Annotated in this window: 51 protein-coding genes (1 of these 51 running past the window's edge); 21 read left to right on the forward strand and 30 right to left on the reverse strand. The window is 34.5% G+C overall.

Annotated elements, in window-relative coordinates:
- The first annotated feature begins 306 nt into the window (after positions 1-306).
- A complete protein-coding gene (locus JJQ60_RS13185) occupies positions 307-798 on the forward strand; it encodes a nuclear transport factor 2 family protein (protein WP_201920751.1) in 492 nt (163 codons plus the stop codon).
- A 189-nt stretch (positions 799-987) separates the two neighbouring features.
- Here the strand turns inward: JJQ60_RS13185 and JJQ60_RS13190 are convergent, their stop codons facing one another.
- From JJQ60_RS13190 to JJQ60_RS13215, 6 genes are all read right to left on the reverse strand, one after another.
- The gene (locus JJQ60_RS13190) at positions 988-1,653 is read right to left on the reverse strand and encodes an HAD family hydrolase (RefSeq protein WP_317194016.1); all 666 of its coding nucleotides are present in this window, start codon (positions 1,651-1,653) and stop codon (positions 988-990) included.
- Positions 1,654-1,707: 54 nt separating this feature from the next.
- On the reverse strand, positions 1,708-4,116 hold the full coding sequence (locus JJQ60_RS13195) for a TonB-dependent receptor (RefSeq protein WP_201920757.1): 2,409 nt from the start codon (positions 4,114-4,116) through the stop codon (positions 1,708-1,710).
- A gap of 4 nt (positions 4,117-4,120) precedes the next feature.
- A complete protein-coding gene (recO, locus tag JJQ60_RS13200) occupies positions 4,121-4,840 on the reverse strand; it encodes a DNA repair protein RecO (protein ID WP_201920774.1) in 720 nt (239 codons plus the stop codon).
- 27 nt (positions 4,841-4,867) lie between these two features.
- On the reverse strand, positions 4,868-5,395 hold the full coding sequence (locus JJQ60_RS13205) for a DUF4136 domain-containing protein (protein WP_201920776.1): 528 nt from the start codon (positions 5,393-5,395) through the stop codon (positions 4,868-4,870).
- A gap of 93 nt (positions 5,396-5,488) precedes the next feature.
- Positions 5,489-6,832: an NADP-specific glutamate dehydrogenase gene (gene gdhA / locus JJQ60_RS13210; RefSeq protein WP_201920779.1), complete on the reverse strand. Its 1,344-nt coding sequence runs from the start codon at positions 6,830-6,832 to the stop codon at positions 5,489-5,491.
- Between the two features lie 101 nt (positions 6,833-6,933).
- Positions 6,934-8,073 (reverse strand): cystathionine gamma-synthase, encoded by a 1,140-nt coding sequence (locus JJQ60_RS13215; protein WP_201920782.1) that lies wholly within the window; start codon positions 8,071-8,073, stop codon positions 6,934-6,936.
- 138 nt (positions 8,074-8,211) lie between these two features.
- Here JJQ60_RS13215 and JJQ60_RS13220 point away from each other — a divergent pair, with 138 nt between their 5' ends.
- Positions 8,212-8,991, forward strand: coding sequence for a DUF3298 and DUF4163 domain-containing protein (locus tag JJQ60_RS13220; protein WP_201920785.1), 780 nt, complete (start codon positions 8,212-8,214; stop codon positions 8,989-8,991).
- Here JJQ60_RS13220 and JJQ60_RS13225 read toward each other — a convergent pair.
- A complete protein-coding gene (locus JJQ60_RS13225; RefSeq protein ID WP_201920788.1) occupies positions 8,986-9,441 on the reverse strand; it encodes a DinB family protein in 456 nt (151 codons plus the stop codon). The genes JJQ60_RS13220 and JJQ60_RS13225 overlap by 6 nt on opposite strands.
- Before the next feature lie 88 nt (positions 9,442-9,529).
- On the opposite strand from JJQ60_RS13225, the gene JJQ60_RS13230 reads away from it, so the two are divergent.
- A complete protein-coding gene (locus JJQ60_RS13230) occupies positions 9,530-9,883 on the forward strand; it encodes an arsenate reductase family protein (protein WP_201920790.1) in 354 nt (117 codons plus the stop codon).
- The gene (locus JJQ60_RS13235) at positions 9,876-10,769 is read left to right on the forward strand and encodes a DMT family transporter (RefSeq protein WP_201920792.1); all 894 of its coding nucleotides are present in this window, start codon (positions 9,876-9,878) and stop codon (positions 10,767-10,769) included. The genes JJQ60_RS13230 and JJQ60_RS13235 overlap by 8 nt, the downstream gene beginning before the upstream one ends.
- Here the strand turns inward: JJQ60_RS13235 and JJQ60_RS13240 are convergent.
- Complete coding sequence (locus JJQ60_RS13240) at positions 10,761-11,237, reverse strand: acyl-CoA thioesterase (RefSeq protein WP_201920795.1); 477 nt, start codon at positions 11,235-11,237, stop codon at positions 10,761-10,763. The genes JJQ60_RS13235 and JJQ60_RS13240 overlap by 9 nt on opposite strands.
- A gap of 93 nt (positions 11,238-11,330) precedes the next feature.
- Here JJQ60_RS13240 and JJQ60_RS13245 point away from each other — a divergent pair, with 93 nt between their 5' ends.
- Together JJQ60_RS13245 and JJQ60_RS13250 are read left to right on the forward strand one after the other, a co-directional pair.
- Positions 11,331-12,239: an AraC family transcriptional regulator gene (locus tag JJQ60_RS13245; protein ID WP_201920797.1), complete on the forward strand. Its 909-nt coding sequence runs from the start codon at positions 11,331-11,333 to the stop codon at positions 12,237-12,239.
- A 168-nt stretch (positions 12,240-12,407) separates the two neighbouring features.
- Positions 12,408-13,175: an SDR family oxidoreductase gene (locus JJQ60_RS13250; protein ID WP_201920800.1), complete on the forward strand. Its 768-nt coding sequence runs from the start codon at positions 12,408-12,410 to the stop codon at positions 13,173-13,175.
- Positions 13,176-13,282: 107 nt separating this feature from the next.
- Here JJQ60_RS13250 and JJQ60_RS13255 read toward each other — a convergent pair whose 3' ends face one another.
- The 4 genes from JJQ60_RS13255 to JJQ60_RS13270 are packed head-to-tail and all read right to left on the reverse strand — an operon-like array spanning position 13,283 to position 15,296.
- Positions 13,283-13,627, reverse strand: a complete 345-nt coding sequence (locus tag JJQ60_RS13255; protein ID WP_201920803.1) for an HPF/RaiA family ribosome-associated protein — start codon at positions 13,625-13,627, stop codon at positions 13,283-13,285.
- Between the two features lie 44 nt (positions 13,628-13,671).
- Positions 13,672-13,893 carry a hypothetical protein gene (locus JJQ60_RS13260; RefSeq protein WP_201920807.1) on the reverse strand — a complete coding sequence of 74 codons (222 nt, stop codon included), beginning with the start codon at positions 13,891-13,893 and terminating at the stop codon, positions 13,672-13,674.
- A 21-nt stretch (positions 13,894-13,914) separates the two neighbouring features.
- Positions 13,915-14,694 carry a prohibitin family protein gene (locus tag JJQ60_RS13265; RefSeq protein ID WP_201920810.1) on the reverse strand — a complete coding sequence of 260 codons (780 nt, stop codon included), beginning with the start codon at positions 14,692-14,694 and terminating at the stop codon, positions 13,915-13,917.
- Between the two features lie 47 nt (positions 14,695-14,741).
- Entirely contained in the window at positions 14,742-15,296 is a 555-nt protein-coding gene (locus JJQ60_RS13270; RefSeq protein ID WP_201920813.1) for a hypothetical protein, read from the reverse strand.
- Between the two features lie 122 nt (positions 15,297-15,418).
- Between JJQ60_RS13270 and JJQ60_RS13275 the strand changes: the two genes are divergently transcribed.
- Together JJQ60_RS13275 and JJQ60_RS13280 are read left to right on the forward strand one after the other, a co-directional pair.
- Positions 15,419-16,339 (forward strand): LysR family transcriptional regulator, encoded by a 921-nt coding sequence (locus JJQ60_RS13275; RefSeq protein WP_201920816.1) that lies wholly within the window; start codon positions 15,419-15,421, stop codon positions 16,337-16,339.
- Between the two features lie 154 nt (positions 16,340-16,493).
- Positions 16,494-17,375 carry a DUF3298 domain-containing protein gene (locus JJQ60_RS13280; RefSeq protein WP_201920819.1) on the forward strand — a complete coding sequence of 294 codons (882 nt, stop codon included), beginning with the start codon at positions 16,494-16,496 and terminating at the stop codon, positions 17,373-17,375.
- 107 nt (positions 17,376-17,482) lie between these two features.
- On the opposite strand, the gene JJQ60_RS13285 is transcribed toward JJQ60_RS13280, so the two are convergent.
- Positions 17,483-18,445, reverse strand: a complete 963-nt coding sequence (locus JJQ60_RS13285; RefSeq protein WP_201920823.1) for a sodium-dependent bicarbonate transport family permease — start codon at positions 18,443-18,445, stop codon at positions 17,483-17,485.
- Positions 18,446-18,491: 46 nt separating this feature from the next.
- Positions 18,492-18,779 carry a hypothetical protein gene (locus JJQ60_RS13290; protein WP_201920825.1) on the reverse strand — a complete coding sequence of 96 codons (288 nt, stop codon included), beginning with the start codon at positions 18,777-18,779 and terminating at the stop codon, positions 18,492-18,494.
- 566 nt (positions 18,780-19,345) lie between these two features.
- On the opposite strand from JJQ60_RS13290, the gene JJQ60_RS13295 reads away from it, so the two are divergent.
- From JJQ60_RS13295 to JJQ60_RS13340, 10 genes are all read left to right on the forward strand, one after another.
- Positions 19,346-20,347, forward strand: a complete 1,002-nt coding sequence (locus tag JJQ60_RS13295; RefSeq protein ID WP_201920828.1) for a bestrophin family protein — start codon at positions 19,346-19,348, stop codon at positions 20,345-20,347.
- Between the two features lie 92 nt (positions 20,348-20,439).
- Positions 20,440-23,694, forward strand: a complete 3,255-nt coding sequence (locus tag JJQ60_RS13300) for a CHAT domain-containing protein (protein WP_201920831.1) — start codon at positions 20,440-20,442, stop codon at positions 23,692-23,694.
- A 12-nt stretch (positions 23,695-23,706) separates the two neighbouring features.
- Positions 23,707-24,711: a YheT family hydrolase gene (locus JJQ60_RS13305; RefSeq protein ID WP_201920834.1), complete on the forward strand. Its 1,005-nt coding sequence runs from the start codon at positions 23,707-23,709 to the stop codon at positions 24,709-24,711.
- 159 nt (positions 24,712-24,870) lie between these two features.
- A complete protein-coding gene (locus JJQ60_RS13310) occupies positions 24,871-28,521 on the forward strand; it encodes a S8 family serine peptidase (protein WP_201920838.1) in 3,651 nt (1,216 codons plus the stop codon).
- A 435-nt stretch (positions 28,522-28,956) separates the two neighbouring features.
- Complete coding sequence (locus tag JJQ60_RS13315) at positions 28,957-32,313, forward strand: M4 family metallopeptidase (RefSeq protein ID WP_201920841.1); 3,357 nt, start codon at positions 28,957-28,959, stop codon at positions 32,311-32,313.
- Positions 32,314-32,736: 423 nt separating this feature from the next.
- The gene (locus JJQ60_RS13320; RefSeq protein WP_201920844.1) at positions 32,737-35,274 is read left to right on the forward strand and encodes an eCIS core domain-containing protein; all 2,538 of its coding nucleotides are present in this window, start codon (positions 32,737-32,739) and stop codon (positions 35,272-35,274) included.
- A 155-nt stretch (positions 35,275-35,429) separates the two neighbouring features.
- The gene (locus JJQ60_RS13325; RefSeq protein WP_201920847.1) at positions 35,430-36,128 is read left to right on the forward strand and encodes a hypothetical protein; all 699 of its coding nucleotides are present in this window, start codon (positions 35,430-35,432) and stop codon (positions 36,126-36,128) included.
- A gap of 41 nt (positions 36,129-36,169) precedes the next feature.
- Positions 36,170-37,279, forward strand: a complete 1,110-nt coding sequence (locus JJQ60_RS13330; protein ID WP_201920850.1) for an AraC family transcriptional regulator — start codon at positions 36,170-36,172, stop codon at positions 37,277-37,279.
- Between the two features lie 32 nt (positions 37,280-37,311).
- Complete coding sequence (locus JJQ60_RS13335) at positions 37,312-38,130, forward strand: DUF2911 domain-containing protein (protein WP_201920854.1); 819 nt, start codon at positions 37,312-37,314, stop codon at positions 38,128-38,130.
- A 56-nt stretch (positions 38,131-38,186) separates the two neighbouring features.
- On the forward strand, positions 38,187-38,519 hold the full coding sequence (locus JJQ60_RS13340) for a DUF2834 domain-containing protein (RefSeq protein WP_201920857.1): 333 nt from the start codon (positions 38,187-38,189) through the stop codon (positions 38,517-38,519).
- Between the two features lie 489 nt (positions 38,520-39,008).
- Here JJQ60_RS13340 and JJQ60_RS13345 read toward each other — a convergent pair whose 3' ends face one another.
- The 7 genes from JJQ60_RS13345 to hemB all read right to left on the reverse strand — a co-directional run bounded on the left by JJQ60_RS13345 (position 39,009) and on the right by hemB (position 44,435).
- Positions 39,009-39,722 (reverse strand): 3'-5' exonuclease, encoded by a 714-nt coding sequence (locus JJQ60_RS13345; RefSeq protein WP_201920861.1) that lies wholly within the window; start codon positions 39,720-39,722, stop codon positions 39,009-39,011.
- Positions 39,712-40,872, reverse strand: a complete 1,161-nt coding sequence (locus tag JJQ60_RS13350; protein ID WP_201920863.1) for a serine hydrolase domain-containing protein — start codon at positions 40,870-40,872, stop codon at positions 39,712-39,714. Before JJQ60_RS13350 ends, JJQ60_RS13345 begins: the two co-directional genes overlap by 11 nt.
- Before the next feature lie 154 nt (positions 40,873-41,026).
- Positions 41,027-41,506, reverse strand: a complete 480-nt coding sequence (locus JJQ60_RS13355; protein ID WP_201920866.1) for a methylated-DNA--[protein]-cysteine S-methyltransferase — start codon at positions 41,504-41,506, stop codon at positions 41,027-41,029.
- Complete coding sequence (locus tag JJQ60_RS13360; protein WP_201920869.1) at positions 41,503-42,591, reverse strand: CNNM domain-containing protein; 1,089 nt, start codon at positions 42,589-42,591, stop codon at positions 41,503-41,505. Before JJQ60_RS13360 ends, JJQ60_RS13355 begins: the two co-directional genes overlap by 4 nt.
- Positions 42,592-42,652: 61 nt before the next feature.
- Complete coding sequence (locus JJQ60_RS13365) at positions 42,653-43,042, reverse strand: c-type cytochrome (RefSeq protein WP_201920873.1); 390 nt, start codon at positions 43,040-43,042, stop codon at positions 42,653-42,655.
- An 8-nt stretch (positions 43,043-43,050) separates the two neighbouring features.
- Positions 43,051-43,437, reverse strand: a complete 387-nt coding sequence (locus JJQ60_RS13370) for a tellurite resistance TerB family protein (protein WP_201920878.1) — start codon at positions 43,435-43,437, stop codon at positions 43,051-43,053.
- A gap of 23 nt (positions 43,438-43,460) precedes the next feature.
- Complete coding sequence (gene hemB, locus JJQ60_RS13375; protein ID WP_201921548.1) at positions 43,461-44,435, reverse strand: porphobilinogen synthase; 975 nt, start codon at positions 44,433-44,435, stop codon at positions 43,461-43,463.
- A 169-nt stretch (positions 44,436-44,604) separates the two neighbouring features.
- On the opposite strand from hemB, the gene JJQ60_RS13380 reads away from it, so the two are divergent.
- The 3 genes from JJQ60_RS13380 (at position 44,605) to JJQ60_RS13390 (ending at position 50,780) form a co-directional block, all read left to right on the forward strand.
- On the forward strand, positions 44,605-45,492 hold the full coding sequence (locus tag JJQ60_RS13380) for an ABC transporter ATP-binding protein (RefSeq protein ID WP_201920881.1): 888 nt from the start codon (positions 44,605-44,607) through the stop codon (positions 45,490-45,492).
- Positions 45,489-49,091 carry an ABC transporter permease/M1 family aminopeptidase gene (locus tag JJQ60_RS13385; protein ID WP_201920884.1) on the forward strand — a complete coding sequence of 1,201 codons (3,603 nt, stop codon included), beginning with the start codon at positions 45,489-45,491 and terminating at the stop codon, positions 49,089-49,091. Before JJQ60_RS13380 ends, JJQ60_RS13385 begins: the two co-directional genes overlap by 4 nt.
- 189 nt (positions 49,092-49,280) lie before the next feature.
- A complete protein-coding gene (locus tag JJQ60_RS13390) occupies positions 49,281-50,780 on the forward strand; it encodes a carboxypeptidase-like regulatory domain-containing protein (RefSeq protein ID WP_201920887.1) in 1,500 nt (499 codons plus the stop codon).
- 26 nt (positions 50,781-50,806) lie between these two features.
- On the opposite strand, the gene JJQ60_RS13395 is transcribed toward JJQ60_RS13390, so the two are convergent.
- The 9 genes from JJQ60_RS13395 to hemA form a co-directional block, all read right to left on the reverse strand.
- Positions 50,807-51,229, reverse strand: a complete 423-nt coding sequence (locus tag JJQ60_RS13395; RefSeq protein WP_201920891.1) for a hypothetical protein — start codon at positions 51,227-51,229, stop codon at positions 50,807-50,809.
- A gap of 78 nt (positions 51,230-51,307) precedes the next feature.
- Positions 51,308-51,913, reverse strand: coding sequence for a hypothetical protein (locus JJQ60_RS13400; RefSeq protein ID WP_201920894.1), 606 nt, complete (start codon positions 51,911-51,913; stop codon positions 51,308-51,310).
- A gap of 80 nt (positions 51,914-51,993) precedes the next feature.
- Positions 51,994-52,896 carry an oxygen-dependent coproporphyrinogen oxidase gene (gene hemF, locus JJQ60_RS13405; protein ID WP_201920896.1) on the reverse strand — a complete coding sequence of 301 codons (903 nt, stop codon included), beginning with the start codon at positions 52,894-52,896 and terminating at the stop codon, positions 51,994-51,996.
- Between the two features lie 29 nt (positions 52,897-52,925).
- The gene (locus JJQ60_RS13410; protein WP_201920899.1) at positions 52,926-53,714 is read right to left on the reverse strand and encodes an EI24 domain-containing protein; all 789 of its coding nucleotides are present in this window, start codon (positions 53,712-53,714) and stop codon (positions 52,926-52,928) included.
- Between the two features lie 100 nt (positions 53,715-53,814).
- On the reverse strand, positions 53,815-54,306 hold the full coding sequence (locus JJQ60_RS13415; RefSeq protein WP_201920903.1) for a DUF6973 domain-containing protein: 492 nt from the start codon (positions 54,304-54,306) through the stop codon (positions 53,815-53,817).
- Between the two features lie 8 nt (positions 54,307-54,314).
- Positions 54,315-55,337 (reverse strand): uroporphyrinogen decarboxylase, encoded by a 1,023-nt coding sequence (gene hemE, locus JJQ60_RS13420; RefSeq protein ID WP_201920906.1) that lies wholly within the window; start codon positions 55,335-55,337, stop codon positions 54,315-54,317.
- Between the two features lie 70 nt (positions 55,338-55,407).
- A complete protein-coding gene (locus JJQ60_RS22305; protein ID WP_201920909.1) occupies positions 55,408-56,481 on the reverse strand; it encodes a DUF559 domain-containing protein in 1,074 nt (357 codons plus the stop codon).
- Between the two features lie 115 nt (positions 56,482-56,596).
- The gene (hemC, locus tag JJQ60_RS13430; RefSeq protein ID WP_201920912.1) at positions 56,597-57,508 is read right to left on the reverse strand and encodes a hydroxymethylbilane synthase; all 912 of its coding nucleotides are present in this window, start codon (positions 57,506-57,508) and stop codon (positions 56,597-56,599) included.
- 2 nt (positions 57,509-57,510) lie between these two features.
- Positions 57,511-57,671, reverse strand: the 3' portion of a protein-coding gene (gene hemA / locus JJQ60_RS13435) for a glutamyl-tRNA reductase (protein WP_201920915.1). It continues 1,090 nt past the right edge of the window; only the last 161 of its 1,251 coding nucleotides appear in the window; the start codon falls outside the window, past its right edge; its stop codon occupies positions 57,511-57,513.

Consider the following 57,671-nt stretch of genomic DNA (forward strand, 5'->3'; position numbering starts at 1 on the left):
AATTTCTATTTGAGTTTATAACTGAACGGAAAAGGTCTGAATCGAATGTATAAGTTTAAAAACTTAGAGTGTATAGATAGTGTACCTTTTCCGTTCTTTAAAATATAAAAAATTTAAATGCAAATCTAAAGGAGTGCTTCTACATTAGGAGATGTGTATCGAGAATAAGATTTTGTTTAAAAAAAGCTATTCTCGATATATTTTGTCTTCATTTTATTACGACAAAACACTCGAATTGACGCTTTTTTTTCAGTAATTTTTCTAAATCCATAATGCGTTATATAAACTTAATTCTAATATGATATTATGCAACGACATCTCTTTTTTCTACTTCTTTTAAGTAACCTTGCTTGTTTTGCACAACCCAAAAGTGACATCAACACTGTTCTTGAAAAATGGCATGCTGCCGCCGCTGAAGCAAATTTTGAAACCTATTTTGGTTTAATGACACAGGATGCCATATTTATTGGTACAGACCCTACAGAAAATTGGAACTATGCAGACTTTAAGGCATTTGCAAAACCCTATTTTGACAAAGGCAAAGCCTGGAGTTTTTCTAATCTGGAACGAAATATTTTTGTAGGAGATGATACTTCAACACTAGCATGGTTTGATGAACTTCTAGACACTCAAATGGGTATTTGTCGTGGTAGTGGAGTGTTAGAAAAAACAGAAGATGGCTGGAAAATTAAGCACTATGTATTATCTATAGCCATCCCTAACGAAAATGTAAAAGAGATTACAGCCTTAAAAAAGAAGTTTGATACTGACTTGATGCAAAAATTAAAAAAACACTAAAATAACTCGTTGTGTATTTGGATTTTTTAAAGCAAAATCCATCGATTCAAGTGCTGCGACGAGCTCAGTAGGACTATCGAATAGGATTTTAAATTCAAAAAGCTATTCTCGATACAATTTTTCTACATTTCATTCCGAATAATCAATCGAATTGACGCTTTTTCTAGTATTTTTTAAATGACCAACGGGTTAAAATAGACTTTCTTTAAAGGCTAATAAGTCATCAAAGCAATGCTTTTTCTTTGCCCCATGTTCTATAAGCTTTTTTTGATTTCTTTTTCCAATCCCTACAAAATCCAGGGATAAGTTCTGGGCTGTTTTTAAATCCCAAACTCCATCTCCTACCGATATAATTTGATCAAATTGATCTTTTTGATAAAAAGCTTTGGCCCTCTCTATTGCATCTTGCACAAATCCTTCTCTAGACTCGTGTGTTTTTGAAGTTGCCAATATACTTGGGTCATACCATAAATCGCATTGTTCTAATTTTAGCATTGCGGGTTTAGGCAATGCGCCTGTTGCAAAGCAAAACGAAATTTGACGTGCTCTAAATGTCTCTAACAACGATTTTGCACCTCTTATTTCTTTTACTGGATCAAATTCTGCCATTTGCCGAACAAGATTAGTTTCAAAATCATCTAATAAGTGCTCAGGAAAATCGTTCTGAAAATTGCGTTCATAATTATAACGCAAAGCATAACTATCGGTATGGTGCTTATAATTGTTGTAATCGGTATCAATATCATGCACTCCAAGAGCTTGTAACGACTTTGTAACCGAAATTAAATACATAGGCACACTATCTGTAAGAGTGCCATCGATATCAAATATGAATAGTTTATTTTTCAGAATAATAGATTTAAATGTTCAGAGCTAAGATATCACACATGGGCAATATCTAAAAAACCATTAAAACGAATACGTTAACGAGGCTATAAAATTTCTTCCTGCCGCAGCAATACCTGATGAGTATGGTCGATAGCGTTGATCGGTAATGTTTTCTATCGAAAATATCCCCTTTAATTGATCTGTTATTTGGTATTGCGTTCGTACATTAAAGGTATACCATGAGGGAGAATATGGATTTCCATTTTCATCTTGGGCATACAAAAATGCATTATTTTGTTGCGAAGGCGCCAAATCTTCAAAATCAAACTGCCCATTATACACTAAAAAGGTATCTATCATTAACTTATCTGAGGTAAATGTAAAATGCGTATTTCCAAATTGTGGAGAAACATGTCTTGATGGTGCAGTTTCTCCATCATCAAGCTCTTCTTCTCCTCCAACAAAAGTGTATTGAGACGTTATTTTAAAATTCTGAGTAAACTCATATTTGATTCCTGCTTCAAAACCATAGATTCTAGCTCTTGCCGCATTTTGAATCGCTTGCACAGTACTAAGCTCTCCACCAAATTCGATTTGAGTTTCTCCATTAAGATCAAAATCTCTACGCACTAATGCATTATCCAGATAGGTATAATAAGTCGCTAAATCCACCGAAATATGATCTCCGATCGTTGCACTAACACCTAATTCTCCATTATACGCATATTCTGGTTTTAAATCCGGGTTGGGTACTACTACAGATCCAGGTTCTGAATCAAAAATTTTGCCTACATCATCAATATTTGGTGCTCTAAAAGCAGTAGAAAAGTTTAGTTTCCATTGTAAAATGTCATTAGGTAACCAACTTAATCCCGCTGTTCCGGTTAGGGCATCGGTATCCAAATTGGCCTCATCAAAAGGAAAATCAAAAAACTCACTATCAAATTCTGAATACAATATAATTCTATTATACCGCAACCCACCTTGAAATCTAAGCGCTTCACTAAACTTATTTTTAATACTCGCATATGCGGCTATAGATTGCCAGGTAGATCCATCTGGATATCTCGAGGGAGCATTTACCATCTCGCCTGTTTGAACGTTGAGTTCTGAGCCATCAGAAAATACATTATTCAAAATATATTCTAGTCCATAATACAATGATGTTTTCTTAGTAAACTTCTTTTCAAAATCTACATTAAGCGAATATGCGTCTACTTGCTCTTGTGTACTTTCTAAGCTACTGCTTTCAAAATTGCGATCATTTCTGCTTTCTTCAAAAAATTGATATGCCGCAGTAATTTTCATTTCGTCATACATCGTATTGTGAGCTTTTTGAGAAACCTGAAGATTACCCATAAACCATTGTTGCGGTCCATAATACCATTCGGCAGATCTTAAATTTCCATCACTGCGCCTGATCAAGCGATCGTATCTGGGATAATCTGAGGTGGTAGTATAAATAAGACCAAGATTAAAATCCCATGTTTCGTTGGGCATAAAATGCACCTTTTGCAATACATTTATTTGATCATACCCTGTAAATACTTGTGTCTCTGGATCATCATTTTGAATTACAACATCTACCCCATCTATAGTTTGCACATATTCATTACGCAAATAATCATCTGGACCATGACTCCCCATTTTTAGATCATCAAAATCGGTATAACTTAGACTGGTCAAAAACGCCCATTTTTCTAATCCAATATTAAAATCTACGTGCCCGGTCATTTCATTACTAGCGCTTGCATATCTGGCTAAAGCATTCCCACTAAATTTATTCTTGCCAGCAATGGCCACCTTTGGTTGAGTAGTATAAAAATTCATTACTCCACCCACCGCATCACTACCATACACTACAGATCCTGGTCCTAAAATCACCTCTGTTCGTTCTATAGTAAACGGGTCAACCGATAATACATTTTGTACATTTCCTCCTCTGAAGATAGCCGTATTCATGCGTACTCCATCTACGGCAAGCAACAATCTATTGGTAGAAAACCCCCTGATAATTGGACTACCTCCTCCTAATTGACTTTTTTGAATAAATACTTGTCCACTACTTTGCAGTAAATCTGCAGAAGTTTGCGGTGTGGCAAGTGCAATATCTTCTTGAGAGATACTTACAATTTTTTGAGAGATATCTTTTTTGTTCTGTTGCCATTTAGAAACAGAAATAACAACTTCAGAAAGTAAATTTTCATCATCTTCCAACAGGACATTGCCTCCTGCCTTAATAATATCAGATTTTGAAATGGTTAATGAAGTATGCAACGAATGCGAAAAATGTAATAGTTCTGTATCTGAAAATTCTGAAATATTGGCGTTACCATCAAAATCGGTGGTTACTTTTTTTGATTTTTCCTGGTTTTCAATAATTACCTCAGGTATCGGAGTATGAGACGACTTGCTTAAAACGGTAATATCTTGCGCATATGAAAACTCAACAGAACATAAAATCAATACAATTGTAACAAATAAACGCATTATCTTAATTAAAAATTTCGTTTAAAACCGAAAGCGATTTTGGTTTCTTAAAACCGTGCAAATGTAGTTCAAAATATACTAATAGCATAGAGAGAATATCACTTCGTAAGTTCTTTGATAATCTAATATTCATACTATCCTCAAATGTTGTGCCTAAAAACTCTTTAAATCGTAAAATATGCTCACCTTGAACACAATATATATTAGTGGATATTGCCTGAAAAACACCATCTTGCATGTTAAAGTAATCTGATTCTATTTGCGATGTATCTGGAAAAAAACCAAGGTACTGTGTGAGTTTTATTAAAAATGTGATATGAAAATTACTAATCGTATTATGAGAATCTAACCACAAAATAGCTGTTTCTAAATATTCGAATAAATCAGTATTGGTTTCTTCTTCATGGATTGCATTTTTAAGAATATCTGAAATAAAAAATACCAAAGCACTTTTTACGACATCGGTATGTAATGAAGTAAAATGCGTAAGGACTCTAGCTTCTTTTAATCGTTCTAAGGTGCCTTTATTTTTATGATAGGCTTCTATCTCTAGAAGCATTAACGGCTGAAAAAGTGAAGCACGAATTTTCCCTTTCTTCGATTTTAATACTCCTTTTTGCAAATATGATCGTAATCCGCTGGTTTTAGTAAATAATGTAACGATGAGATCGGCTTCGCCATATCGCAAAGAGTGTATTACTATTGCAGGACATTTAATAATCATAATACATGAAAGTAATCAAAAACAACCTTAGTTTGCCTTTGCAGGAGGGTATTTAGCCAAGGATTTTTGCATGATTTTTTGAAAAAAACTAATTCGACTATCGGGAGAAGCTTTAAGAAAAAATCGTCTCTCGGCAATTGCCTGCCATACGAGTTGTCCCTTTTTTGCATCAACAAAGTCTGTAGTAACTTCTAAAAAGGTTTGCGGTCCTCCTATCGGAATAGCTCCACCAATACCAATATTAACACCGCCTCCACCACTACCAACGCCAACACCTATACTATTACGAGAAGGGCCTTCTTTTATTATGGTTTTAAAATCTATATAAATGTCGGGGTTTTCAGATTTAGTAAGGCCTATATCTTGCATAGCAGCTTCGGTGACTGCCAGTAATCGTTTGTGATCTAATTCGGTAAGTCCAGAGTCCATTTCAGAGAAAAAGTCATAGGTTTTGTAGACTATAAAGTCTTGTTGTTCGTCATAATCATGAACTACGTATGTGCTTCCGCAGGAGGTTAAGATCAGCAGAAAAAATAAAAGAGATATTTGCTTCATAAGAAATGCATTTCACCATAAAAATACATAAGAATAATTAAAGCCGCTTAAGAATACTCTTAAACGGCTTTACTTTTTATCAAATAATAGCGTTTATATAACGCCTTGTGCTAGCATTGCGTCTGCAACTTTTACAAAGCCTGCAATATTTGCTCCTTTAACATAGTCTATGTATCCATCACTTTCGGTACCATACTCAAGACATGCAGAGTGAATATCGTTCATAATTTGTCTAAGTTTTTCATCAACTTCTTCTCGAGTCCAGTTAAAACGCAAAGAGTTTTGTGTCATTTCTAGTCCAGAAGTAGCCACACCACCTGCATTAGATGCTTTACCTGGTGCAAAGAATATTTTTGCTTTATGGAAAGCAGTAATCGCCTCTGGAGTACTTGGCATATTGGCGCCTTCACTAACACAAACACAGCCATTGGCAATAAGCGTTTTGGCATCATCTCCATTCAATTCATTTTGTGTCGCACATGGTAGCGCAATATCACATTTCTCTCCCCATGGTGTTTTTCCTTTATGAAATACTGCAGAAGGATATCTATCTACATATTCATGTATACGTCCTCTTCTTTCGTTCTTAAGTTCCATTACAAAAGCCAATTTATCATCATCGATACCGTCTTTATCATAAATATATCCTGAAGAATCAGAAAGTGTTACCACTTTGGCTCCTAATTGTGTTGCTTTTTCTGTGGCGTATTGCGCTACGTTTCCTGATCCAGAAACAGCTACTGTTTTTCCTTTAAAAGAATCGCCTTTAGTTTCCAGCATATTTTGAGCAAAATATACTGTACCATACCCAGTAGCTTCTGGTCGGATTAGAGATCCTCCCCAGGTAATTCCTTTTCCTGTAAGAACACCGGTAAACTCATTTTTCATCTTACGATACTTACCGAATAAGAATCCTATCTCACGTGCACCTACTCCAATATCACCTGCAGGAACATCTGTATTTGGTCCAATATGCCTATAAAGCTCACCCATAAAAGCGTGACAAAAACGCATGATTTCATCATCAGATTTCCCTTTTGGATCAAAATCTGAACCTCCTTTACCACCTCCCATCGGAAGTGTTGTTAAGCTATTTTTAAATACTTGCTCAAAAGCCAAAAATTTAAGAATACTTAAGTTTACTGAGGGATGAAAACGAAGTCCTCCTTTGTATGGACCAATCGCAGAATTCATTTGAATTCGGTAACCTCTATTGACATGTATTTCTCCTTTATCATCTACCCAAGGTACACGAAACATTATGGCTCTTTCTGGTTCTACCATCCTTAACAGAATGTTCTTACCATTATATATTTCTTTTGTAGCGATGTACGGGATCACAGTCTCTGCAACTTCTTGTACAGCTTGTAAAAACTCGGGCTCATGTGAATTACGAGCTCTTACTTCTTCCATAAATGCATCTATCTTTGCTTGCATATGTTAATTGGATTAATAGATTCTTATTAAAAGGTTGATTTATTGTGTCAAATATATGATATTCTTAAAAAAACAGTGCTGTTTTTTTTAATTTAATAACCTTACCCCATGGCTTGCTCTAAATCTTCAATTAGATCATCAACATCTTCTATACCCACGCTTAGTCTGATTAATGAGTCTACAACACCCGTTTTTTCTCGTTCTTCTTTTGGAATAGAAGCATGCGTCATACTTGCTGGGTGTCCTGCAAGGCTCTCAACTCCTCCTAAAGACTCTGCTAATGTAAAAATCTTAAGGTTTTCAACGATTTTGATCGCACTATTATAGTCACTTCCTTTAGGTACAAAAGAAATCATACCTCCAAAACCATTCATTTGTGCTTTGGCAATATCGTGATTAGGGTGATCTTCAAAACCTGGCCAATATACTTTTTCTATTTTAGGGTGATTTTTTAAATATTTGGCTATTGCTTCTCCATTTTCGCAATGGCGCTGCATACGTATATGCAATGTTTTAATCCCTCGCAATGCCAGAAAACTATCTTGCGGACCGCAAACTGCACCACTAGCGTTTTGAATAAAATATAGTTTCTCTGCAATGTGTTTATCCTTTACAATTAAAGCTCCCATTACCAGATCACTATGTCCTCCTATATATTTTGTTGCACTGTGCATTACAATATCGGCTCCAAGATCTAATGGCCTTTGTAAATACGGAGTGGCAAATGTATTATCTACTGCTAGTAGTAGTTTATGCTTTTTTGACACCTCAGCGATGGCTTTGATATCAATAATGTTCATCATAGGATTGGTTGGAGTCTCAATCCAGATTAATTTTGTATTATCGTTTACATAACCAGCCACTTTATCTGCGTTTTTCATACCTACAAAGTGAAACTTGACCCCAAAGTCTTCAAAAATTTTGGTAAATAATCTATAGGTCCCTCCATATAAATCATTGGTAGAAATTACCTCATCACCGGGTTTTAGTAATTTAATCACAGCATCAATTGCCGCCAAACCCGATGCAAACGCTAATCCAAATGTCCCATTTTCAATACTTGCCAATGCATTTTCTAATGCCGTTCTTGTTGGATTATGGGTTCTACTATATTCAAATCCCTTATGCCCCCCTGGTGTGGTTTGGGCATAGGTAGATGTTTGATAAATTGGAGGCATTACAGCACCATATGCTGGATCGTGTTCTTGCCCCCCGTGTATTGTTTTGGTATTAAATTTCATTCGTTTTCTTTATTATTTTAATGACCAAATGGAACCTCTTTGATAAGAAAGAATTAACTTGCTCGTTTTATGTTAGAAAACTGAACAAATGTATGATTTAATTCGTTTTAATCATATTTCAATGAATATCTTTAGTAGATGATTAACACAAAAACTAACAGCTCCCTAAAAATTGTTTTTTTACTAGCAATTTTGATGGGTTTTTATAGTTGCACAAAGAGAAAATCTTTCATTTTTGAGAAGCAAAATTTTGCAACAGATCAATTGTTGGATTGCAAAACCAATGATTGTGCTTCTTTAGAAATCAATTTATTAAAAGTTGTTGATGATTCTCAAATTTCTTCAACCATTAATCACGAAATTGAAAAAGTAGCCTGCGCAGTTTTGAATACTGGTGATAATCAACCTCAAGGTACTATGAAACAGGCAATGCAGGAATTTAATAGCTCATATCAAAAAATTAGTACCGAATTCCCCGATGAAATCGTTCCGTATGAAGCTAATATTGATTGTACATTAGGTTTTCAATGTAAAGACTTAATATCGGTTGTTATGGATTCTTATGTTTTTACAGGAGGAGCTCATGGATATGGTGGTGTCTCCTATATTAATTTTGATCCAAAAACAGGCAAACGTATTTCTAACAAAGCATTATTTAAAAGCTATACTGAATTTAAAAAGTATGCAGAAAAGGTGTTTAGATCAAAACATGAAATTCTTGAAAGCGAATCTATTAATAGTACGGGCTTCTTTTTTGAAAATGATGCATATGCCTTGCCAGAAAATATTGGTTTTACCGACAAAGAAGTTATCTTATTTTATAACCCCTACGAGATAAGTTCTTATGCAGACGGAGCTATTGAGATAAAATTAAACAAAGAAGACGTCGCTTCGTTTTTTGCTTTTGATATTTTATAAAGCCTTCTTTAGTGCCAAAATATACCCTAAATGAATCCCTTCATGGAAATTATTAAAGTTCATGGCATCCTCAAGAGATTTTAATACAAATCCGGTACTAGTTGGATACTCCTGAAAATCTTTAAACAACCCAGCTTCAATATCTTTTTGAGTTTGATCCAAAGATGAAAACAATAACGTTCTTATCGTATCTACTTCTGTCTGGGTAACTACACCTTCTGTTTTTGTTCCCTTCTTAAATCTAGCGACCATTTCATCATCAATCATCATTGGTAATCCACTTAATTTATATATCAAAAGCTGCTGGGTTACTGCAACATGGGCAATGTTCCAGATTAAGTTGTTTTTAAAACCTTCTGGCACTTTGTTTAGTTGTTCTAGTAAATAATTATCTAAAATTTTCTCTAATAAACGACGATTAGTGCGGGTGATTTCTAATAGATGTTGCATCAGGTTCTTAATTTTTAGCCAAAAATATGAGTTTTAATTTTGAAATGAATTTCCTTTGTGATGATTTTTACACTTAAATAATTCCATTTTGAAAAAAATATACCACTTATCAACCTGTGATACTTGTAAACGAATTATCAATCAATTGAACCCTTCTTCAGCATTTGTTTTGCAAGACATTAAAACCGAATCTATTACAACAGAGCAAATTGAACACATGCATAAACTTGCCGGAAGCTATGAGGCGCTCTTCAGCAAAAGAGCTAGATTATATAAAGAACGAGATTTAAAAAATCAACAATTATCTGAAGAGGATTTAAAAAATCTAATCCTTGAACATTATACTTTTCTAAAGCGCCCTGTTATTATTGTTGATGATCAAATCTTTGTAGGGAATAGTAAAAAAGTGGTCGAAGCAGCAAATAGCATTATCAATGGATAAAAGAACTGCTGCACTACTTGCTGCTTTTGGGGCCAGTTTGATCTATGCGATCAATCATACGGTTGCCAAAGGAGTTATGCCAACATATATCAAACCTTTTGGGTTTATTTTGTTGCGAGTTATGGGTGCAGCAATTTTATTTTGGGTAGCCTCTATTTGGGCTCCTAAACAAAAAATTGAAAAGAGTGATTGGCCAAGAATAATTGCATGTGCCATTTTTGGAATGGTAATCAATATGCTCATGTTTTTTAAGGGTTTGCAATTATCAACACCCATTAATAGCTCGGTGATGATTACAATCTCTCCGATTTTAGTGTTCATACTATCAGCTATTCTTATCAAAGAAAAAATCACTTTTTTAAGAACATTAGGTATTTTATTAGGTTTTTCTGGAGCTTTGGGCCTTATTCTTTTTGGAGCCGAATTGCGACAAGATGCTCCTAATATCCCTTTAGGAAATACTTTATTCATTATTAATGCAGCTTCGTATGCATTATACCTGGTTTTAGTAAAACCTCTGACTGCAAAATATCATTCTTTTACATTAATGAAATGGTTTTTTCTAATTGGTGTGATTATTAACTTTCCAATTACCATTTCAGAATTTAGCGAAGTGCAATGGTCTTCTTTACCATTTGATGTGATATTAGTTATGGTTTTTGTAGTGATTGGTACCACATTCTTTACCTATTTATTAAATGTATTTGCATTGAGAACATTAAAAGCATCAACTATTGGAGCATTTATTTATCTGCAACCTTTACTTGCTATTAGTTTTGCCATGGCTATGGGAGCCGATTCATTAAGTATAGTAAAAGTTGTGTCAGCCCTATTGGTATTTCTAGGAGTATATTTAGTGACAAAGACGCCTAAAAAACTAAGCTAAGTCTACCGGAGTCTTGGCAAACTTTCTAGTATCTTCTTTGGTTAACACCTTAAAATCTTCTGGACGACTTACCTTGTCCAAATCCTTCATAATTTCGCTTGGAAGCGGAATTAACTTTCGGGTTTTTAAATCTATCCACGCGCCCATCATTTCGCAATGCGCAAAATTACAGCCTTTATAATCATAAAAATTATGTCTGAACTGAAAAAACATGCCGTCTTCACTTAAACCAGAAAGCTCCAGAGAAACTTTGATCGGCCTTCCTAAAAAAACTTCTTTAAAATAATAGATATGTTCATAAAACACTACGGGTCCAATATTGAATTTCCCAAGTATACTATTATCAAAACCATGTTCGGTTAAAAAAGACATTCGCGTATGCGCAGCCAACTCTATATAGGCTTTATTGGCCAAATGGCGGTTCGCATCAATATCGTTCCATCTAATTTCAAAATCTTTTATATACATATCCCATAGTTTTAGATTTACAAAAATACAAAACATTTTACTATGCATGCATAGTAAAACAGTTTTAAAAATAGAGTATCTTTAGCTATAGTTATGAAAAGAGAAACAAACATAAAGGCGTATAATAAACTTTCTGACCTCTACAAGGATGAAAACGTAGGAAAAAATATCATTCAAGATGCAGATTTTACGATCCATCAAATGGAAAACGTGCATAACAAACCTGTACAATCCCCCGTATTTAGAGCCAATTATTTCTCGTTCATATTGGTAAAAAAAGGAAAAAGTTTTTATACCATCGATGATCATAAATTTCATACTAAACCGCACACCTTGTATTTTACGAATCCCGGACATTTAAAATCCTTTGGGATTGAAGAAGTAGTGCATGGTTTTATCATTACCTCATCAGAAGAATATTTGAAAGAGCATATCCACAATGCGGTCTTTGATGAATTTTCATTTTTGCTCACCGAAATGGTGCCTCCTTGTTATCTTGATCAAATACGTTTTGAAGAACTTGAACATTTAGCCAAACAGATTCTGGAGGAGCAAAACAAGAAATCGACATTACGTCACAAAATTGTGAGCTCGCTTTTTATGGTATTTCTATTAAAAGTAAAGGAGTATCTACTCGAAGACGATTCATTTAAAATAGCTTATGATAGAGATAGCGAAATTGTAAATCAATTTAAAAAAGAACTGGAAGGTATTTTTCGTTCTGGAAAACTTAAAAATGGGGATTTACAAGTAGCTTCTTTCGCGGAAGCACAACAGTTACATCCCGCTTATTTTTCTACAGTGATCAAAACCAAGACTGGTAAGTCTGCCAATCAATGGATACAGGATAAGATCATTACTGAAGCACAGGCTTTGCTTTCAAAATCTTCTACTCCCGTTAAAGAGATTGCCTACAAATTGGGGTTTAATGAGCCTACCCATTTTTCTAAATTTTTTAAAAAACTAACCAGGCTAACTCCTAATCAGTATCGAAATCAATAGCTTTTATGGACTATAGACTGAATCGTTATTGACTAATCTTAAAAATATACCTTTCTTCCTAAAAAATGTGCCTTTATCTGTATGGTTTTCTAAAAGATATTTGCAGTGTAATTATTGTTCAACCTGTTACTTCGAGTGATTTCGAACTGACGATTAAAAAATAACATCATGAAAACTTTAGAAAACAAAATCGCATTGGTTACAGGAAGTAGCCGTGGACTAGGAAAAGAAATGGCTATCAGATTAGCACAACAGGGTGCAGATATCCTTGTAACCTATAATTCTAACAAAACACAAGCAGACGAAACCGTAACCGAAATTGAAGCTTTAGGACAAAAAGCAGTAGCTTTTCAATTAAATGTTGGTGACTCTTCTGGTTTTGACACCTTCTTTTCTGAAATCAAACATGTACTAGAAAAAGATTGGAATACTTCAAAATTTGACATTTTGGTAAACAATGCCGGTATCATAGCTCATGAGATGGTTGCCGAAACCTCTGAAGCTACTTTTGATAGCTTAATGAACATTCAACTTAAAGGTCCATTTTTTATTACTCAAAAGGCTCTTGAGTTGCTTAATGATGGAGGAAGAATCATTAATGTATCCACAGGATTGGCAAGATTTTCTATCCCCGGATATGGTGCATATGCTGCAATGAAAGCAGGTATCGAGGCCTTTACTCGTTATTTGGCTAAAGAACTAGGACCTCGTCAGATTACAGTAAATGCTGTAGCTCCTGGTGCTATTAATACCGATATGAATAAATCAGCTTTGGAAAATAATCCGGAACTTGAAAAAATGTTATCCTCGGTAACTGCTCTTGGAAGGGTTGGTGTGGCAGAAGATATAGGTGGTGTAGTTGCTTTTTTAGCCAGCGAAGATGCCCGATGGATCAATGGACAGCGCATCGAAGCTTCTGGTGGAATGTTTCTATAAAAATTGATATGATACCTTGAAAACGTGTAACATCGTATCAAAATATTCAAAAAAAAGAGGTTGTCTAGATTAGGCAACCTCTTTTCAAACAATCAATCATGAAAGCATCACTTTAAGAAGATTGCATGTGGGAGCTTTGCAATCCTCTTGGTAACATTCTTATATAATTTCGCTTTTCTTTTGTTCAATTGATCTTTCAAATCACATATTGTATTATTAATAGCATTTTCAAAACTAATCTCATCTGATGAAGCATAGATTCTTGGTCCGGGAAGACTAAGTCTAATTCCACAAATATTTCCTTTCTCTACATCTTTTTCTTGTTTTTTAAAGAACACATCAGCTCTAATAACAAATGAATACTTATTCGCTAATTTTTCTAATCTTTTGGTTACAAAAGTTTCTAAATGATTGCTAGAACTTACATTTCGATATTCAAAAACCGTTTTCATTTGTTTTCATTTTATAGGGTGTGATCTGTATACAAAGTACTTTTTTATGTTTGAATCATACCATTCAATCTTCGATCTATTTTGCGTTTTTTTTGTGTAATCTGCTTCATAATATCCATTAAATAAGGGTCTCTTGTCTTTTTATAAATTTCATTAATCTTTAATACTAAAGACTTTGCTTCTCTTGACGCTGAAACCTTATCACTGGTGGTCATATGAGCCATTTTTCGCTTCTTAAATTCGAGTGCTTTTTTTAATAATTCCATAAACATTGTTTTTTGATGAAATTAATCATCTGTTTCTATTAAAAATGGAGTCTTACCATCGGTTACAATAATTTTGCTGTTAGGAGATTCTGATAGCTTATTAAAAGCTTCAATACTTCTGATTTTGATAATCTCTTTTGTTAGTCCTTCTGAAAGTATTTTTTGAGCATCCCGCTCTCCTTCGGCATTAATGATTTTTCGATCTGCTTCAAGTTTGGCTTGATCTATTACAAATTTCATTCGCATGGCATCTTGTTCAGCTTGCAATTTTCTCTCTATAGAATTTGCTAAACCTCGTGGCAATTGGATACTTTTCATTAAAACTGCAATTAACTCGATACCATCAGCCTGTTTTTCGAGATTGGTTTTCATTTTACTTTTTATCTCTTCTTCGATTGTGGATCGCATACCTGAATGCATATCTTTTGCGAAGAATTGCGCACAAACGTCTGAAGAGGCCGATCTAAAAACACTGGTTATTATCGATTCATAATCTCTTCCCAGGTTTTCCAAAACACTTGGAATTTTATCTTTTTCTAATCGATACAGAATCGATATTTCTGAATTAACACTAAGTCCTTCTTTGCTTGGAAGGCTCAAAATCAATTTAATATTATTGGTTTGGGTAGATTCTTTTATAATTCTACTAATCAAAGGGTTATACATTACGGTACCTTGTGTAGAAACATTATCAGAAAACTTACCCAAAGTTTGTTTTACTCCTGCCTCTCCAGGCCTTATTACCGCACAGTTGCTGAGCAATATCCCTACTCCAATCAGCATCCAAAGAGTCGTTCTCATAAGTACATTTTTAAATTAAACATTCTAACCTATCATTACCATCTTATTCATATTTTTAATCGTATTCCAAAACCTTCGAAATCGTTAGCATCTATCGGAAAAAAGTTTTTTACCATCTTTACTTTTTGAAGACCTTTTAATTTCATATCCCAGTTACCGTGATACGACATCTTAGCTGTATCTGAGGTTTTTGATTGCACCAACTCTCTTACAGAATACGCATTGCAGATCTTTTCATTAATCTTATCTAGGGCCGCATTAAACCTAATAATATCTTCATTTTCAATATCCTTATGCAAATATTCAAGGTTATGAGATAGATAAGAGATAATTCTATAAGAATTACATTCATGATACGTATAATCGTCAAAGACAACATGGTCCATATTTCTGTTGACGTCTACTTTACATAGATCTTGAGAATTTCGTATTTGATATTCTTCATTGATCGTATTACCTGAATTGGCAAAGGAGAATGAAATACAACATGGCAATGGTTTTTCGATCGCACTTAAAAACATAGAATCTAAAGTTTCAAGCACATTAGCATTACTATTTTGACAAACAAGCATTATTACTACTATACTTAGAAACTTTTTCATGTCTTCTTGGTTTAAGGTTACACAATCATTTTTATCTTTTTATGTATTGATACACACAATATTATGGAAATATTTTCATATATTTTTATTTATATTTGTAATCATTTACATAAAATAAATTTATGAATTACACTTTACACCAATTACAGATCTTCTTGAAAATTGCAGAAAAAGAAAGTATTACAAAAGCTTCTGAAGAATTGCATTTAACACAACCTGCAGTATCTATTCAGCTTAAAAATTTTCAGGATCAATTTCCGATCCCACTAACAGAAGTTATCGGACGAAAACTGTACATCACAGATTTTGGGAAAGAAATTGCTATTGCAGCACAAAAGATTGTTGATGAAGTAAATCAAATAACCTATAAAACAAACGCTTATCAAGGTCAATTATCTGGTGTATTAAAAATCTCTGTAGTCTCTACCGGAAAATATATCATCCCTTATTTTTTATCTGACTTCATGAAACAACATGAGGGGGTTGATTTGATTCTGGACGTTACCAATAAAGAACGTGTTGTTCATAGCTTAGAAGACAATACCGTAGATTTTTCATTGGTTTCTGTATTGCCAAAGCACCTTCAGGTCGAAAAAACTAAGCTCATGGAAAATCAGCTGTTTTTAGTGGGTAATACGTCTGAAAGTTTTCCGAAAAAGAAATACAAAACAGCTATGCTTACAGAGCTACCTCTGATTTATCGAGAAAAAGGATCAGGAACAAGACATACTATGGAAAAATATATAGAACAGAACGATATTCCGGTTAGGAAAAAAATGGAACTTACCTCTAACGAAGCCGTAAAACAAGCCGTAATTGCAGGATTGGGGTATTCGATAATGCCTCTTATTGGTATTCGTAATGATTTAGAAGCGGGTCGTTTGCAAATAATTCCTGTACAGGGGTTTCCAATCAAATCAATTTGGAATTTAATATGGTTAAAAAACAAAAAGTTCTCTCCTGTCGCTCAAGCTTTTCTAAAGTATGTAAAAGAAAATAAAGATCATATCATTAAGAACAAATTCAACATCCTAAACGACTAAGAAATACTTCTTCTTACATTTATCATAAATTTATTTTATGGTTTTCATCATATATATAAATGAAAATTAATGAAAAATAATACGGATTTTTGTGCTTCAAAAGGAAATTAACCTTGATGGTTAAGATTAACATAACCCTTTAAAGTCAAGCATAATGAGAAAAATGAAGAAAAAACAATCCTTTGTTATTGCACTTTTATTAGCAGTAAGTTTAGGCTCTTGTAAAAAAGAAAAATCGATTTTTTATAGTGACCAAAATACCGAAAAAAAAGAGCATCAATCTTTAGCCGATAACCATGTCTTTTCTAAAGATCAGAAAGAGATTGACGAGCAATCTTTAAAAAGAGATATTCTTTTAAAAGAAGAAGATGACAAACATGCTATAAGCAGTATTACGACCAAATCCTTCTATAAAGAAGAAGGTAACTATGTACTAGATTATAAGTACCCTTTTTTAGATGAAAGCGATCACGAATCTTTCAAATATTTCAATCACTATATTGACCACAATTATTTGTATGAAGAGCGTTCTATAAAAACCATTTTAGAGAATAAAAATTTGTCTTGTGATAGCGACCAGGTTAGTAGTAATAGATACAAGAGAATGATTGATTACAAAGTTTATAAAAGTGATACGAATCTTTTGAGTGTACTACTGTATAAATCTAATCATTACACCGATAAAAATCATTATTCCTACATGTTCAAAACTCTCAATTTTGATATGGAAAAAGGAGATTTTTTAGAATTTGATTCCATATTTAAACCAGAAAATCAACATTTAGTTCTTGACAAGTTAAATCATGTACTTACTCAAAAAATACAAAACGAACCTTATTATAAAGAATGTTGGAAACTAACTAAAGATGTTTTTAACGTATATAAAGACAATTTTGTGATCAATGATCAACACATAAAATTTTACTTTGATGACTGTTCTATTTGTCCAACATATGCTGGACGATATGCTATAGAAATGGCATTAGCAGATATTTCGGATCTCCTGCAAAATCCAACCTTATACATAGGACTATAATTAGAATCATTTTGAGTTAGCCATTTTATAGTCGTATTAGAACACAAGTTCTCTTTAATAAAGAGAACTTGTGTTGTTATTTATACAATATGTTACTGTAATTCGATTTAAACAATTTGCACTATATAAAGATAAAGAGGTAATCCTAATGTTATATTAAACGGAAAGGTAACGGCAAGTGCCATAGGTACATAAAGTCCTGGATTGGCTTTTGGCGCCGCTAATCGCATGGCAGCAGGTACGGCTATGTAAGAAGCACTAGCTGCAAGAATGGCCAATAAAAATCGATTCCCGATACTTTCAATAAACATGGTGCTGATAATAGCAACCGCTATACCATTAATCAGTGGAATTACGAGAGAAAACACCGTGGCAAACCACCCTTTTTTCAAGAATGAAGATATTTTCTTTCCGCTGGTTATTCCCATATCCAGTAGAAAGACCGCTAGAAAGCCTTTAAAAATATCCGTCGTAAATGGCTTAATCCCTTCTGCTTGCTGCTCACTGGCAAGAAACCCAACAACAAGACTCCCAATAATTAAAAGTACACTGCCGTTAGTTAAGGCGTGTTTTAAAATCTTTTTTAAAGGTATTGCATCTTCTGTATTCTTATTCATTATTGACATTAAAAGAACACCTACCATTATAGAAGGAGCTTCCATAATAGCCATCACGGCAACCATATGCCCCCCAAATTGGATTTGCTCTATCTCTAAAAATGTAAGTGCGGTAACAAAAGTTACCGCACTTACAGAACCATAGGATGCTGCAATCGCACCCGAATCAGAGACATTATATTTTTGCCGTAATATAAAGAATGTATAGACCGGCACAAGAAGCGCTAATAATACGCCAAATCCAAGTGACCAGAAAATCTCTCCGTTTAGCTCACTATGAGACAGTTCTTGCCCTCCTTTAAAACCTATAGATAGTAATAAATAAAGAGAAATAAACTTCGAAGAGCTTTCTGGGATTTCTAAATCACTTTTTAACCGTACTGCTATAATTCCAAGAAAAAAAAACAACAATGCAGGATTGGTAAGATTATCTATTAATAAATGTAAATCCATAAAAGAATAGCTCTGATTTTGTAATTAATAAATTGTACACTCAGTTTTAATTTTGAATAAAGGTAATTTGGATATCGCTTTCAATCTTTAGCTCTACCCCTTCTTTTCTGGCTTCCAAAATCATCTCCTTAATGGCTTCTTTTGCCTTAATCAATTCGTCCATCCTGGAATATAAATGCGGAGTCTCATCATCGCAATTTTGCTCAATAATACTAAGCCTTTGTAGCTTATGAAAATTGATTTTCTTATCAACAATTGTGTTTAAAATATCTGAAGCTTCAGATGGTGTAAAAGTTCCGTCAAGTAATTTGATTTTTTGATCTGTAAGTGTCATAATTCTGAATTTTAGTAGTTATTAAATTTTCTTTTTTGTATATACTCTTGTAAGCTTTTTATTGGTATCCAAATTTTTGAAAACACATGCGCATAAAAGGATGAAAACACATAAGACTAACTCATGCATAAACAGGTATTTGTGTAGTGAAGACAAAAAAAACGGGATTGCCAGTAGTACTATTAACGCAGTAGTATAGATAATTCTCATTGGTACTTTTTTTGAGTTTAACTATTGGCTTATATTTCTTTTTACGTAAAATTTTATGTAAACCGCGTACAAAAGTGAGGATACTAATTCATATATTTTTATTTATATTTATAATGTTAAGCATAATCAATTTTTATGAATCGTATCTTATCAAACTTCTTAATAACACATAATCAAATACTTACGTATTTCATAAGTACTAAGAGGAATTTACTTTTTCATGAAATATAACTATGGATTTATGATAAAGCTGGCTTTACAAATCTATTGCGTTGACCGATTAAAAATATCTGAATAAAACTCAACAGGTTTTGAAAAGCTGTTGAGTCTTCTTATTTTAGAACAAAAAATCACATATGTACATCAAACGAAACATTGGCTGGGGGCTTATTCTTCGATATGCCTGGAAGAATCTTATTTTCTTTGTACTATATACTGCGGGGATCTTTTCGCTCTATTATTTTTTAGATTGGACCTTTATTGATATCCCTTTTCAGCCTCTTTCGGTTATTGGTATTGCTGTAGCTTTTTATATTGGTTTTAAAAACAGTCAGAGTTATGATCGCTTTTGGGAAGCACGTAAAATATGGGGAGGTATTGTCAATTATTCTCGCACATGGGCAAATCAGGTACTAAGTCTTGTTAATGATGATCATCAAACAAAAAGTATTTTAATTCATCGACATGTTGCCTGGATCAATGCCCTTAGGATTCAGTTAAGACAACCCACTTCTTTTTCAATTAAAGAGAATGCTGCGGTTGAGCGTTTATTTAAAAAGCATGGAGAGCAAAAACCAGCATGTGATGCTACCAAAGATTTTGTCTCTGAAGAAGAATATGCAGATTTATTAGAACGAAAAAATACAGCTACGCATATTGTAAAAAATCAAGGATTGCATATCAAAAAACTATGTGGTGAAGGAAAAATAACAGAATTCGACAAACAGTTGTTTCATGGTGTTCTTGAAGAATTGTACAATCTTCAGGGGAAATGTGAACGTATCAAAAACACACCGTTCCCCAGGCAATATGCCTATTTTAGCACTGTTTTTACCTGGATTTTTGTACTGCTATTACCCTTTGGAATGTTAAATGTATTTGAATCTGAGCTTCAAGATATGCACCAAGATATTCAACCTTGGTTTATCTTTTTAATGATCCCCTTATCAGTATTAGTATCCTGGATATTTACCACCATGGAAAAAATCGGAAGCAATAGCGAAGACCCATTTGAAGGCCGTGTAAATGATGTACCTATGACGGCCCTATGCAAGACCATAGAAATTGACCTGCGCGATATGTTGGATGAAGAAAATTTGCCTGAAAAAATAACACCAAAAGATAATATTCTGTATTAAGGCGACTTAAAATTAAAGAAAACATATATTGTTTAGAACAATGACACTTTAGCTTTTTTAACTACCTATCGCCATTTAAGCCACACTATTTTATGAAAAAATTACAATCAATTTTTTTTCTATCCATTTCCCATATTACCATTTTTATCGTTTCATGTCACTTTACATATTCTCAAGTTGAAAAGGATACCCTGCTCGCTAGGAAATACTATCAAAAAGCAGATTCGTTATTACTTAAAAGAAAACTCGATAGCTCTATCATATACTTTAGAAAGGCATTACCTATTTATGAAAAAGCAAAGGTTTGGAAAAAAGTAGCGAGTTGTTATAATAATATTTCCAATAGTATTAGTAGTAGGAATGACGAGTCATTATTAAATGCCAAAAAGGCATTAGAAATCAGCAATAAATATCTCCCAAATGATAATTTGGAAAAAGCTGAAGCGTACAAAAACATCGGTTATTATTTTAAAAATAACTCTGATTACGAAAAAGCATTATCATATTTCAAAAAGACATTAAAAATCAGAGCAGAGTTATTACCTAAAGATCATCCAAAAATGGGCTCATCTTATAATGATTTAGGTATGATTTATTATAGAAAAGAAGAATATGAAAAAGGGTTAGATTATCTAAATAAAGCTTTAAAAATACGAATTAACAAACTTGGTGAGAATGATCTTAAAGTTGGAGATATATATTTTAATCTAGGCATAGTTTATAAAGAAATTGGAAAATACGACAAGGCTCTAAATTTTTCTAGAAAAGCTTTAAGTATTAGAACTAAAATTTTAGATAACAATCACGTCGAGCTCGCTCGCTCATGTACCACAATTGGTTTGTTATTTTTTGAACGCCAAAATATGGTCTTAGCAAAAAAATACTTAGCAAAGGCTTTAGACATTAAACTGAAAAACAAAAACTCTAATGATCTTTGGATTTATTATACTAATATGGGCATTGTGTTTGCAAACGAGACAAAATTAGATTTGGCTTTAGATCACTACAAAAAAGCTCTAAAATTAGTGACTAATCAGTATGGAAAGGATAATTATAGATTGATACAAGTTTATAATAATATAGGGAATATTTTTTCACATAGAAATGATTATGATAGGGCTCTATATCATTACGAAAAGGGTATGGAAATAACAAAAAGATCTTTAGGTAAAGATCATTCTTATCTTCTTTATTTTTACAGCAACATAGCCTATTTATATAGTGCAAAAAATCAATTCGAAAAGGCTTTGAGTAATTCTAGACAAGCGTTAGAATTAAGTCTAAAAAAATTTGGAGAACAGCATCACTTCACACATAAATCGTATTTCCAGATTGGAACTTTTTATAGAAAGAAAAAAGACTATAAACAGGCATTAAAATTTGCCGAACTTTCTTTAAAAATAAGATTGAAAATGCTAGGAGAGAAAAATTCCTTTGTTGCGGATTCCTATAACTTGATAGGTGAAATTTTTTATGACCAATTAGGATATATTGAAGCTATAAAGAAATATGAGCAAGCATTGAACGCTAATACTAGATTAGATATAAATACATTTGAAATTAATAAATATTATCAGCTAAATGTTTTGTTAAAAACGTTAGACTACAAAGCAAAGACTTATAGAAAACTCTACGAAAAAAATCATGATATTAAGAACCTTAAAAATAGTCTATCGGGTTATCAAGAATTAAATGAAATAATAGACGTTTTAAGAAAGAATAATAATAAGTATGCAGATAAACTGGCATCTTCTGAAAGACATAAAGATATATACGAAGGTAATATACAGGCAAAGTTATTATTATTTAAAACTAATCGTGATTCTATTACTTTACATGAAACAATGTATCTTTCGGAAAAAAGTAAGAGTAATACAATGATTGAGTTATTAAATAACTCTGCCGCTATTCAATTTACTGGTTTACCTTCAAAATTAATTGAAGTCGAAAAAGAGCTAAGAATTGATAATGCTTTTTATCAATCGCAAATTAGCAAAGAGTATTCTAATAAGACTATAGACACCACTAAAGTTTTATCATATCAAAGTAAATTATTTGATATTACCCGAAGAAAGGATTCATTGATAAAGGTTTTCGAGAGTCATTATCCAAGATATTATAAATTAAAACATCAAAATAATCTTATTTCAGTCTTAGAAATACAAAAAAAATTAAGTAATAAAACAACCTTATTAGAATTTTTTACTTCAGATAATATTACTTACGCCTTTACAGTTACTAAAAACACATTTTCCATTAAAGAATTGTCTACTCCAAAACTTTTAAAGGAGGTCCAAGAATATCGCAATAGCATTACTTCTAAAAACACAAAAGAGTATAAAAAATTTGCACATCAATTGTATGCCGAACTAATAGAACCTATTGCAAATAGTTTTGCTGGAGATGAACTTATAATTGTTCCAGATGGACCCTTATGGCATGTTAATTTTGAGTTATTACTTACTGAAAATGATATTTCCAATGATCCAAAAGAATTATCCTATCTGCTCAAGAATTATGCTATAAGCTATGCCAATTCAGCTAATTTGTTATTTAATCCGTTTAAAAGTGAAATGCAATCTAAAAAACGACAAGAATGTCTTGCGTTTTCATTCTCTCATGATGCTAACATTGTGAATACAAGTATCATGAGTTTGGCAACTCTTAGAGATACCGGAGATGACTTGCCAGGAACTCGTAAAGAAATTAAAGCTATCGCCAATATTATTGACGGACAATATTATTATGGGCCAGAAGCTGTAGAAGCTAATTTTAAGAAAAATGCCAATAAATATAATATTCTTCACCTGGCATTGCATGGTGAAGTTGATAACGAACGCCCAGAGAACTCAAAACTATACTTTACCCAAAGTAAAGATACAATTGAAGACAACCTGCTCTATAGCCACGAGTTATTTGCGCTTAACATCCCAGCAGAGCTTACTGTACTTAGCGCCTGTAATACAGGAACCGGTAAAATAGCTAAAGGAGAAGGTATTATGAGCCTAGGAAATGCTTTTCAATATGCGGGAACCAAGAGTTTGTTACTCACCAGTTGGGAAGTATCGGATCAAACCACTCCCGAGCTAATGAAATACTTCTATACCAATCTTAAGGCAGGAATGAATAAAGCCAAGGCATTACAACAAGCTAAATTACAGTATTTGAATACCGCCGATACATTTACAAATGATCCATTTTATTGGGGAGGTTTTTATCTAGTAGGAGATCCTACACCTATGCATTTTGATAATAATACTCAATTATATTGGATTTTGGGTTTAGGTATTTTAGCATTTCTATTTTTGATTGTATTTTGGTATAGAAAAAATAACACCAAAAGATAATATTTTGTATTAATGCCACTACTTAACTCCAACTATACTCCTCCTCTGTTTTTTAGAAACAACCATATTTCTACCATTTATCCTAATCTTATACGAACGATAGATGATATACAACAAAAAAGAGAACGGGTCGAGCTGGATGATGGCGATTTTATTGATTTAGATTGGAGTTATACATCGCCACAAAAATCAAAAAAACTTGCCATTATCATTCATGGTCTAGAGGGCAATGCGCAACGGCAATATATTATGGGGCTTGCCAAACATCTAAATCAAAACGGTTGGGATGCAGCCGCCGTTAATCTTAGAAATTGTAGTGGCGAGGTCAATCGATTGTATCGATCCTACAATGCCGGGGTGAGTGATGATCTGGATCGAATTATTAAACATATTATTGATACTTACGATTATCCTTCAATTTCAATATGTGGATTTAGTTTAGGAGGTAATATAACCTTAAAGTATTTGGGAGAAGGAAGATCAATTCCTTCAAATGTAAAAGCTGGTGTTGCCATTTCTGCTCCTTGCGATCTTCATGATTCGTTATTAGCCATCAATAAACCCAATAATTTTATTTATAAAAATCGATTTATTCGACATCTCAAAGCAAAACTACTAGAGAGGCAAGTCGTTTTTCCAGATAAAATAAGTATCTCAGATATCAAAGCTTGTAAAACACTTATGGATATCGATGACTTGTATACCAGTAAAGCCCATGGATATACAAATGCGATTGATTATTACACAAAGTGCAGTAGTAAGCAGTTTTTAAAAAATATTCAAACTCCTACTTTGATTATTAACGCAAAGAATGATTCATTTTTGGGCGACTTATGCTATCCTATAAAAGAAGCCAAAGAAAATTCGAATTTATTTTTGGAAACTCCAAAATATGGAGGTCATGTTGGTTTTTTTCTTCCGGGTATAACCTACTACAATGAGGCGAGAACCCTCGATTTTTTCGAAAAATCAACGGCTAACCCCTTAACAAAGAAGGTTTTTTCTTACTTAAAATAAAGTTTAAACAGACGTTAAGCCACTGTTAAGGTTTTATAAAGAGTTTTTCATTCACTTGGTCGAAAATCTTTTTTTTACTGACAATATTTTAAGAGTTTTGGCCGTTTCTTGATATTACTTCAAGAAAAATAACCTAACACTAACTCAAACTCAACAAAAATGAAAAAAAGCTACAGAAGCCTTATTTCAACTATTGGCTTCACGGGGAAAACAGCCAAGGAAATGAGTATCTTTGTTTTTACAACAATGTTACTTATATCTGCTGGACTTTTTGCACAAACACCTGTACAAAGAGCGGCAATGGCTCAAAAAAGTAATTTAACTAAACTAAACCAACTACAAACTGAAACTGCTCAAAAATCAGCATTTCAGAAAAAAGAAGCATTAGCCATCGCTAAACGAAATGGATGGCAAGTAAGAACAATCCATGAAGATGGAAGTGTTTCTGAACTACAAAAAGTAGTAGATGGTAAACCTATTTATTATAAAACATATAATGTATCTGCTGCCAGATCAACCAGAGCAAATCACCTTAATGCAGGAGGGTCTTTAGGATTAAACCTAGACGGTCAAAATATGACAGCTTATGTATGGGATGGTGGACATGCTCGTGTATCACACCAGGAGTATGATGGCCCAGGAGGAAACAATCGTGTTTCTGTAGAAGATGCCACTGCTGAAGGTGGACTAGATCTTAATTTTCACGCTGCGCACGTAACCGGAACCGTTGTGGCTTCTGGAGTACAAGCAAACGCCAAAGGGATGGCACCTCAGGCAAGAGTACGAGGATACAAATGGAATGATGACGTATCTGAAGCTACTGCTGCTGCTGCCAATGGAATGTTACTTTCAAACCATTCTTACGGTTTTAGAAGTGATTTAGTTCCTGACCAATACTTTGGAGCTTATATCGAAGATTCTCGTAATTGGGATAATGTGATGTTTAATGCACCTTTTTACCTAATGGTTGTTGCAGCTGGTAACGATGGTAATCAAAATTCATATAATGGAGCTCCTCTAGACGGGAATTCTTCTTATGATAAACTTACAGGACATTCTACTTCAAAAAATAACCTGGTAGTTGCTAATGCCCAAGATGCCAATGTAAATAATGATGGTACTCTTGTAAGTGTATCGATCAATAGTTCTAGTAGTGAAGGACCAACTGATGATTACAGAATCAAACCAGATATTACTGGTAACGGTACAGGTGTATATTCAACCTATGAGAGTAGTGATACTGCATACCAAAGTATTACGGGTACTTCTATGGCTTCGCCAAACGTTACGGGATCTCTTTTGTTATTACAACAACATTATAACAACTTAAACGGAAGCTTTATGAGAGCTGCAACACTTAAAGGCGTGGCTTTACATACTGCAGATGATGCAGGACCTTCTGGACCTGATGCCGTTTATGGATGGGGGTTAATGAATGCTAAAGCTGCTGCTGAAACTATTTCTACAGCCTCTAGCGGTGAGTCTAAAGTTGAAGAATTAACACTAAACAGTGGTCAGACGTATACAATTACTGTTGATTCTGATGGAATTAACCCTTTAATGGCTTCTATCTCATGGACAGATAGACCGGGGACTGCTACTACTGCAACTAACTCTAACACTCCAGTACTAGTAAATGATTTAGATATTAGAGTAACTAAAGGGTCAACAACGTATAACCCATACAGATTAACAGGAATTACAACTAACGGAACTGGTGATAATAATGTAGATCCATACGAAAGAATTGATGTAGCGGGTGCTACTGGTTCGTACACAATTACAGTAACTCACAAAGGTTCTCTTACAGGGGGAAGCCAAAACTTCTCTCTTATCGTTACAGGATTAACAGGAACTCCTGTTGTTTGTAATGCAACAGTACCAACTGGAGTAAATACTTCTAACGTTGGATTTGATAAAGCTACTGTAAGCTGGACTGCTGTTCCAGCTGCAACATACGATCTAAGATATAGAGTTGCGGGTACTTCTGCTTGGACAACAAGTGCTGTAAACGGAACTTCTTCAGATTTAACTGGATTAACTGAGTTAACATCTTATGAAGTACAGGTAAGAAGTAAGTGTGATGATGGTACAACATCTGCATATAGTAGTACAGTTACATTCGCTACTACAGAATTCCAATTGGTATATTGTGATTCTAACGGACAAAATACAAACGACGAATATATTGGTCGTGTTCAGTTAGAAACTATCGATAACGCCACAGCAGCCGGATCTGGTGGATATAGTGATTTCACATCTATTTCGACAAGCTTAGCTAAAGGTAGCGATTATGCCATCTCTATTACACCAACATGGTCAGGTACTGTATACAACGAAGGATATGGAGTATGGATTGACTATAATCAAGATGGTGATTTTACAGATGCTGGTGAGCAAGTCGTAAGTCAAGCCGCAACGCAAACTACACCGGTAAGCGGAACGTTTACAGTTCCTACTGGAGCTAAAGACGGAAATACAAGAATGCGTGTTTCTATGAAATATAATGGAACTCCAACATCTTGTGAATCTTTCCAATATGGAGAGGTTGAAGATTACACTGTGACTATTGGAGGTGCAACTGCAGATACGCAAGCGCCAACAGTACCAGCTGGTTTAGCTGCTTCTAATATTACTGAAACTAGCTTAACCTTAAACTGGAATGCTTCTACGGACAACGTAGGTGTAACTGGTTATGACGTATATCAGGGAAGTACAGTAATAGCTACTGTAACTGCTACAACTACAAATGTAACTGGATTAACGGCTAGTACTGCGTATCAGTTTAGCGTAACTGCTAAAGATGCTGCAGGTAATGAATCTGCTGCTAGTACAGTATTAAATGTTACTACAGCAGGAACTACAGGTTCAGGATGTACATCTGGTATTACTGCTTTCCCTTATAACGAAGGATTTGAAAATACACTAGGAGCTTGGACACAAGCTACTAACGATGATATTAACTGGACTGTTGATGCTAGCGGAACTCCATCGAGAGGAACTGGACCATCTAGTGCTACACAAGGATCATACTATATCTTTGTAGAAGCATCAGGAAACGGAACCGGATTCCCAAACAAACAAGCTGTATTAAACTCTCCTTGTTTTGACCTTAGCGGTCTTTCTGAGGCAAGTTTCACATTTAGCTACCATATGTATGGTGCCGCTGATATGGGAAGTATTGCTGTAGATGCTAGTACTGACGAAGGTGCTACATGGACAACTATTTGGAGTGAAACAGGTAATAAAGGAAACTCTTGGTTAGATGCTAGTATAGACCTTGCTACCTATGTTGGTGGTGGTGTTCAACTACGTTTCAACAGGGTTACCGGATCTACTTGGCAAGCAGATATCGCGATTGATAATGTATCTCTTACTAGTACTTCAGGTGGAGGTTCTGTTGATATATGTGAAGGTGTTGCACCATGGAGTAGCACAGGATTTTATCAAACTGGAGATCGCGTAACCTACCAAGGTAGTTTATACGAAAGAACTGCAACGGGATGGACAAATCTTGGAGCTTGTGGAACAACTACCGCTTTTGCTACAGCTTCTGATGCCAAAGGACCACCATTTAATGGTTCTGAAAAACCAGCATTTAGTGCATTCCCAAATCCAGCAACATCGTATTTAAATGTTTCTGTAAGTAACCCTGAAACTGTTCCATATGAACTTTACAATATGAGAGGACAGGTAATGGATCGTGGAACATTTACTAAAACAAAAACTATAAATGTTAATGGATTCCCAGCTGGACATTATATATTGAGTGTTGGCGATAAAATCAAGCATATTATTGTTAGAAAATAAAACCAATAAATAATCAAATTTTAAAAACCCTGAAACATGTAGTTTCAGGGTTTTTTTATATCGCTACATTACCAAAATAAATGTGTTACGGCTTACAGCATATATAGAACTACGGTTTAAACATAAATATTCGAAAAATACACTGATTTTGTCGATCAAATACAAAACTAAATTACCAAATCCTGTAATATTTAGTTAAAATTTTACACATTTTTCATTTGTTTCTGTAAGTAAAAACCTACAATTTTGAAATGAATAGAATTCCATAATTTTATGTTAACGTACTGTTAATAGCATGTTAACATTTTCTGAGTCAATTTTTCACAGTCATTCGTCGATTTTATTTTAAATAATGAAAATAATTCAACACATTTGTCGCTTTCGTTGAATTATTTTCAATGAAATTGAATAAATGCTAACTCAAACTCAACAAACATGAAAAAACACTACAAGAATGCTATTTTGCTATCAGCGTTCAGTTTTGCTTCATTGTGTCTTACGGCACAAGAGAGCAAGCAGGAGAATTCTTTCAAACAACCGGAAAGTTTAATTCAAATTGATGTACAACAAAAGAGTTCACAGAACATCTTTCAAAAGTATATTGGTTTAAGTGAAGGCAACTCCTTTACAAGAGTTGAACAAAAGACAGATAAGCTAGGAATCACTCATGAGAAATTTCAGCAGATGTATAAAGGTGTTACTGTAGAATATGGTACTACTAGACTTAATTCTAAAAACGGAAAAGTTTCTTCAATTAGCGGAGGAGAATATTACAATGTAAAAAATCTAAATACTACCCCTAAATTATCAGCAACACAAGGTTTGCAAAGAGCAATAACCAATATTGGAGCCACAAAGTTTATGTGGGAAAATAAAGCTGCCGCAAATGCTATAGGATATGCTAAACCTGTTGGAAAACTAACTATTCTTCCAGATCTTGATTCTAAAGGTAAAGATGGAGTAGTTACTAAGTTTAATCTGGCCTACAAATTTGATATCTATGCTACTGCTCCAAAAATAAGCAGAGGAGATGTATATGTGGATGCACATACTGGAAAAATATTAGCATACAATGCTACCATCAAACATGTTGGCGAACACAGCAACTCTTCAAAAAACCTAAAAGTTCTTTCTATTGATAATACTGCACGTATTAAAGGGTTTGAAGCTGCACCTTTAGCTACAGGTAATGCCGCTACACGGTACAGTGGTAACAAAACGATTACTACACGCACCATAAGTGGAAGTTTTGCTCTAAGAGATAACACAAGAGGTAGTGGTGTAAACACCTATAACAGCGGTGGTAACAATAGCTACCCATCTACAAACTTTACGGACAACGATAATAATTGGACCGCTGCAGAATTTAATAATGCTGCAAAAGATAATGCTGCATTAGATGCGCATTGGGGAGCCGAAGTAACATATGACTATTGGTCAACTGTGCACTCCAGAAATAGTTTTAATGGTAGCGGTGCTGCAATCAACAGTTGGGTACATTATGATAACCAACCAGGAGGAGCAGGATATGATAATGCATTCTGGAATGGTAGTGTAATGACCTATGGTGACGGTTCTTCAAACGGAACTGAAGGAAATGGGTTCTTTGATGCACTTACTAGTCTTGATGTAGCAGCTCATGAAATTGGACATGCCGTTACTACGTTTACAGCCGATTTAGCATATAGAAGAGAATCAGGAGGTTTAAATGAAGGATTTTCTGATATCTGGGGAGCCGCTGTAGAACATTTTGCTAAAGGAAATGGTAATGATGCTGCCCCTTCTGCTGAAGTATGGTTAATTGGTGACGAAATTGACAGACGTAGCGGATCTGCTGCATTACGTTCTATGAGTGATCCAAAATCGCTGGGACAACCTGATACTTATAGAGGAACAAATTGGAGACCCGCAACAGTTGCTGAAGGGTGTATAACACCAATAGGAAACCCTAATGATCCAAACTATAATGACCAATGTGGTGTACATACCAATAGTGGTGTTTTAAATTACTGGTTCTACTTAGCCGTAGCGGGTAGTGCAAATACAGATGGTGTAAATGATAATGGAGATGCTTTTACCGTTGCCGGAATCGGAATGGATAAAGCCGCAAAAATTGCATACAGAACCTTAAACGTATATTTATCGGCCAATTCTACATTCTTAGATGCCAGAAATGGTTCTATACAAGCTGCAAAAGATTTATATACAGCCGGTGGAGCCGAAGAAATTGCAGTAACCAATGCATGGCATGCCGTTGGTGTTGGACAACCCTATGGTGGTGGCGGTAGTACTTCTTACTGTGGCTCTAACGGAAACAGTGTAGCCGATGAATATATTAGTAGAGTTCAATTAGGGTCTATTGATAATGCAACTGGTGCAGGTACTGGTGGGTATAACGATTTTACTTCTATTTCTACAACCCTGACTCCAGGATCTTCTCAAACCATTACAATAACTCCAACATGGACGGGTACAAAATATAATGAAGGATACGGCGTATGGATTGATTACAATCAAGATGGTGATTTTGCAGATGCAGGAGAACAAGTGTTTACGCAAGCAGCTACACAAACTACACCTGTTAGCGGTTCTTTTACTGTTCCAACGGGAGCTACCGAAGGCGCTACAAGAATGCGTGTTTCTATGAAATACAATGGAATTCCAACAGCCTGCGAATCCTTCCAATATGGAGAAGTTGAAGACTACGAAGTAGTAATCGGTGCTGGATCAGCAGATACACAAGCCCCTTCAATACCAACAGGATTGGCAGCCTCTAATATTGCTGAAACTACACTAACCTTGTCATGGAATGCGGCTACAGATAATGTAGGAGTAACAGGGTATGACGTATACCAAGGAACTGCAAATCTTGGTAATGTAACAGGTACTTCTGCAAATATTACAGGATTAACAGCAAATACTGCATATCAATTTAGTGTAAGAGCTGTAGATGCTGCCGGCAATACTTCTGCAGCTAGTAGTGCAGTAAATGTTACTACCGCTGGTGGAGCATCAGCATGTACATCAGGTATTACATCTTTCCCATATAACGAAGGGTTTGAAAATACATTAGGTGCATGGACACAGTCTACAACCGATGATATCAACTGGACCGTAGATGCTAGTGGAACTCCATCTAGAAATACAGGACCATCTAGTGCTACTCAAGGATCATATTATATTTTTGTAGAAGCTTCAGGAAACGGAACTGGGTTCCCAAATAAACAAGCAGTCTTAGAGTCGCCTTGTTTTGATCTTTCAGGACTTAGCAATGCAAGTTTCACATTTAGCTATCATATGTATGGAGCTACAGATATGGGAAGCCTTGCTGTAGATGCCAGTACTGATGAAGGAGCAACATGGACCTCTTTATGGAACCAGACTGGAAACAAAGGAAACTCTTGGTTAACGGCAAATATCGATCTTTCAGCATATTCTGGTGGAGGTGTTAAACTTAGATTTAACCGAATCACAGGATCGACATGGCAAGCCGATATTGCTATTGACAATGTAGCTTTAACCTCTGGATCTGCTGCAGCATTTGCAGGAGCTATTCCAACAGAAGCTAAAAGTGAAGTATTCTCTTTATGGCCTATCCCTTTGAAGTCAGGAGACAGATTAAATGTTTCTATTAAAAAATCAGCTACTCCTCAAAAGTATACAATTATCAATACTATGGGACAGGTGGTAGAGCAAGGATCATTTAATGGTGCTATCGACACCGACGGATTAAGAGCAGGTCTATATTTCCTTAATTTGGACGGAAACAAAAAACCATTTGTAGTACAATAAATCACTATAAACAATCAATATTTATATCCCCTGAAACTAAGGTTTTGGGGGATTTTTTTTATACAACCTTTTCTAACATCTATCGAGGATTAAGTCAAGTTAATTCCATATCCAGAATAAAGTCAGTTAGGATATAAAAAGATCATAACCAACTCAATTAAAGATAAATAACAACAAAAAGTTATGTTAATCCTATTGTCTTTTTTATAATAAAAATCTATCTTCATACTACTCTTATAGTTCCCTAGTAAACATTCTTCGTCATTATTTTAATAAACATTTATTTACCAAAAGAACTTATATTTTTTGAATAATTATTGGTGATAATAAAAATCCAGAATAGGTGTGGTTTAAAATATTTAGATGCAATAATAGCAATAGCTATTGCAGTATTATTACAGATAAAAAATAAAAACCTTACTAATGACAGAACAAATACCCAAACCTTCGACAAGCAATCAAAAAAGGCATCGTTCAGAAAATAAAAACAAGTATCAACAATTTATTAATCCCACTTCTAGTTTTTTCAGCCAGGATGTAGCTCAGAAAAAAGAAACCCCTTTTTTCGAAAAAACGCCAAGTAATCCATTTTTCAAGTCATCCCATAAGTCATTTCATATTTCTCCTATACAAAAGAAAAAAACAGAAGAAGAGGTTCAAACGAAAGAGCATCCCATCCAGAAAAAAGTTCATCCTGACCCCAGCCCAAGGACAAACAACACTGGTTTACCTGATAATTTAAAAACAGGAGTAGAAAACCTCTCTGGTTATGCCATGGATGATGTAAAAGTGTATCGTAACTCTGATAAACCATCCCAGTTACAGGCACACGCTTATGCACAAGGAACAGATATCCATTTAGGGTCAGGGCAAGAAAAACACCTACCTCATGAAGCATGGCATGTAGTACAGCAAAAACAAGGGAGAGTAAAACCGACCATGCAAATGAAAAGGGAAATAAATCTAAATGATGATCAAAGTTTAGAACGGGAGGCAGATGTGATGGGAGAAAAGGCGGCAAACTTTGATAACCGATTACCCCTAAATAAGCCTGAAAGAAATATCTCTTTTCCTTCTACAGGATATTCTAGTCAAATGAAAGTGGTACAACGCACAGAAATAGATGCAAAAAAATATGTAACTAAAAACTGGGAAAAATTCTCGCAATTTGGTATAAAACAACACACTGGGAATTACCTCATGTTGCTCCTGAAAAGACTTTGGGATGACAGCAACGAAGAGTTTGGAAAACTTCTTCAAATATTACTTAAAGGTTTGTCACTAGCACCCGATGCACCAACTGACGGATATGATCCGCCAACATTATATGATGTTTTTACTGCATTGGCTGAGCAAATAGGGGAAGATTATGCTGCTCATCAATTTGCAAAATATGATTCGTTATATATGAAAGCCAGCTCGTTACTGCGCTATTATGAGCCTTCGAAAAATGTTACTTTCCCCTATTTTACACAAAAAATAATTGAAACTAAAACTCCAAGTGTAATTTCTCCGAATCCCGGTATTGGCGTTGTTGCTCTTATTCCAACTCATCCGACAGGGAAAAAGCCTAAAGATATTGCCGCCACTTATGGGGCAGGGTTCCCGGCTAAAGAAGCCAAACGAAGATTTGGATTATCTGTGGGAGCCAATGCCTTTTCGGGCTTAGGCCAGGATAAGGCTGCCGTCAATTCAGTTAGGACTATGATGAAAGGCTTTGGATCACCGGGATTTCCTGTAGCACTTATTGGATATACATGGAAAAAAACATGGCAGTCCAAAAGAGACTCTCGACCAGTTGAAGACGAACATCTCTTAGCCAAAATGGAATTTATGAACCCTGGTGAAAAGAGAAAAGTGAACCAAGAACCTCTGGAGTTTATACCGCATGGTTATTTACGGGAGATGATCGTAAAAGCAGAAGCAACCTTAACGGTAAAAGAAATAATTGCTTCCAGGCCTGAAGTGAATAACGTTTATTACCATATTGCAGACGATGATGCACCTAGCGTAAAAACTCTGAAAGGAATTGGTGTATACACGGCGTATCAAAATTACATCAGAAAAGGATTTAAAGATGGATATGGTGCCCCAACATTATTGGCGGGAGGATACAGAGTGAGACGAGAAGACAACCCCGACAAAGGAGACATTCCTCGGACGGAGCAAGGAACCAAATTGTCTGAAATTGCTAGTGACATTGACCACCTTACACGCTATCAAGTTGCCCGAATAGACCCAAGAATCCCTTATCTTTCAGAAGCCAATCTATTAGTTAATTCGGATACTATGAATGATCAAATCACCCACCCCAAAACCATTACAGGTGAAATATTCGGTGGCTTTAATTTTGAATCCGGTAACCTCAAACGATTCTTAAAATTAGATCTATTATCTACCCCAAATGCCCAGGCCGTAATGGATTATGTGTATGATGCATCTCTCGTTACCGGCACCAAAGGTGGAGGAAAAAGGTTTTATTCATACAAATTCAAAAAACCCGAAAACTACTATGAACAGATAAATAGCATGGAGGACCCCAAGCCATGGAATGATATTCTTTCTCAGACCTACAAAAATGCCATTTCTACAAGTCAGAATATCGGAGGAATGGGTAGTCTGGCTATCAATCTTAGTCATTTTTTTAAGAGCACGAGTGAATTGAAAGTATCATCAGGGGAGATTGCCCGACGAGCAAAAAAAATGATAGAGGGGATGAAATATACCAATAAATTAGGAGATGCTCTCCTTAAAGAGCCTGGTATGCGAAAAGAGCTAGGAAACATTGATGATTCCTTTGGGGATGAGGATCATCAAATGTACATTTCACAGACTATTGAACGCACAGTAATAACAGCCCTAAGAGTGCATGAACAAATGTATGAGCGTATGGCTACCGCTTTGTATAAATATATCCAAGACTATGTAAAGAAGCAAAAAGTTGAAAGGCGGAGATATTAGAGAGCCAGGCAACAATAATTATAGGTGTAATAAGTTTTCTATCTCCTAATATACGTACGCTTACCGTATATGCACCTCTAAACCCTTATTTTTCTTCGTATTTAGAACCCCTCCTCCTACTTTCGTATTTATAAAATCAATTTAAAATCGAACGTATGAAATTTTTAAAAATCTCAATCCTGGCATGTCTTACATTGGCATTCAGCACAACCTTAAATGCTCAATCCAACATCAAATCTTATGACTTTAAAAAAGGTGAAATCCTGGACATTCTCTTACTTACAACAAAACCAGAAGGAAATGCTTTATTCAAAAAATATAGAGAAACAGCTTTTCCTGTAGCCATAAAAAGAAGTTACAAACCTCTTCCAGGATTTAAAATAACCGAAACTACACAAGGAAATATACAGCCCACAAGCTTTTTATTCGGAAAATGGAATGATTTACAAAATAGAGAGGCATTTATTGCCGAAATTGAAACCTTTGTTCCTGATTTTCATAAACAACGCAGGGATATTTGGTCTATTTTTAATCTAGTCTATTATGAAATGCCTCAAGATACTTCATTCAAAATCAATAAAGACAAATTTATTGTAGCCACGGCATATTGGAAAAAGAACTCAAAAGCTTTTCAGGAGTTTAAAAAAGGATGGATGCAAAAGGCCAAGTCCAAAGGTGGAAAAAGTGTACTAGAACTTACCAACGGTAAATCCCCGGTAGGATATTATTATAATCCGGATTATATGGTTATTACACAATGGGAGAACAAGGCTGCTTTTGAAGTTTTTTATAACGAAAATCTTAAAATGAATCATAAAGCGGTACAACATGTTAACCAGTTTGTGATTAACTAACTATTTTAGAGCCTTACAAACCACTTGCTCAAAACTATTGTATGCAATCTTTTTTAAATCAACTCGTCTATTTCGGCTATTTTCAAAGCATATTTTTGCTATGTATTTATCTTTTTTCGTCCAAAAACCGAAAAAATATAAATGGATATGTAGCTTTTTTTGTAGTCGTTTTGGCGATTGGTTTATCTGGGCGGGTTTTATACATATCAGGTATTTTTGGGCAGGAATATAAGCTAGTTACTTTTTCTGAATTTGCCACGCTATTATTTGGACCTACCATCTATCTTTTTGCAAGATCTTCGTTGCTTAATCAATATTTTTCGTACAAGGATATCCTTCATTATATCCCTGCCGTTTTTTATAATATTGCAATTACGATTCTAATTATATTGCCTTCAGATCAAGTACTAAGGGCCAGAATAGAAAGTGGAGAACAATATCGAATTATCTTGCTGTTAGTCGGTATTGGACTAGTTTTTAATATCACCTATTATATTTTTGGTCTTCATGTTTTTGTAAAATTCAAAAAAGACATCCAAAATGAAGTAAGTTACACCTTAAAAACCCAGTTTTTTCTGAACTTTCTAATCGCTATCGGGATATGCCTTTCGTGTTGGTTCACCATGTACATATTAAGCATTCTAGGATTTCAGATACTGAATAGATTAACCTGGCAAATCGTATGGTTAAGCATTGCCTGTATTATTCTTTTCATCGCTTTTTATGGAATGAAAGAGCCTCAGTTATTTAAAATCACTCCTTTGATAACCGCTAAAAAATATACGCAATCAAAATTATCTACGACAGATCTAGATCGATTAAAATCACAATTAGAAGTTTTGATGCAAGAAAAGAAACCATATCTAAATAATAAACTACTCAAAGCCGAACTTGCCGAAATGCTCGGTGTAAGCAACCCCGAAATGGCACGTTTGCTTAATGAGAATATCGGTATGAACTTCTTTGAATATATAAACTATTATAGAATAAAAGAGTTTGTATCTCTTGCAAGATCAGAAAAAGCCAAAAATCTCACTTTTTTTGGGTTGGCTCAAGAAGCTGGCTTTAATTCTAAAACAACATTTAACAAATCATTCAAAAAATTGATGGGTACTTCGCCATCAGAATATTTCAACAATCAAATATCTTAAATATTATGTTTAAAAATCTATCTGCCATAATAATGATTGCCTTACTATTTTCGGCAACATGTTTTGCACAATTAAAAACCCCCGCAGCCAGCACATCAGCCAAAGTAATCCAAACTGTAGGCCTAACTGATATCGAAATCCATTACTCTCGTCCTAGTGCTAGGGGTCGATCTATCTTTGGAGCCGACAGTGTCGTCCTGTTTGGTAATCTTTGGAGAACAGGAGCTAATGCCGCAACCAAAATTATTTTTGGTGATGATGTAACGATCTCGGGCAAAGAACTTAAAGCTGGGGCCTATGCCATCCTTACAAAGCCCGGGGCCTCTAGATGGGATATCTATTTTTATCCATATGAGTCGTCTAACTGGATTAGTTATGTGAAAAAAGAACCTGCGGTTACAATTAGTAGTGCTAAAACAACGGTTTCTGACAAAATAGAAACATTTACTATTAGTATTGATAATATTGCTATGGAAACTGCTGATCTAGTATTTGCCTGGGAAAAAACCAAAGTGATGCTGCCGATACAAGTAGAAGTACATACAAAAACCATGGCCAATATAGAAAAGGTTTTAGCTGGCCCGACGACTTTTGATTACTATAGAGCAGCTTTATACCTACACGAAAGTGGTAAAGATCTGAATACAGCTCTACAGTATGTTCAAAAAGCTACTAAAGCTGATAATCCAAGGTTTTTTCAAGTCTATCGCGAGGCTTTAATTCTTGCCGATCTTGGCAGAAAAACCGAGGCTATTATTGCTGCTAAAAAATCATTAGAATTATCTAAAAAGGCAGGGAATGATGATTTTGTACGTTTGAACGAAAAATTAATTAAAGAATGGTCTAAGTAACATCATTATCAAATCATAGAATAAATGAGTACATTTAAGTCTAAAACTCATCTATAATGAAACTTAAATATGTATTCTTACTATTAGCAATTCTTGGGGTATGCTATACCTGGTATTTCAATATTCAATTTTATTTGACCGCAGAAGACACATCTATATTAAACTATATTACACAAACCAAAACAACATTTCCAGCAAGGTCCTTTAGTGCCGATTTATTAGTAGTGGTTATTACGTTTTTTGTATGGTATATCCCAGAGGCTATTAAATTAAAGATAAAATACTGGTGGGTACTAATCCCATTGACATTTTTAGTAGCGATAGCATTTACATTTCCATTGTTTTTATACCTAAGACAATCTAAACTAGAAAAATTAAATGCGGTTTAGTATTTATTATTAACTGCTAATCGAACCTGCATGGTAATAGATTTAACAGACCCTAATAATTATTTCATTATTTTAACCAAAACAAAGACTTAACATCTTCAAATCTTAAAAAAACGTTAACAAAAAAATCATTTTGTCAAAAAAAAGAACTATATTCGCAGCATAAGTATTGCTTCACACCCCCAATCATTGCACACATTTTATTCATTTAGGTTTCACTTTTTAAATTAAAGAATTAACAAGTATTAACAATATTTGATAGTGCGGAAACGTTTTCCAATCTATTGCTTGCTTGTAATTATATCGAAGAGAATTGCTCGAATCCAGGGATTCTTGGTTAATGAATAACTATTCGAGTGTGTTGGGGGACACAAACCGGGTATATAATTACTATAAATTCCCTCTTCTTTATGAAGAGGGAAATTTTTTTATTGAGATACAAGAGTTCATCCCTGTTATCTATCTCAAAGAGGTGTGTTAATTGTTAATTTATACCGAAATCACTTCATCCTCACTTAACAATTCTTCTTGTCGCAAGCGAAGTAAAATTTGTGCTACCGCAACAGTATCTTTTTCGCAATAAATGATGATACGATCGATATCATTTTCTTTATAATATACATCTCTAACCATACTGCCATCGATATCATCTTTTGGAGATGGAATTTTTAAAATATGAGTAAGTAGTTTCAAAGATGTATAATGCTTGTAATCACCAAACTTCCACAAGTCTAAAGTATCTAAATGTGGAACTTCCCAGGGTTTTTTACCAAAAAGATTTAATTTATAGGGCAATGCAATACTATGAATGATCATCCTTCGGGCGATATACGGAAAATCAAACTCCTTACCATTATGTGCACAAAGCAAATGATGTGCTTTACTAAAATGAGTTTCAATTAGGTTCTTAAAGTCTATCAGCAGTTGTTTTTCTTCTCCATAAAACGATGTGGTTCTAAATGATCTGGTTTCACCTTTAGTGGTAAAATACCCCACCGAAATACAGACTATCTTACCAAACTCTGCCCATATACCCGCACGATCATAAAACTCCTCGGGAGAGAAATCTTCTTTGCGTTGATATTTAGTCTTATCTGCCCAAAGGTATTGCATTTCTTCACCCAAAGCATCAAAATTTTCATGCTCTGGAACCGTTTCTATATCCAGGAATAAGATATGCTCAAGATTTAGCTTATGAAGCATTCTCTAACATTTTATATGCTTCTTCAATAAAAACAAAGAAATCCTCGGTAAATGATTCTCCCGGCACAAACTGTCCTCTATGATGCCCTAAACGCACAATAATCACATCATCTTCTGGGACACAAATCACATACTGACCTAAAATACCTCTCATGGCAAAAATTTCTTTATCCAAATGATCAGATAACCAAAACCCATAGCCATACATATCGTCTTTTTCGAATCTTTTCTTGGTTGCTAATTTGGTAAACGCTGCTGGTAGAATTTGCTGTCCTGCAAAAACACCATTATTCTTAAACAATACCCCAAAACGAGCAAAATCTCTGGCATTACTAGCTACACAACAATACGCTTTTTCCATACCACTATCTTCGCTATCAAGTTGCCAAATCGCTTCTTGTTCCATCCCCATAGGTTTCCAAAAGCTCTCGCTCAAATATTCTGATAAACTTTTTCCAGTTGCTTTCTCGATAACCATCCCAAGTAATTGGGTGTTCCCGCTTAGGTATTTAAACTCTTTTCCGGGTTCTTCAACTACTTCTAATCCCAACAATACTTCTCTAATGTTTGTATCATAATAGGCTTTGGCCGTTATCGAAAATGGGCTTTTATAACTTTCCTCCCAATTAAGTCCAGAAGACATTGATGAAAGATCTCCTACGGTTGTCTTTGCTGCAAGTCCTTCAGAAAATTCTGGAAAGAAATCTCCAAGCGGCTGATCTAAACTTTTAATATACCCATCCATTATAGCCTTACCCAACATAGCGGTAACCATACTTTTGGCCATTGAAAAAGAATTGGTTTTAGATTCGGTTCCAAATCCATCGGCATAATTCTCATACCAAATGCTATCATTCTTGATGATCATATAGGCTACAGTTCCTAATTCTTCATTAATTTCATTTAATCGATCCGTACTTTTAGAAGTATTATATTCTTTATGTAATGCCCAAGGTATTTTAGCAGTTCCTTTTTCAATGGTACGATTATCAAAATGTGTATAATCATCTAAATAAGCAGTATTATGACCTGTCAGATACACTACTCTTACTCCTTTAAAAATATATTCGGAATCAAATACATATAACAAGGCTACACAAAGAAAGAGTATAGCGAAAAATACTTTGAGAAATTTTTTGAAGATTTTCATATTAAGATTTAAAAAGTGTAAAAATTGAGTTCATGCCAATTTAATTAAAAAAAATGAATGACTCAGAATGCAATACTACGATATCGTAGTATCATTTTTCGAAACTGGGAATATAGGAAGTAAAATAGTACAGCGTACTATGATGATTTGTTAATCAAAACAAAGACTGTTGTTTTACAGGGTTTTCGTGATCCAACAACCATTTTTTGCGCCATAAGCCTCCGGCATATCCCGTTAGCGACCCATCACTACCAATTACTCGATGGCACGGCACAATAATCCAAAGCGGATTTTTGCCATTTGCCGAAGCTGCGGCCCTGATACATTTTGGATCTCCTAGTTTTTTGGCCATATCCAAGTATGTAGCTGTCTTACCAAAAGGAATATGTAATAATTCTTCCCAAACTTTTTTTTGAAATTCGGTTCCGGAAGGATTGAGTTTTAAATCAAAAACGGTACGTTTCCCATCAAAATACTCTTTGAGTTGAGTACAGGCTTCTTGTATATAAGGATGTATTTCTTTTGAAGGTTTGTCTGTTGATTGCTGAGTGACTGAAACGCTAACGACTCCATTTTCATCCCCCGATATCGTGGCAATTCCTAAAGGTGTTTCTAAATAAGCCTTTTGAGTCATTCTTCTGTTGTATCATCATCAAGAATTCCTAATCTTCTTGCACGGTTTTCCCAGTTTTTTCGAGCCAGGTCCTGCATATTAGCATCGGTATCGCTTTCGTCTACAATTTCAAGCCCCAATAAGGTTTCGATCACATCTTCCATGGTTACAATACCACTTACCGAACCATACTCATCAACTACCAGGGCTACGTGTTCTCGTTGCTCTACCAATTTCTCAAATAAATCAGGTACTGCAACATTTCGACTCACTACAAACAACTGCCGTTTGAGATCACCAAGTTTTTTATCATGATGGTCTTCTGCCATTTCTTTATATACCTCATCCTTGAGCACATATCCTGTAATATGATCGAGATTATCTTTATAAACAGGTATTCTAGAAAAACGTAAATTCTTATTAGCTTCAAAAAAATCTTGAATACTTTCATCTTCAGATGCCATTTTTAACACGGTTCTGGGAGTCATAATACTCTTGGCAGGTATGGCTTTAAAATTGAGTAAATTTCGAATCACCTTAGATTCTGATTCTTCAAAAACGCCTTCTTCTTCTGCAATATCGGCCATAGCCGAAAAATCTTCTCTACTCAAAACAGAACCATGATGCCCTTTACCACCAATAAGTTTGGTTGTTAGCTGAAGTAACCATAGAATCCCTGTATACTTAAGTGGAGCAATTAGTATGATTAATGCTTTTGATGTAAAATTGGCCAATTGTTTCCAATAAGTAGCCCCAATGGTTTTGGGTATAATTTCAGAAACTACTAAAATCAATATGGTCATAATGGCAGATACGATCCCTACCATATTGACGCCTAGTATTTCAAACTTATATGGCAATTGCTCTGCCTGAACACCCACCAAAATAGCTCCAACGGTATGTGCTATTGTATTTAATGTAAGAATCGCAATAAGAGGCTTGTCTACATCTTTTTTAAGATTTTCTAAGGTAATCGCGTACGACTTTCCTTCTTTATTTTTAACATTTATAAATGTTGGTGTAACACTAAGTAGTACCGCTTCTAAAATCGAACATAAAAACGAAAAGAAAATAGAAAGTACAGCGTAAATAATTAGTAAGGTCATTGTATTAGATATGTACTGCTAAAGTAAGGATTTGAACTCAAAAATTAACAATGTGTTTTTGTTATTTACCTACTTCGGTCATATATATTTCTAAGGCCTTTAATTCTTCTTCAGAAAATGTTTTGATAATAGCAAAATTGGTTTTCATTACCGTATACGTTTCAGGATCTACAATAGGCTCGGCTTCTTGCTTTAAAAATGCCACAAGATCTGCGTTTTGTTCTTTGTAGGTTTTCATGATTTCTACAACTCCCGGGCCTATAGATTTTTTATCTATTTTGTGACAGGTATAGCATTTTCCTTTACCTTCAAAAATTTTTTTACCAATATCAAAAGATGAAATTTCTTTTTGCTTAGCTCCAATTTTAATTTCGTCTTTTTCTTTTTTTTCAGATTTACAGCTTATAAAAAACAAAGCCGTTATTATATACACTAAACCTATTTTTGGCATATATTTCTTTATTTATATTTTTCCTTTATCTTTTCTATATCGTTCTTAAACCGTTCTAACAAATCTTTCGAAAAATTAGTAATTACTTGTTCTTCATTAGCATCAACTCCTTTAGTTGCTTCGGCAATTTTGGTAAGCGCATAGAGCATAAAATCATATTCCATATCAGGACCATTATCAGAAAATACTTCGATTATGTTCTTGTATAAGGTTTCTATATCATTTTGGTTATCACTTTCATAATCAAAAGACCATTTTATCTCCTCGCCTTTAGGATGGCCTTTCAAGATTTCTTCAAGAGTTTCTACTTCTTCTTTCTGGATAACTCCATCACTCATGGCCAATACGTATAGTAATTCGCCAAATGTCTGATATAATCTTTCTCTACTTACCATAGTTTATCATTTTTGATCGTATATCATCCTAGTAATTTTACCACATCTTTAGCAAAATAACTGGCAATAATGTGCGCTCCTGCTCTTTTAAAAGCCATTATTTGTTCTAACATAACGGCATCATGATCTAGCCAACCTTTTTCTGCAGCTGCTTTAAGCATAGCATACTCGCCGCTTACTTGATATACCGCCACAGGAACATCAACGTTATCTCTGACCTCTCTAACCAGATCTAAATAGCACAATCCTGGTTTTACCATTACAATATCTGCTCCTTCTTCGATATCCATAAGCGTTTCTTTAATGGCTTCTTCGCGATTAGCAAAGTCCATTTGATATGTTTTTTTATCACCAAATCCTGGTGCAGAATCTAATGCATCCCGAAATGGTCCATAAAATGCCGATGCATATTTAGCACTATAGCTCATAATCCCCGTATTGACATAATTTTCTTCTTCCAGGATCTCTCTGATAGAAAGTATACGGCCATCCATCATATCACTGGGAGCTACAAAATCAGCTCCCGCTTGAGCATGAGATAACGACATTTCTGCCAAAACTTCACAAGTTTCATCATTAACGATATATCCATTCTTTACAATGCCATCGTGACCATAAGAAGAATACGGATCCAGTGCCACATCGGTCATGACCAACATATCTGGGGTTACTTCTTTTACCGTTTTTACAGCTCTTTGCATTAATCCGTCTGGATTTAATGCTTCGGTTCCCTTATTATCTTTTAGGGTATCAGGTACCTTCACAAATAATAATACCGATTTTAATCCCATAGACCAAAGCTCTTTAACCTCATTCTTAAGCAAGTCCAGACTATATCTATAATAACCAGGCATAGAAGCTATTTCTTCCTGTACACCTTTTCCTTCTACGACAAAAAGTGGAACTAAAAAATCATGGGGAGTAATTGTGTTTTCTCTAACCAAAGAACGAATGGCTTCATTGGTTCTTAATCGTCTGTTTCTACGAAGTTGTTGCATTCCTAACTTTAAATTGATAGGTGTAAAGATACTCATATCTCAAATACGAGAGATCATGTATGAATACTTATTTAAAGATATATTTACTAGAAAAATATATCAAATCCTGTAACAAAACCTTAACATGTGCTACTAACATAACAATACATAAATTGCAAACTTTGAACTTATGCTAACCATAAAAAATCTCAACAAAACGTATCCCAACGGTACCCAGGCATTACATGATGTTACTTTGACTTTAGAAAAAGGAATGTTTGGTCTTTTAGGACCCAATGGAGCAGGAAAATCTTCTTTGATGAGAACTATTGCCACATTACAATTAGCCGATTCTGGTACGATTGAGTTTGATGGTATCGATGTCTTTAAACAACCCGAAGAATTGAGAAAAGTTCTCGGATATCTACCACAGGATTTTGGAGTATACCCAAAGGTATCTGCTGAGATGATGCTGGATCATATTGCCAAAGTAAAGGGAATTACTAATAAAAATGAGCGCAAAGGTTATGTAGCCGATTTATTAAATAAAGTAAACCTGTATAAATTTAGAAATCGTAACCTTGGAGATTATTCTGGAGGGATGCGCCAACGCTTTGGTATAGCACAAGCTTTGTTAGGCAATCCTAAATTAATTATTGTTGATGAGCCTACTGCGGGTCTTGATCCTTTAGAGCGAAACCGATTTCATAACTTATTAAGCGAATTAGGTGAAAATGCCGTAGTAATTCTAAGTACCCACATCGTAGATGATGTCACCAATTTGTGTCAAAATATGGCTGTATTTAATGAAGGCCGAATCCTAGTACAAGGCAACCCACAAGAATTGTCCGATCGATTAAATGGCAAAGTTTTCAGAAAACATATAGAAAAGTCTGAATTAGAAGCTGTTGAAAATGAGTTCGTAGTACTATCAAATTACCTTAGAGGAGGTCAGTTTTATGTCAATATATATAGTGATACCAATCCCGGACAAGGTTTTGAACCTGTACATAATGATCTTGAAGATTTCTATTTCTACTGTATCAATAAAAAAGAAGAACAGGAGGCTACAATATGATAGAAATATTTTTGTTTGAATTAAAATATAGGCTAAAAAGACCTGCAACTTGGATTTATGCTGCATTAGGGCTCATAATTGCTTTACTGGTGGCTTATTTCGAAAAATCGATTACTGCACAATTTGTAAATAGCCCGAATAATATCATCGGGGTTATGGGACCCATTTCGATCATCTCTATTTTCTTTTATGCCGCTATTATGGGAGTACCCATATTTAGAGATAAAGATCACAAAACGGCACAAACGTATTTTACTTTTCCTATCCCACAAAAATCATATGTGCTGGGGCGATTTTTGGGTAGTTTTTCGATAGCAACTTTACTCAATATTTTTATTGTTATTGGTGCCATTATCGGATTTGGAATCGGTGCTTTTTTAGATCGCCCTGATTATGGAGAGTATATGAGTTTTAATATCATGTCTTACCTCCTGCCCTTTTTGTTTATATTACAAATCAATGCCCTTTTAATCGGATCATTGTTTTTCTGTCTGATGGCATTTTTTAAAAAAATGCCCATTATCTACTTAGGAGGGATCTGTCTATTTTTATTATATAGTATTACTGGTGATCTGATGCGAAGTATAGATAACCAATGGTTAACCGTATATTTAGATCCTTTCGGAAATAGAGCCTTTAGTTTTGTTAAAAAATATTGGTCAATAAATGAGTTAAACATTAATCAACTTCCTATTTATGGTAAATTTTTGATGAACCGCATGCTTTGGTTAGGAATAGGGCTTCTGTTTTTTCTAATTACATATTTCAGGTTTGATTACAAGAAGTTTTTATTATCTGCCAAGCAGAAGAACACTTCAAATAATGATCAATATCGCCCATCTTTAGCTACTTCGGTGACTCAATTATTTACCAAAAAAACCGAAAGACAAAATTTACTATCTCTCAGTAAAATTGAGTTTTTATCGATCATTAAAGATCCTGTTTTTATAATTCTTTTGATTATCGGGATTATCATATCATTAATTACAGTTTTTCAGGCAAACGAAACCTATGGCACCCCTAATCTTCCATTAACCAGATATATCATAACTTATATTTCTGGAGGGATTACATTGTTATCAATTATCATTTTAGTAATCTATTCTGGGGAAGCTGTGCACAGAACAAGAAAAAACAAAACATTTGTGTTTTATGATGCACTGCCTATCAGTAATTCTAGCTTATATTTCTCTAAAATTATATCCTTAACTGGAATAGCTGTTGTGCTTACTTTAGTTAATATCTTTGTAGGTATATTGTTTCAGACCTTTAATGGATATTTTGGATATGAGTTAGATATGTCTTTTACATATAACTTTTTGTTGATCCTCCCAAGTTTCATAACAACAGTCTTATTAGCCTTTTTTATTCATGTCCTGGTAAACAATAAATTTTTAGGCCATTTTATCGTTATTTTAATTTATGTTGGGCTACCACTGCTGGTTACCTTTGCTTTGAAGAGTAGTAACCCTATGCTAATTTATGGAGCGACTACACCATTTTTTATCAGTGATTTAAATGGTTTTGGTCATTATTTAACCGGAATCACCTGGTTAAACTTATATTGGATATTGCTAACAGGAATACTAATGTTGATCGGTAAGTTATTCTGGACCAGAGGGTTTTTCTCTTCTGCCAAAGAAAGACTTACTCTTGCCAAACAAAGATTCAATACCAAAACAATAGCTACATTAACATTAGTTGTAATTGCTTTTGTATCTGTTGCAGGATACAGCTATTATAATCTAAAGGTTTTAAATGAAATTGTTAGTGGTGACGAATCTGAAAAGGTAGGTGCCGATGCCGAAAAGAAATATGCAAAATATATTGGTCAGGCACACCCTCAAGTAACCGATTTGAAAGCCTATATTGATCTTTTCCCAAAGAAAAGAAACGTAAAAGCCAAAGGAGAGTTTAAAATCATTAACAACTACAATACTCCTATTGATACATTACTGCTCGAAGTTCAGTTTCCTAATGGACATACTAGCTTAGAAAAAGTAGTGTATAATGGCAAAGAACTATCTCCTGTAGTTACAGATTCTGTATACAGAATGTATTTTTACAAGTTGCCTAATGCGATGCAACCAAATGAAAAAGCAGAGCTTACCATAGAAGTATTTGCAGACACCAAGGGTTTTGCCAACTCTAGAGAAACTGAAGTGCTTTATAATGGATCTTTTTTTAATAATTCTATTTTTCCGAGGTTTCATTACGAACCAAATATCATTGAAAATGGTGTACGTGTAAAGCATGGTTTAGAAAAACTTGATTATTTATTCCCTCCGAGAACAGATTCTACTGCATTAAAGAAAAACCTGTTTAATGAGGATGCCAATTATATGAGTTTTGAAGCCGTTGTAAGTACTGCAAAGGATCAAACTGCTTTGATGCCAGGAAAACTGATTAAAAATTGGGAAGAAAACAATCGAGCATATTATCATTATAAACTAGAATCGCCAACCGATTTATTCTTTAATGTTGGGTCGGCTAGATACGATGTTGAAAAATCGAGCTGGACCGCTCCTAGTGGCAAAAAAGTGGATATTGAAATCTATCATTCTCCAAAACACAAACGTAATCTTAAGTATTTTATAGAAGGAGTCAAAGTAGCGCTAGATTATTGTTCTAAAAACTTTTATGAATACCCAAACTCTGTAATACGTATTGTAGAGTTTCCGGCACATACGACTTTTGCGCAGTCTTTTGCCACAACAATACCCTATTCTGAAGATTTTGGGTTTGCCGCCAATTTTGATAAGGCAGAAGATTTTAACTACGCCTTTAGAGTAACAGCACACGAGGTTGCACACCAATGGTGGGGGCACATCGTTACACCAAGTAAAACATCGGGTGCTAATATTATTTCTGAAACCTTAGCTGAGTATACTTCGCTAATGACCATGAAACATGAATATGGAGAAAACGGAATCAAGAATTTCCTTAAATACTCTCTGGACGCCTATTTGAAAAGCAGAGCCTTTAGTTTTAAACCTGAACGATCCTTACTCAACGTAGAAACCGGACAACATATTTGGTATCGCAAAGGATCTATGGTGATGTATGAGCTCCAGGACCTAATCGGTGAAGATAAAATCAATACTGCTCTTCGAAGTTTTTTACATGAGTATAAGCACTTTGAAAAAGGTGTATATCCCACTTCAGAAAACTTATTTGAAGCTATTTATAATGTTGCTCCGGATTCATTGAAATATGCTGTTAAAGACGGTTTCAAGGAGATTGTACTTTATGAAAACCGCGTGGTTTCGGCAAAGACTAAAAAATTGAGCAATAATACATACGAAACTACCTTTACCGTAGATTCCAAAAAGATCTATTACGACGATAAAGGAAAAGAAGAACGTACTGATGATAAGGCCAATTATATCGAGATCGGTTTATTTGGAGAAGATATTGTAGATGATCAAGAAGTACCTCTTAAAAATCCATTTTATATTGAGCGAAAATGGTTAAAACCCGGCGAAAACACCTTTACCATTATTACAGATCAGCAACCCATAAGAGCGGGCATAGACCCTTACAATAAACTAATAGACAGAACTTCTGGTGATAACCTAAAGCCTGTTGAAGAAGAATAATTTGTAGTTAGTTAAATGTTGAAAATCACGATCGAAATGCGCTGTTTTGATCGTGATTTTCTTTTTTGGGATATACATGTAACATTTTCCTGTCATTACAGTCTTCTTTTTACGAATCCTTCAGGCAACTATTTGGATTTGGATTTCGTCTTTAATAGTAAGAACTTTATGTAATCAAACTTTATGTTTATGATCTATAACTCATCTTTGGTAGTTTCTATAGCTTTTTTTATGACATGCCTTGTTATAAATGCACAGACCATAACCTCTAGGGTGATCGACAAAAAAACAAATCAACCTATCCCTTATGCAACTATTCAGGTATCAGAAGATCAAGGTATTATTACAAATGAAGAAGGTAGATTTAATTTAATTTTAGGCAGTAAACATTCTAACATTGATTCTATCTATGTTTCTTCTATGGGATATGAAAAAGTGGGTGTTTCTATCAAAAATGTGGTAGATAGTATCATATATATTCAACCAAAGGCCATCGAACTTAAAAGCGTATTTATTTCCAATAAAAACCTAACAATAGATGAGATTATTGATACTGTAAAAGAGCGTATTCCTGAGAACTACAATTTTGAATTATCGCATAGACGATTGTTTTTCAGGGAATCTGAGTTTAATACGATTAAAAAATTAAATATCAAGTTTAAAGAATCAACCATTAGAGAACTCGACAAAAAACTTATTGATAGTGTGGTTACCATTATTCCAAGAAAATCTGAGTATTATACCGAAACCCTTTGTGACTTCTATGGTGATTTAGAAGAAGGAAAAATTAATATCATTAAAGCGGCAGAGCTATACGATAAGAATAACGAAGTATCTATGGAAGCCATGACTAAACGCATGGAAACTATTTTTAAGAAAAACGTTAAGCCAGATTCTTACCTCAAGATTAAATCAGGATTATTTGGCACCAAAGTGCAAGTAGATTCTATACTTGAGCAAACCGAAAATGGAGATGAGATAAAAGATAAAATTGATAAGGAGAATACTGGGGATTTTCTAAAAAATCAAAGAAGAGCATTAAAAAGTTTGTTATCCAGTCTCTTTTTTAATGAAGATGTGATGTCTAATTTTCTGAACAAATCAGGAAGATATGATTTTAAACTTGTAGATTATACCTATATCGATGATCAAAGCGTGTATATTATCAATTTTTCGCCTAAAAGAAGCGAGGATTTTAAAGGGACGCTCTATGTAAACACCGAGGATTTTGCCGTGATTAGAGTAGATTATGAGAATGTAAAAAATCTTAGAAATTTTAAGCTATTAGGGATCCATTATCAAGATAATTTATATCGAGCCAAAATGCTTTTTACCAAAGGAACGAACCAAAAATATGATCTTAAATTTCTAGAAATGTATAGAGGTGAGTTTTTTGGTTTTGATCGCCCCTTAAAAGTGATTGAGAAAAACAAACATGTAAAAGGCAGACGAAAACAAAACGAACTATCTCTTGGGATTGATGCCGTGAATACCTACAAGCGTAAGTACGAGATTGTGGTTTTTGATTCGAAACAACTTACAAAAACCGAGTATAACAGTAGTATAGAAAACAAATCAATAAAACCTCAGTATTTATCAAAATACGATCCACAATTTTGGCAAGGATACAACATTATAGAACCTAATGCAGCCATAAAGAGATTTACGGCTACTCCTGAAGTAGAATAATTATAAAAAACTTCTCTCGGTCTTATCTAATTAGGAGTATCTAATTTTAAAGTTTTGATCAATGCATCAAAATAAAAATCTTCCTGTTCAGGAACTATAGTTACTTTGTATGCCGTGTTTTTTATAATGTAATGAGACGTTGTTTCGGGATCTAATGTCGACGAATGAAGATATACTATCTTCTGAATAAAATCATTAATCAATAGCACTTCATCATAAGTCACTCCCCGACGAAATGTAGGTTGATCGCTTTTATAAACCAGATAATCATTTCTAAAACTCAACGATCTTTTTATACCCTCGGCAGTATTAAACTCAAAAGTGAAGTCCTTTGACGCAAATATTTTATTGATATTTTCTGTGGTAGGTTCTACATTACGAGCACAACTCATTGCCAAAAACATAACAAGGAACAGTGTAATTTGTGGTTTTATGATATTAATATTCATAAAAAATGCCGTATCGAGACTACTTAATTTTGTCTAAGATACGGCATTTTACATGTTCTGGAAAAACCAGTTGTACGTTTATTTTGAGGCGAAACGCTTTATAGAGCTTTCAAAATCAATATCTTGAAGGTTACTGATCAAAAGACCAATACCTCCTGATTTTGAAGCAACGATATATTCTGTTTGAAATTTTCTGTCTTTTTTATAAGCTTTTAAGTACTTAAGCTTAACTACTTTTGAAGTAGGAGTAAAGAAAAATCGACCATGTATTCTTTTGTATCTCACTTCCTGAACATTTGCTTCATCTTTTACTTGATCACTAAGAGCTTGTACTACTCTAGCAGCTCTATGCTCATCAAATTGATAATAATCGCAAGTATAGATAAATACATAATTCTCGATATTGGTTTCGTCTACAAATAATTCGAAATCCACTTTTTTATCCTGAATCTTTTTCAGTTCAGCAAGAGCGATGTTTTTAAATTTTAGATTACTATCTAGTAACTCAATTTTTGCTTTGAAATCTTCGGGGCTTGCTTTTACATAATCGCTTGTAAGAACAATGGTGTTGTTCTTAAATTCAATTTTGTTTTTCGAAAATTTAGCAAATCCTTCTTTCTTTGGCTCAAAAAGATTACAGCTCACCAGTAGGATTGAAATGGATAATAGTAGAAGTTTTTTCATAAGGGCTTGTGTTAAATGACTAAGATATAATACCATACATCTTAATTAATTCGCCCGCAAGATAATAAAAAAAAATCAATTTATTGCCATTCAACGGGTTTTTTAAGCACTTTAACTAGTTTTTCCTCTTCACTTCCCGGTTTTGGATTATGGTTATACCGCCATTGCACGCGGGGTGGAAGGCTCATTAGGATACTTTCTATCCTGCCATTTGTTTTTAATCCAAATAAGGTACCTTTATCATGAACAAGGTTAAATTCTACATATCTACCCCGTCTAATTTCTTGCCAATTCTTATGATCATCGGTGTATTTTTGTCCTTTTCTTTGTTCAACAATCGGAACATAAGCTTCGAGAAAACTATTTCCTACTTCGGTAACAAAATCATACCAATTTTCTATAGTCATTGTTTCGTTTGCTTTACAATAATCAAAAAACAAACCTCCTACTCCACGACCTTCGCCTCGGTGAGCATTATAAAAATACTCATCACATTTTTTCTTGTACACCCTATAAAAATCTGGATTATGCTTATCACAAGATGTTTTACAAACATTATGAAAGTGTTTTGCATCTTCTTCATACAAATAATATGGAGTCAAATCTTGACCTCCTCCAAACCAACGATCTACCACCTTACCATCTTTATCATACATCTCAAAATATCGCCAATTGGCATGCACAGTTGGAACCATTGGGCTTTTAGGATGAAGTACTAACGATAAACCACATGCAAAAAAGTCAACATCTCCTACATTGAAATAACTTTGCATTGCTTTGGGTAAAGCACCGTGTACTCCAGAAATATTTACACCTCCTTTTTCAAATACATTTCCGTTCTCGATCACCCGGGTTCTACCTCCGCCTCCTTCTGGTCTTTCCCAAATATCTTCATGAAATTTGGCCTCTCCATCAATCTCTTCTAGTTTTGAAGTAATTGTATCCTGAAGGTTTTGGATATAGTTATAAAATTTATCTTTCATGGTATTAAATCATTTCATTGGTAAAAAACCTAGGCATTAATTTCTTTAGGTGTTCCTGAGGAATTAGTAGTACTTATCAGTTTTTGTTCATCCAAAATCTTAACAGTTTCTGATGAAGCCGCAACTACAGATATAGGAAGTGTAATAATAAAGCCAATAATCGGTATGAAAAGCATGAGGACAAACACAATTCCGTTTCCTATGGCTGTGCCTCTATTTTTTCTTACAAATCGGATACTTTCTTTATAGTTAAAATGTCGTTCCATAGTATAATCCATATTACCAAAACCAACATAATACGCTTGTATTAGGAATATCAGGATCGTAGCTACAATCCCAATTACGGGTATAAAACTAAGGATCAGCAAGGGAATCATAAATAATAGTTCTCTGAATAAGTTACGCAAGTTGATGCGAATACCTCTTGCTAATTGTTGTCTAAAGGATGTATTACGATGCGAATGTTCTGTTTGTCCATAAAAATGCGCTTCAACTTTTTCTGAAACCGGACTCATAAATGGTGCAGAAAGTGCCATCACAATATGCTTATACAATACTAATCCTAAAACCAGGATCAATAATCCTCCTATATATGTACTGATAGTAGCAAAAGTTTCAGATCCCCACTCCCATGGCCAAATTTTAGAAATTAACACTCCCAAATCATCCGAAAAGAAATATGCAAAAGCTACAAAACTTACCCCCGTAAGTACGCTGATTAAAATCGGTATGGCAAAATACTTCCATAACCCAAGTTTAGAAATCAATTTAAATGTGCCAAAGTAGGCTTTAATTCCGTTAATAATATTTTTAAACATAAGTGCTTTTTTGATGATTACCTCTAATTAGTAGTCTTTTCCTCTATTTTGTTTCAATATCATCTTATAGATTTTAAAACTTGCGAGTTCTTTTCTTCCATTACTCTTCAGAAAGATAAACCAAATTGCTTTGATGATCCAATATGTCCTTGATTTCTATTATTTTCTTACCCTTTTGAGCTTTTTCTTTTAAAAAAAGGATTATTTCTTCTTCAGAACTACCCTTTATAGACGCAAAATAGAATCTTCCTATTTGATTATTATGCAAATCCATTGCCTTTTCTAAAGGTTCGTTAGGAGCTAGTTCTTCGTGCAAATCAGTCACTTTTTGAGCCCAAATGATCGATTTTTCATCATTTTTTGTGATTTTAAAGGTTTTTTGACAAATCAGCACATTCCATAATGCATGTCGAAACGCATTTGCTTTACCATGCAAATGATGCGTATCGGCATAACTAGCATTACAAATTTCTAAGGTTAATTTTGTAGCTTTAAGAGTTGGCAAAATGTATAATGGGTTTTGAAGCATTAAACCCGCTAATTGAAAAAATTCTTTCAGGCTAAGTTTTTTGAGTACACTCCAGACCCTCATTATATCTCTTATCTATATTCTTTTACTGCATCTACAAATGCTCTTGCATTTTCTACCGGGATATTAGGTAAGATACCATGTCCCAGATTAGCAATATAACGATCCTTCCCAAACTCATCAATCATCTGTTTTACCATTTTTTTGATATCTGCAGGTGGTGATAACAATCTAGAAGGATCAAAATTACCTTGTAGTGTAATATTTCCTCCACTTAAGTACCGGGCATTTCGTGCAGAACAGGTCCAATCAACTCCTAGCGCTGCTGCGCCCGATTTTGCCATTTCTTGTAATGCAAACCAACATCCTTTTCCAAAAACAATAACCTGAGTTTCGTCTTTTAAGGCATCTACAATTTGCTGAATATATTTCCAAGAAAACTCTTGATAATCCACTGGAGAAAGCATACCTCCCCAACTATCAAAAACTTGTACGGCATTTACTCCGGTAGCCACTTTAGCTTTTAGATATGCAATCGTAGTATCCGTTATTTTTTGCAATAACAAGTGTGCTGCTTCAGGTTGAGTAAAACATAATTCTTTGGCTTTATCAAAGTTTTTAGATCCCTGTCCTTGCACTGCATAACACAAGATGGTCCATGGTGATCCTGCAAAACCAATAAGCGGTACTCTGTTATCCAAACGCTCTTTGGTCATTGTAATGGCATCCATAACATATCCTAATTCTTCATATACATCAGGAACCACAACTTGTTCTACATCTTTTAGTGATCGTATTGGATTAGGTAACCAAGGGCCGATCCCATCTTTCATTTCTACTTCAATATTCATTGCTTGTGGGATCACCAAAATATCGCTAAACAAGATTGCTGCATCAGGACCAATGATATCTATGGGTTGCACTGTAATTTCGGATGCTAATTCTGGAGTACGACAACGCGTAAAGAAGTCATATTTTGCTTTTAACGCTCTAAACTCAGGTAAATATCGGCCCGCTTGGCGCATCATCCATACTGGTGGTCGTTCTACTGTTTCTCCTTTTAAAGCTCTTAGAAATAAATCGTTTTTAATCATATTTACTGTCATTCCAGTATAAACTGAAATCTTTTAATTATTAAATTTTATATTCCAAATGGACCCCAGATCAGATCTGGGATGACAAATCCTGGTTAAAATACTTCGCCGCCTGGACGATTACATTTTCAACGGTAGGTTTATTTGCAATTATTATAGTATTCGTATACTTTCTTACTTCAGAAGCTGTTGTGTTGCCAATACAAAATACCACACTTTTATCCAATGTATTTTCTAACACATAACTTTGGACTCCAGATGGGCTAAAAAACAATACTCCATCAAAAGAACGATCAAATTTCCTTGAATTTAAGTGAGTTTTATACACAACTTGCTCTTTTATCTCCACATCATTTTGTTTTAAGAGATCCGGAAGTTCGTTTCTTCTCAAATTTCCGCAAAAAAACAAAAAAGACTCATTTTGATACTTTTTTATAATGATTTTAGCCAAATCTGAAGCATTTTGAGCAGTTTCAATCACTTTTTTGCCATTTTCTTCTAAAAGCTTTTTTGTATTTTCACCTACGCAAAAACAATTTGAAATGTTTGTTCCAGATTTTAAAACTGACTTTACGGCATTCTTACTCGTGAAAATCGCATTTCTGATTTCACTCTTACCTATACTACTGTCCAAAAATTCGATTTGAATCCCATCATATTCTACAAATCCAATACCCGTATTGAGTAGTAGCTCCTTTTGAGCTAGTGATAGTTTTTTTGTTGATAAAATAGTCGGTGGATTGTCCCCTCTCCTTGGGGAGAGGGTTAGGGTGAGGGGATTTTTACTACTAACCTTCCCTTTATTAATTTTAACCGATTCTTTTATTTTATCCAAAATTAGGTCTGGATCCTCAAAAACAACTTTATTCTCGAATCTCAGAACTGTATATCCCAAAGCCTCAAGGTGTACATCTCTTAATCTGTCTTTTTCTTGTTGAAGAATATCATGATGGTATTCACCATCTAATTCAATAATAATTTGACATTCAATGTTAACAAAATCAACAACATAGCTTTTTAAAGAGTGTTGTCTTCGAAATTTTAAATTCTCAAATCTCCTATTGCGAAGATAATTCCAAAGCTTAGCTTCAGCTTTGGTTTGTTCTTTATGAAGCAATCTTGATATTTGAGTTTTAATATTCATATACTCCCTTACCGATTTAAGAGTCCCCTCTCCTTAGAGAGAGGATTTTCCTGGTTATCACCCTCATCCTAGCCTTCTCCCTCAAGGGAGAAGGGACAGGTTCGTTACTATAGTTTTACTTTAGGTTCAATTTAATCTCTTTCATCAATTCTCTTCCTCCATTATTTAATACTTTTTGCGCACACCTTTTTCCAAAAGATGCTGCATCGTCAATGGAAACTTCTTCTGAAATTTCAATTTTGTGTTTTCCATCTAAACTAAATAAAGCTCCTTTAAACTGAATAGTATTTTCTACTATTTGTGCCAAAGCTCCGATAGGTGCTGTACATCCTCCTTCTAATTCTCTTAGAAATTCTCGCTCGATGTGTACACAAATTTCTGAGGCTTCATGATTAAGGTTTGCCAAGGCTTCAAGACAAAACATATCTTCTTCTTTGGCAACTACCAACATTGCTCCCTGTGCAGGTGCTGGAATCATCCAATCCAGCGTGATGTAATTTTCTGGTTTCAGGTTGATGCGTTCTAATCCTGCCGCAGCAAAAATAGCACCGTTCCAATGGTTATCCGTAAGTTTTTGCATTCGGGTATTTACATTACCTCGTAAATCTACAACATCATGCTTAGGATACTTATGAAGCCATTGTGCCTTTCTGCGTAAGCTTCCGGTAGCAATGACACCATCGGCTTCTAAAAAACCCAGACCTTTATGAACTAAAATATCCTGTACATTAGCCCGTTCTAAAACAGTAGCTTCAACAATACCCTTAGGCAAAGCCGTAGGGACATCTTTCATAGAATGAACTGCAATATCAACTTCGCCATTTAACATGGCAACATCCAGGGTTTTCGTAAAAATCCCGGTAATCCCCAGTTCATATAAAGGTGTATCCAAAACGAGATCTCCTGTTGATTTTACAGGAACAAGTTTTGTATCATATCCAAGATTGGTAAGCTTTTTTTGTACCATATTAGCTTGCCAAAGTGCTAACTCACTATCCCTGGTACCTATACGAATCGTTTTAGCCAAGACTATTTATTTTGTAATTGGAAAACTTTTTGAATCAATTCTATGCTTTCGTCTGCCGAAGTATTTTCATCTTTGAGATGATTTGCAAAGTGATTTGTTATTTTTTGAATGATTCGACTACTTATAATATCGGCCTGTTCTTCATCAAAATCTGCATACTTTT

The organism is Aquimarina mytili (genome assembly GCF_016735115.1).
In the GTDB taxonomy this organism is placed as follows: Bacteria; Bacteroidota; Bacteroidia; order Flavobacteriales; family Flavobacteriaceae; genus Aquimarina; species Aquimarina mytili.

Excerpts from the sequence above, each read along its gene's own strand:
- JJQ60_RS13185 (WP_201920751.1), top strand. The coding sequence starts at position 307 with ATGCAACGACATCTCTTTTTTCTACTTCTTTTAAGTAACCTTGCTTGT.
- JJQ60_RS13195 (WP_201920757.1), bottom strand. The coding sequence starts at position 4,116 with ATGCGTTTATTTGTTACAATTGTATTGATTTTATGTTCTGTTGAGTTT.
- recO (WP_201920774.1), bottom strand. The coding sequence starts at position 4,840 with ATGATTATTAAATGTCCTGCAATAGTAATACACTCTTTGCGATATGGC.
- JJQ60_RS13205 (WP_201920776.1), bottom strand. The coding sequence starts at position 5,395 with ATGAAGCAAATATCTCTTTTATTTTTTCTGCTGATCTTAACCTCCTGC.
- gdhA (WP_201920779.1), bottom strand. The coding sequence starts at position 6,832 with ATGCAAGCAAAGATAGATGCATTTATGGAAGAAGTAAGAGCTCGTAAT.
- JJQ60_RS13215 (WP_201920782.1), bottom strand. The coding sequence starts at position 8,073 with ATGAAATTTAATACCAAAACAATACACGGGGGGCAAGAACACGATCCA.
- JJQ60_RS13220 (WP_201920785.1), top strand. The coding sequence starts at position 8,212 with ATGATTAACACAAAAACTAACAGCTCCCTAAAAATTGTTTTTTTACTA.
- JJQ60_RS13225 (WP_201920788.1), bottom strand. The coding sequence starts at position 9,441 with ATGCAACATCTATTAGAAATCACCCGCACTAATCGTCGTTTATTAGAG.
- JJQ60_RS13235 (WP_201920792.1), top strand. The coding sequence starts at position 9,876 with ATGGATAAAAGAACTGCTGCACTACTTGCTGCTTTTGGGGCCAGTTTG.
- JJQ60_RS13240 (WP_201920795.1), bottom strand. The coding sequence starts at position 11,237 with ATGTATATAAAAGATTTTGAAATTAGATGGAACGATATTGATGCGAAC.
- JJQ60_RS13245 (WP_201920797.1), top strand. The coding sequence starts at position 11,331 with ATGAAAAGAGAAACAAACATAAAGGCGTATAATAAACTTTCTGACCTC.
- JJQ60_RS13250 (WP_201920800.1), top strand. The coding sequence starts at position 12,408 with ATGAAAACTTTAGAAAACAAAATCGCATTGGTTACAGGAAGTAGCCGT.
- JJQ60_RS13255 (WP_201920803.1), bottom strand. The coding sequence starts at position 13,627 with ATGAAAACGGTTTTTGAATATCGAAATGTAAGTTCTAGCAATCATTTA.
- JJQ60_RS13260 (WP_201920807.1), bottom strand. The coding sequence starts at position 13,893 with ATGGAATTATTAAAAAAAGCACTCGAATTTAAGAAGCGAAAAATGGCT.
- JJQ60_RS13265 (WP_201920810.1), bottom strand. The coding sequence starts at position 14,694 with ATGAGAACGACTCTTTGGATGCTGATTGGAGTAGGGATATTGCTCAGC.
- JJQ60_RS13270 (WP_201920813.1), bottom strand. The coding sequence starts at position 15,296 with ATGAAAAAGTTTCTAAGTATAGTAGTAATAATGCTTGTTTGTCAAAAT.
- JJQ60_RS13275 (WP_201920816.1), top strand. The coding sequence starts at position 15,419 with ATGAATTACACTTTACACCAATTACAGATCTTCTTGAAAATTGCAGAA.
- JJQ60_RS13280 (WP_201920819.1), top strand. The coding sequence starts at position 16,494 with ATGAGAAAAATGAAGAAAAAACAATCCTTTGTTATTGCACTTTTATTA.
- JJQ60_RS13285 (WP_201920823.1), bottom strand. The coding sequence starts at position 18,445 with ATGGATTTACATTTATTAATAGATAATCTTACCAATCCTGCATTGTTG.
- JJQ60_RS13290 (WP_201920825.1), bottom strand. The coding sequence starts at position 18,779 with ATGACACTTACAGATCAAAAAATCAAATTACTTGACGGAACTTTTACA.
- JJQ60_RS13295 (WP_201920828.1), top strand. The coding sequence starts at position 19,346 with ATGTACATCAAACGAAACATTGGCTGGGGGCTTATTCTTCGATATGCC.
- JJQ60_RS13300 (WP_201920831.1), top strand. The coding sequence starts at position 20,440 with ATGAAAAAATTACAATCAATTTTTTTTCTATCCATTTCCCATATTACC.
- JJQ60_RS13305 (WP_201920834.1), top strand. The coding sequence starts at position 23,707 with ATGCCACTACTTAACTCCAACTATACTCCTCCTCTGTTTTTTAGAAAC.
- JJQ60_RS13310 (WP_201920838.1), top strand. The coding sequence starts at position 24,871 with ATGAAAAAAAGCTACAGAAGCCTTATTTCAACTATTGGCTTCACGGGG.
- JJQ60_RS13315 (WP_201920841.1), top strand. The coding sequence starts at position 28,957 with ATGAAAAAACACTACAAGAATGCTATTTTGCTATCAGCGTTCAGTTTT.
- JJQ60_RS13320 (WP_201920844.1), top strand. The coding sequence starts at position 32,737 with ATGACAGAACAAATACCCAAACCTTCGACAAGCAATCAAAAAAGGCAT.
- JJQ60_RS13325 (WP_201920847.1), top strand. The coding sequence starts at position 35,430 with ATGAAATTTTTAAAAATCTCAATCCTGGCATGTCTTACATTGGCATTC.
- JJQ60_RS13330 (WP_201920850.1), top strand. The coding sequence starts at position 36,170 with ATGCAATCTTTTTTAAATCAACTCGTCTATTTCGGCTATTTTCAAAGC.
- JJQ60_RS13335 (WP_201920854.1), top strand. The coding sequence starts at position 37,312 with ATGATTGCCTTACTATTTTCGGCAACATGTTTTGCACAATTAAAAACC.
- JJQ60_RS13340 (WP_201920857.1), top strand. The coding sequence starts at position 38,187 with ATGAAACTTAAATATGTATTCTTACTATTAGCAATTCTTGGGGTATGC.
- JJQ60_RS13345 (WP_201920861.1), bottom strand. The coding sequence starts at position 39,722 with ATGCTTCATAAGCTAAATCTTGAGCATATCTTATTCCTGGATATAGAA.
- JJQ60_RS13350 (WP_201920863.1), bottom strand. The coding sequence starts at position 40,872 with ATGAAAATCTTCAAAAAATTTCTCAAAGTATTTTTCGCTATACTCTTT.
- JJQ60_RS13355 (WP_201920866.1), bottom strand. The coding sequence starts at position 41,506 with ATGACTCAAAAGGCTTATTTAGAAACACCTTTAGGAATTGCCACGATA.
- JJQ60_RS13360 (WP_201920869.1), bottom strand. The coding sequence starts at position 42,591 with ATGACCTTACTAATTATTTACGCTGTACTTTCTATTTTCTTTTCGTTT.
- JJQ60_RS13365 (WP_201920873.1), bottom strand. The coding sequence starts at position 43,042 with ATGCCAAAAATAGGTTTAGTGTATATAATAACGGCTTTGTTTTTTATA.
- JJQ60_RS13370 (WP_201920878.1), bottom strand. The coding sequence starts at position 43,437 with ATGGTAAGTAGAGAAAGATTATATCAGACATTTGGCGAATTACTATAC.
- hemB (WP_201921548.1), bottom strand. The coding sequence starts at position 44,435 with ATGCAACAACTTCGTAGAAACAGACGATTAAGAACCAATGAAGCCATT.
- JJQ60_RS13380 (WP_201920881.1), top strand. The coding sequence starts at position 44,605 with ATGCTAACCATAAAAAATCTCAACAAAACGTATCCCAACGGTACCCAG.
- JJQ60_RS13385 (WP_201920884.1), top strand. The coding sequence starts at position 45,489 with ATGATAGAAATATTTTTGTTTGAATTAAAATATAGGCTAAAAAGACCT.
- JJQ60_RS13390 (WP_201920887.1), top strand. The coding sequence starts at position 49,281 with ATGATCTATAACTCATCTTTGGTAGTTTCTATAGCTTTTTTTATGACA.
- JJQ60_RS13395 (WP_201920891.1), bottom strand. The coding sequence starts at position 51,229 with ATGAATATTAATATCATAAAACCACAAATTACACTGTTCCTTGTTATG.
- JJQ60_RS13400 (WP_201920894.1), bottom strand. The coding sequence starts at position 51,913 with ATGAAAAAACTTCTACTATTATCCATTTCAATCCTACTGGTGAGCTGT.
- hemF (WP_201920896.1), bottom strand. The coding sequence starts at position 52,896 with ATGAAAGATAAATTTTATAACTATATCCAAAACCTTCAGGATACAATT.
- JJQ60_RS13410 (WP_201920899.1), bottom strand. The coding sequence starts at position 53,714 with ATGTTTAAAAATATTATTAACGGAATTAAAGCCTACTTTGGCACATTT.
- JJQ60_RS13415 (WP_201920903.1), bottom strand. The coding sequence starts at position 54,306 with ATGAGGGTCTGGAGTGTACTCAAAAAACTTAGCCTGAAAGAATTTTTT.
- hemE (WP_201920906.1), bottom strand. The coding sequence starts at position 55,337 with ATGATTAAAAACGATTTATTTCTAAGAGCTTTAAAAGGAGAAACAGTA.
- JJQ60_RS22305 (WP_201920909.1), bottom strand. The coding sequence starts at position 56,481 with ATGAATATTAAAACTCAAATATCAAGATTGCTTCATAAAGAACAAACC.